This is a genomic window from Deinococcus sonorensis KR-87 (assembly GCF_040256395.1).
Taxonomy (GTDB): domain Bacteria; phylum Deinococcota; class Deinococci; order Deinococcales; family Deinococcaceae; genus Deinococcus; species Deinococcus sonorensis.
In genome coordinates this window covers 287,858-345,528 of the sequence record NZ_CP158297.1, presented here as the reverse complement: position 1 = coordinate 345,528, position 57,671 = coordinate 287,858, and the positions used below count along the sequence as shown (strand labels likewise).

General features: G+C 70.7%; 48 protein-coding genes (2 of these 48 running past the window's edge). 22 read left to right on the top strand and 26 right to left on the bottom strand.

The window, feature by feature from the left end; all coding sequences use genetic code 11:
* Positions 1-226 carry the 5' portion of a hypothetical protein gene (locus tag ABOD76_RS02705; protein WP_350241210.1) on the bottom strand. Its footprint begins 170 nt before the window's first position, so 226 of the gene's 396 nt are visible here — the first part of the coding sequence; the start codon lies at positions 224-226; its stop codon lies off the left edge, out of view.
* Positions 227-844: 618 nt separating this feature from the next.
* Here ABOD76_RS02705 and ABOD76_RS02700 point away from each other — a divergent pair.
* Positions 845-3,181 (top strand): ATP-binding protein, encoded by a 2,337-nt coding sequence (locus ABOD76_RS02700; RefSeq protein WP_350241208.1) that lies wholly within the window; start codon positions 845-847, stop codon positions 3,179-3,181.
* 424 nt (positions 3,182-3,605) lie between these two features.
* On the opposite strand, the gene ABOD76_RS02695 is transcribed toward ABOD76_RS02700, so the two are convergent.
* A complete protein-coding gene (locus ABOD76_RS02695; protein WP_350241206.1) occupies positions 3,606-4,805 on the bottom strand; it encodes an MFS transporter in 1,200 nt (399 codons plus the stop codon).
* Positions 4,806-4,855: 50 nt separating this feature from the next.
* Between ABOD76_RS02695 and ABOD76_RS02690 the strand changes: the two genes are divergently transcribed.
* Positions 4,856-5,434, top strand: coding sequence for a TetR/AcrR family transcriptional regulator (locus ABOD76_RS02690; RefSeq protein WP_350241204.1), 579 nt, complete (start codon positions 4,856-4,858; stop codon positions 5,432-5,434).
* 155 nt (positions 5,435-5,589) lie between these two features.
* Here the strand turns inward: ABOD76_RS02690 and ABOD76_RS02685 are convergent, their stop codons facing one another.
* The 4 genes from ABOD76_RS02685 to ABOD76_RS02670 all read right to left on the bottom strand — a co-directional run bounded on the left by ABOD76_RS02685 (position 5,590) and on the right by ABOD76_RS02670 (position 9,504).
* Positions 5,590-5,973, bottom strand: coding sequence for an iron chaperone (locus tag ABOD76_RS02685; protein WP_350241202.1), 384 nt, complete (start codon positions 5,971-5,973; stop codon positions 5,590-5,592).
* A gap of 405 nt (positions 5,974-6,378) precedes the next feature.
* Positions 6,379-6,792, bottom strand: a complete 414-nt coding sequence (locus tag ABOD76_RS02680; protein WP_350241200.1) for a VOC family protein — start codon at positions 6,790-6,792, stop codon at positions 6,379-6,381.
* A gap of 214 nt (positions 6,793-7,006) precedes the next feature.
* The gene (locus tag ABOD76_RS02675; protein WP_350241198.1) at positions 7,007-8,260 is read right to left on the bottom strand and encodes an NPCBM/NEW2 domain-containing protein; all 1,254 of its coding nucleotides are present in this window, start codon (positions 8,258-8,260) and stop codon (positions 7,007-7,009) included.
* Positions 8,261-8,937: 677 nt separating this feature from the next.
* Positions 8,938-9,504, bottom strand: coding sequence for a pyridoxamine 5'-phosphate oxidase family protein (locus ABOD76_RS02670; protein WP_350241196.1), 567 nt, complete (start codon positions 9,502-9,504; stop codon positions 8,938-8,940).
* 356 nt (positions 9,505-9,860) lie between these two features.
* On the opposite strand from ABOD76_RS02670, the gene ABOD76_RS02665 reads away from it, so the two are divergent.
* Complete coding sequence (locus ABOD76_RS02665; protein ID WP_350241195.1) at positions 9,861-10,496, top strand: TVP38/TMEM64 family protein; 636 nt, start codon at positions 9,861-9,863, stop codon at positions 10,494-10,496.
* 613 nt (positions 10,497-11,109) lie between these two features.
* Here the strand turns inward: ABOD76_RS02665 and ABOD76_RS02660 are convergent.
* The 10 genes from ABOD76_RS02660 to ABOD76_RS02615 all read right to left on the bottom strand — a co-directional run bounded on the left by ABOD76_RS02660 (position 11,110) and on the right by ABOD76_RS02615 (position 22,629).
* Positions 11,110-12,066: a GNAT family N-acetyltransferase gene (locus ABOD76_RS02660; protein WP_350241194.1), complete on the bottom strand. Its 957-nt coding sequence runs from the start codon at positions 12,064-12,066 to the stop codon at positions 11,110-11,112.
* Between the two features lie 67 nt (positions 12,067-12,133).
* Complete coding sequence (locus tag ABOD76_RS02655) at positions 12,134-13,525, bottom strand: glycosyltransferase family 2 protein (RefSeq protein ID WP_350241192.1); 1,392 nt, start codon at positions 13,523-13,525, stop codon at positions 12,134-12,136.
* Complete coding sequence (locus ABOD76_RS02650) at positions 13,522-14,691, bottom strand: HEAT repeat domain-containing protein (protein ID WP_350241191.1); 1,170 nt, start codon at positions 14,689-14,691, stop codon at positions 13,522-13,524. Before ABOD76_RS02650 ends, ABOD76_RS02655 begins: the two co-directional genes overlap by 4 nt.
* A gap of 14 nt (positions 14,692-14,705) precedes the next feature.
* Positions 14,706-15,083, bottom strand: coding sequence for a response regulator (locus tag ABOD76_RS02645; RefSeq protein ID WP_350241189.1), 378 nt, complete (start codon positions 15,081-15,083; stop codon positions 14,706-14,708).
* Between the two features lie 308 nt (positions 15,084-15,391).
* The gene (locus tag ABOD76_RS02640; RefSeq protein WP_350241759.1) at positions 15,392-15,922 is read right to left on the bottom strand and encodes a dihydrofolate reductase family protein; all 531 of its coding nucleotides are present in this window, start codon (positions 15,920-15,922) and stop codon (positions 15,392-15,394) included.
* Between the two features lie 415 nt (positions 15,923-16,337).
* Entirely contained in the window at positions 16,338-16,907 is a 570-nt protein-coding gene (locus ABOD76_RS02635; protein WP_350241187.1) for a dihydrofolate reductase family protein, read from the bottom strand.
* A gap of 934 nt (positions 16,908-17,841) precedes the next feature.
* Positions 17,842-18,579: a hypothetical protein gene (locus ABOD76_RS02630; RefSeq protein WP_350241186.1), complete on the bottom strand. Its 738-nt coding sequence runs from the start codon at positions 18,577-18,579 to the stop codon at positions 17,842-17,844.
* A gap of 50 nt (positions 18,580-18,629) precedes the next feature.
* Positions 18,630-19,292 carry a DUF1517 domain-containing protein gene (locus tag ABOD76_RS02625; protein ID WP_350241185.1) on the bottom strand — a complete coding sequence of 221 codons (663 nt, stop codon included), beginning with the start codon at positions 19,290-19,292 and terminating at the stop codon, positions 18,630-18,632.
* A gap of 536 nt (positions 19,293-19,828) precedes the next feature.
* Positions 19,829-21,106 carry a hypothetical protein gene (locus tag ABOD76_RS02620; RefSeq protein WP_350241184.1) on the bottom strand — a complete coding sequence of 426 codons (1,278 nt, stop codon included), beginning with the start codon at positions 21,104-21,106 and terminating at the stop codon, positions 19,829-19,831.
* 104 nt (positions 21,107-21,210) lie between these two features.
* On the bottom strand, positions 21,211-22,629 hold the full coding sequence (locus ABOD76_RS02615; RefSeq protein WP_350241183.1) for a hypothetical protein: 1,419 nt from the start codon (positions 22,627-22,629) through the stop codon (positions 21,211-21,213).
* A gap of 849 nt (positions 22,630-23,478) precedes the next feature.
* On the opposite strand from ABOD76_RS02615, the gene ABOD76_RS02610 reads away from it, so the two are divergent.
* The 7 genes from ABOD76_RS02610 to ABOD76_RS02580 all read left to right on the top strand — a co-directional run bounded on the left by ABOD76_RS02610 (position 23,479) and on the right by ABOD76_RS02580 (position 34,084).
* Entirely contained in the window at positions 23,479-24,438 is a 960-nt protein-coding gene (locus tag ABOD76_RS02610) for an alpha/beta fold hydrolase (RefSeq protein ID WP_350241181.1), read from the top strand.
* A 72-nt stretch (positions 24,439-24,510) separates the two neighbouring features.
* The gene (locus tag ABOD76_RS02605) at positions 24,511-25,227 is read left to right on the top strand and encodes a carboxypeptidase-like regulatory domain-containing protein (RefSeq protein ID WP_350241179.1); all 717 of its coding nucleotides are present in this window, start codon (positions 24,511-24,513) and stop codon (positions 25,225-25,227) included.
* An 88-nt stretch (positions 25,228-25,315) separates the two neighbouring features.
* On the top strand, positions 25,316-26,431 hold the full coding sequence (locus ABOD76_RS02600) for a TolB family protein (protein WP_350241178.1): 1,116 nt from the start codon (positions 25,316-25,318) through the stop codon (positions 26,429-26,431).
* A gap of 46 nt (positions 26,432-26,477) precedes the next feature.
* Positions 26,478-27,638: a hypothetical protein gene (locus tag ABOD76_RS02595; protein ID WP_350241177.1), complete on the top strand. Its 1,161-nt coding sequence runs from the start codon at positions 26,478-26,480 to the stop codon at positions 27,636-27,638.
* A 151-nt stretch (positions 27,639-27,789) separates the two neighbouring features.
* Positions 27,790-29,262 carry a M48 family metallopeptidase gene (locus ABOD76_RS02590; protein WP_350241176.1) on the top strand — a complete coding sequence of 491 codons (1,473 nt, stop codon included), beginning with the start codon at positions 27,790-27,792 and terminating at the stop codon, positions 29,260-29,262.
* A gap of 418 nt (positions 29,263-29,680) precedes the next feature.
* Positions 29,681-30,892, top strand: a complete 1,212-nt coding sequence (locus tag ABOD76_RS02585) for a S8 family serine peptidase (RefSeq protein WP_350241175.1) — start codon at positions 29,681-29,683, stop codon at positions 30,890-30,892.
* Between the two features lie 201 nt (positions 30,893-31,093).
* Positions 31,094-34,084 carry an HD domain-containing phosphohydrolase gene (locus ABOD76_RS02580; protein WP_350241174.1) on the top strand — a complete coding sequence of 997 codons (2,991 nt, stop codon included), beginning with the start codon at positions 31,094-31,096 and terminating at the stop codon, positions 34,082-34,084.
* 371 nt (positions 34,085-34,455) lie between these two features.
* Here the strand turns inward: ABOD76_RS02580 and ABOD76_RS02575 are convergent, their stop codons facing one another.
* The 8 genes from ABOD76_RS02575 to ABOD76_RS02540 form a co-directional block, all read right to left on the bottom strand.
* Complete coding sequence (locus ABOD76_RS02575) at positions 34,456-34,782, bottom strand: hypothetical protein (RefSeq protein WP_350241173.1); 327 nt, start codon at positions 34,780-34,782, stop codon at positions 34,456-34,458.
* Positions 34,783-34,955: 173 nt separating this feature from the next.
* A complete protein-coding gene (locus ABOD76_RS02570; RefSeq protein WP_350241172.1) occupies positions 34,956-36,866 on the bottom strand; it encodes an HD domain-containing phosphohydrolase in 1,911 nt (636 codons plus the stop codon).
* A 90-nt stretch (positions 36,867-36,956) separates the two neighbouring features.
* Entirely contained in the window at positions 36,957-37,622 is a 666-nt protein-coding gene (locus tag ABOD76_RS02565; protein ID WP_350241170.1) for a Type 1 glutamine amidotransferase-like domain-containing protein, read from the bottom strand.
* 395 nt (positions 37,623-38,017) lie between these two features.
* Positions 38,018-38,728, bottom strand: coding sequence for an ABC transporter ATP-binding protein (locus ABOD76_RS02560; protein WP_350241169.1), 711 nt, complete (start codon positions 38,726-38,728; stop codon positions 38,018-38,020).
* The gene (locus tag ABOD76_RS02555) at positions 38,729-39,466 is read right to left on the bottom strand and encodes an ABC transporter ATP-binding protein (RefSeq protein WP_350241167.1); all 738 of its coding nucleotides are present in this window, start codon (positions 39,464-39,466) and stop codon (positions 38,729-38,731) included.
* Positions 39,463-40,434 (bottom strand): branched-chain amino acid ABC transporter permease, encoded by a 972-nt coding sequence (locus tag ABOD76_RS02550; protein WP_380130194.1) that lies wholly within the window; start codon positions 40,432-40,434, stop codon positions 39,463-39,465. Before ABOD76_RS02550 ends, ABOD76_RS02555 begins: the two co-directional genes overlap by 4 nt.
* The gene (locus tag ABOD76_RS02545) at positions 40,431-41,294 is read right to left on the bottom strand and encodes a branched-chain amino acid ABC transporter permease (RefSeq protein ID WP_350241165.1); all 864 of its coding nucleotides are present in this window, start codon (positions 41,292-41,294) and stop codon (positions 40,431-40,433) included. Before ABOD76_RS02545 ends, ABOD76_RS02550 begins: the two co-directional genes overlap by 4 nt.
* 25 nt (positions 41,295-41,319) lie before the next feature.
* A complete protein-coding gene (locus ABOD76_RS02540) occupies positions 41,320-42,486 on the bottom strand; it encodes an amino acid ABC transporter substrate-binding protein (protein WP_350241164.1) in 1,167 nt (388 codons plus the stop codon).
* A 100-nt stretch (positions 42,487-42,586) separates the two neighbouring features.
* Between ABOD76_RS02540 and ABOD76_RS02535 the strand changes: the two genes are divergently transcribed.
* From ABOD76_RS02535 to ABOD76_RS02505, 7 genes are all read left to right on the top strand, one after another.
* Complete coding sequence (locus ABOD76_RS02535) at positions 42,587-43,627, top strand: alpha/beta fold hydrolase (protein ID WP_350241163.1); 1,041 nt, start codon at positions 42,587-42,589, stop codon at positions 43,625-43,627.
* The gene (locus ABOD76_RS02530; RefSeq protein WP_350241161.1) at positions 43,618-44,352 is read left to right on the top strand and encodes an alpha/beta fold hydrolase; all 735 of its coding nucleotides are present in this window, start codon (positions 43,618-43,620) and stop codon (positions 44,350-44,352) included. The genes ABOD76_RS02535 and ABOD76_RS02530 overlap by 10 nt, the downstream gene beginning before the upstream one ends.
* A gap of 89 nt (positions 44,353-44,441) precedes the next feature.
* On the top strand, positions 44,442-45,140 hold the full coding sequence (locus ABOD76_RS02525) for a CoA transferase subunit A (protein ID WP_350241159.1): 699 nt from the start codon (positions 44,442-44,444) through the stop codon (positions 45,138-45,140).
* 1 nt (position 45,141) lies between these two features.
* Positions 45,142-45,774, top strand: coding sequence for a CoA transferase subunit B (locus ABOD76_RS02520; RefSeq protein WP_350241158.1), 633 nt, complete (start codon positions 45,142-45,144; stop codon positions 45,772-45,774).
* A 10-nt stretch (positions 45,775-45,784) separates the two neighbouring features.
* Complete coding sequence (locus ABOD76_RS02515; protein WP_350241156.1) at positions 45,785-48,805, top strand: AAA family ATPase; 3,021 nt, start codon at positions 45,785-45,787, stop codon at positions 48,803-48,805.
* Positions 48,806-48,841: 36 nt separating this feature from the next.
* Positions 48,842-49,624 carry a 3-hydroxybutyrate dehydrogenase gene (locus ABOD76_RS02510; RefSeq protein ID WP_350241154.1) on the top strand — a complete coding sequence of 261 codons (783 nt, stop codon included), beginning with the start codon at positions 48,842-48,844 and terminating at the stop codon, positions 49,622-49,624.
* 425 nt (positions 49,625-50,049) lie between these two features.
* Complete coding sequence (locus tag ABOD76_RS02505) at positions 50,050-51,513, top strand: amidase (protein WP_350241152.1); 1,464 nt, start codon at positions 50,050-50,052, stop codon at positions 51,511-51,513.
* A 4-nt stretch (positions 51,514-51,517) separates the two neighbouring features.
* On the opposite strand, the gene ABOD76_RS02500 is transcribed toward ABOD76_RS02505, so the two are convergent.
* On the bottom strand, positions 51,518-52,348 hold the full coding sequence (locus tag ABOD76_RS02500; RefSeq protein WP_350241150.1) for a tryptophan 2,3-dioxygenase: 831 nt from the start codon (positions 52,346-52,348) through the stop codon (positions 51,518-51,520).
* Between the two features lie 420 nt (positions 52,349-52,768).
* Entirely contained in the window at positions 52,769-53,173 is a 405-nt protein-coding gene (locus ABOD76_RS02495; protein WP_350241148.1) for a hypothetical protein, read from the bottom strand.
* A 210-nt stretch (positions 53,174-53,383) separates the two neighbouring features.
* Between ABOD76_RS02495 and ABOD76_RS02490 the strand changes: the two genes are divergently transcribed.
* The 5 genes from ABOD76_RS02490 to ABOD76_RS02470 form a co-directional block, all read left to right on the top strand.
* The gene (locus tag ABOD76_RS02490) at positions 53,384-54,130 is read left to right on the top strand and encodes an SDR family oxidoreductase (RefSeq protein ID WP_350241147.1); all 747 of its coding nucleotides are present in this window, start codon (positions 53,384-53,386) and stop codon (positions 54,128-54,130) included.
* A gap of 257 nt (positions 54,131-54,387) precedes the next feature.
* Complete coding sequence (locus ABOD76_RS02485; protein WP_350241146.1) at positions 54,388-54,828, top strand: hypothetical protein; 441 nt, start codon at positions 54,388-54,390, stop codon at positions 54,826-54,828.
* Positions 54,829-55,243: 415 nt separating this feature from the next.
* Positions 55,244-55,582: a hypothetical protein gene (locus tag ABOD76_RS02480; RefSeq protein ID WP_350241144.1), complete on the top strand. Its 339-nt coding sequence runs from the start codon at positions 55,244-55,246 to the stop codon at positions 55,580-55,582.
* A 93-nt stretch (positions 55,583-55,675) separates the two neighbouring features.
* Positions 55,676-57,160 carry a potassium/proton antiporter gene (locus ABOD76_RS02475; RefSeq protein WP_350241143.1) on the top strand — a complete coding sequence of 495 codons (1,485 nt, stop codon included), beginning with the start codon at positions 55,676-55,678 and terminating at the stop codon, positions 57,158-57,160.
* Between the two features lie 155 nt (positions 57,161-57,315).
* On the top strand, positions 57,316-57,671 hold the 5' portion of the coding sequence (locus tag ABOD76_RS02470; protein WP_350241141.1) for a PAS domain-containing protein. The gene runs 3,469 nt beyond the window's last position; the window shows 356 of its 3,825 coding nt (coding positions 1-356); the start codon lies at positions 57,316-57,318; its stop codon lies off the right edge, out of view.

Below are 57,671 nucleotides of genomic sequence, written 5' to 3'. Positions count from 1 at the left end.
GCGGGTTGTAATCGCGTTCCTGTACCTGCTGCACGAGCGCGCGGGCGTCCGTCTCACTGAAGTCTTCATCGCGGGCCAGCAGCTTCACCAGCTCATCCTCCTTCAGGAAGTGCCGGGCGACGATCGCGTACACCAGACGTCCGTAATGCCCGATGTCCTGCTTGTGCTGGAGGGCGTCGGTCAGGTGGGCCATCATGTGGTTCTGCTGCAGATCTTTTAAGGTCATAACTGCCTCCTGCTGTTCAGGCTATGGCGTAATTCTGCCCTGGGTATGACCGGCACGTGAAGGCCGCTTTGGAGTGGCCGGTTGGCTTGCCGTCCTGCGCTGCATCCGTGGGGTGGACCGCAGCGTCGGCCCCTCTTCCGACTTCATTCGCCAACGGAGCTGCAGGGGTCCCCGGGCCCCTGCGCGTGCTGCGGGCGGTTGGGGGCTGTGCTGTGTGGAGGCGAGTCTCAGCAGCACGTCAAGCACCGGACCACCAACCGCCCGCCCCCGCGGGCGCCCCCGCTGGCAGGGCGCAGGGACCGGAAGCGGGCAGCGCAACCCAGGACACGATCAACGCCCAGCGCCATGCCGCCGGGGCGAGCTCAGCGGCTTGGCACGCACCTGGCCTCCTGGTGGCCCAGCCCGGGGAACTGCACCGCGCCTCGAGGGCCCAGCCTGGGGCTCGCGCGTGCGCGCTCGGCGCTGCAGGCCTGCTGCAGGACGAGGCCATCGATGGGCGCCCGCGGGGTCAGACGCGGCATGCCTCGAGCCAGGATTCGCCGTACCATGAGGACCAGCCATGCGACCTGCCAGCGGGGAGTCACGTCGTTCATGAGGAGGGCCCAGGCGGAGGAGGGCATGCCCCTGAGCCGACCCCCACGGCTGGAGCGATCACTCCGTGGGCTCCAGGGGCGCGAGCGGGAGCTCGGCGTGTGTGCTGCCCTGCTGCAGCGCCGCGACGTGCGCCTAGTGACCCTCACCGGCATGGGTGGCGTGGGCAAGACCCGGCTCGCGGTCCGGCTCGCCCACGACCTGCAGGACGCCTTTGCGGACGGCGCCTGCCTGGTGTCCCTGGCCGCCGTCACGCAGGCGGAACTGGTGCCGCAGGCGGTCGCCGCCGCGCTCGGGGTGGGCGGCGAACAGCTGGCGGTGGAGGCGGTGTTCGCCGCCCTGAGGTCCGCCCGCATGCTGCTGGTGCTGGACAACCTCGAACACCTGCTGGACGCCGCAGGATTTGTGGCTGAGCTGCTGCTGGAGGCGCCGGGCGTCTGCATCCTCGCGACCAGCCGCGCGCCGCTGCAGCTGAGCGGCGAGCACGAGGTGACGCTCGGGCCGCTGGGGCTGCCGGAGGCGAGCGACCTCGCGTCCGACATCGCCCTGCGCTCGGTCCCCGCCGTGGCGCTGTTCGTGGAGCGCGCCTCGGAGGTGCGGCCACAGCTGACCTGGGACCTGGAGGCCCTGCAGCGGGTGGCCCGGATCGTGACGCGGCTGGGCGGCTGGCCGCTGAGCCTCGAGCTCGCGGCGGCCCGCCTGCGCCTGTTCTCGCTGGACGCCCTCGGCCGCGCCCTGGAGGCGCCTCTGGAGGTGCTGACCCGGGGGCCCCGCGACCTGCCGGCCCGGCAGCAATCGCTGCGCGCCACGCTGGACTGGAGTTACGGCCTGCTCCGCCCGGAGGAGCAGCGGTTGCTGGCGTGGCTGGCGGTGTTTCCCGGCACCTTCACGCCGGAGGAGGTGGGGGCCGCGCTCGGCGCGGTGGGGCGGCTGGATGTGCTGGCGGCCCTGGTCGAGCACGGCTGGGTGGGGCGCGCGGCTCAGGATGGCGGCCTCTCCCTGCTGGAACCGGTGCGCGAGTACGCGCTGGAGAAGCTCAAGGAGGCTGACGCGCTCGACGCGGCCCGGGAGGCGCACGCGCGGTTCTACCTGACCCGGCTGGAAGCGCAGTTCGCGGCCGGGTCCCCGCGGGCCGACCGGGCCCGGTACCTCACCTGGGTCACCGCAACCTACCCGCATTTGCGCTCGGCGCTCAGCTGGGCGATCGCGAGCGGAACCACGGCGCTGGCCCTGCGGCTGGAACGCGGCCTGTATCAGTTCTGGATGGCGGGCAACGGGCTGGTGGACGAGGGCCGGGTCTGGGCCGAGACCCTGCTGCTGCACGTGCAGGACAGCGACCAGGCGACGCGGGCGCACCTGCACAACGTCATCGGGCACCTGGCATTGATGCAGGGAGAGCCGCTCAGCGCCGCGCTGCACCATGAGCGTGCGCTGGCGCTGGCCCGGGCGCTGGGCAACCCGGTGCTGGAAGCGAACACCATGCTGCTGCTCGCCCAGGCGCGCCAGTTCAGCGGTCCGGACCTCTCGCAGACGGAGGCCCTCATCCGTGAGGCGCGGGCCCGGTACACGACGCTGGAGGACCGTTCCGGGCAGCAGGGCGCTACCATGAGCCTGGTGATGGTCCTGCACGCGCAGGGCCGGGACGCGGAGGCCCTGCAGTGTGTGGACACGCTGGCGCCGGAGGTGCATCCGGGCCACACGCCCCTGCTGCGTGTGCAGGTGCTGGTGTGGAGCGCGTGGCTGCGGATCCGGCTCGGCCAGACCGCGGAGGCCCCCGCGTTGCTGGCGGACGCCCGCCGGGTGGCCGAAGGGCTCCCGTCCCCCGTGGCGCGCTCGTCGGTGGAGCGGGTGTACGGAGAGTGGGCGCTCGCCACCGGACAGCCGGGGGACGCGCAGGCGCACTTCACGCGGGCACTCGAAGAGGCGCGGCGCGCCAGCGTCCCCGGCGTGCTCGCGTCAATCACCGAGGCGCTGGGGCGGGCGGCAGAAGCCCTGGGGGACCCTGAGGGCGCGGCTGCGCTGTACCGTCAGGTGGTGGAGCGGGACGCCGGCCGGGTGGCGCCGCAGGTCGCCGAGGCCGCGAGCGCGGCCCTCGCACGGTTGTCCCAGGCGACCGGGCGTCAGGGAAGCGCGCCGCAGCATCCGGCCCGGACCACGCCGCTCACCGACCTGACCGCCCGCGAGACGGAGGTGCTGGCGCTGGTGGCACGCGGGGACACCAACGGCCAGATTGCGGCGGCGCTCGGCATCACGCTGCCCACCGTGAACGCCCATCTGCGCACCATCTTTTCCAAACTCGGCGTGGCCAGCCGGGTGCTGGCCACGCGGGTCGCGTTGGAGCGAGGGCTGATCCGGCAGGACTGAACAGCAGGGGCAAGGAACAGCAATGGGTGTCGGCGCAGGACCGCGTCCGGCCCGGCGCCGCGTGTGGGCAGGCCGCCGTGCTGCTGTCGGGCGAATGACCGGGCGGTGCGTTCGTCCGGGGGTGCGCCCAGGAGGCGGTTACCCCCGGACGACTCGGGTGTCGGGTCGGACCCGCTTGAAGCCGGTGGGCGCGAACTGGACCAGTGGACGCGCTTCGGCGCCGGTCGTCCCCGTGCAGACTCCTCCAGCGTGTAGGGCGCCTGTGCGTCTGTTCCTGCGCCTTGATGGTTCCCGGGCAAGGCGGGGCGAGCGCTCCGCGTCCCTGGGGTTTTGGCGCCGGGTCCTCCTGGACCGGGCAGTTCGGCGGGTCCGCGGTCAGATCCACTGGCGTCGCCCCGCGCGCCGGCCACGAGACGTGAGCGGATCAGGCGCCGGCCGCCGGCGCCTTGACGGCGTTGACCGGTCGGGGGCGCGGGGTGAGCAGCAGGGCGCCCGCGAGCAGCAGGACCGGAGGCAACGCCAGGAGCGGCGCGCCGAGGGTGGGCAGCAGCAGGCTGCCCGCCCAGCTGCCGAGGCCGATGCCGAAATACAGCACGGCGGCGTTCAGGGCCAGCATCAGGCCGCGCCGCTCCGGGAGCAGCCCGATCAGGCGCGCCTGCTGCGGCGCCTGGAACATGTTCCCGAAGATGGACCAGATAAAAAAGGCAAGCAGGCCAAGGACCGGGACGTGCGGAACGAACAGCAGTGCCGCGGCGACCAGCAGGCTGGCCGCGAGGCTGAGCTGCAGCACGCCGAGCGGCTGGAGGCGCCGGCTGAGCGGGCCGCTGGCCGCGTTGCCGAGGACGCCGCCGATGCCGAAGGCGAGGAGGGTGCCGGTGATCCACGCTGGGCTGCTGGCAAAGCGGGCGCTGAGGTACGCGCCGATCACCGCGTACGGCAGGAAAATCGAACCGATCTGCAGCATGGTGGTCAGCAGCGCCGGTGTTACCCGCGGCGCCTGAAGGGTGCTGAGGTACGTGGTCACGGTGATGCGGGTGCCGCGTTCCACATGCGGGACCAGCCGCCACACCAGCAGCGCGGCGCCGACCGCCAGCCCCGCGAGGACCAGCAGCGTCCCGCGCCAGCCGAGGGCGGGGGAGAGCAGCGCGGCGAACGGCACGCCCAGCACCGAGGCGAAGGTGAAGCCGCCGAAGACGATGGCGAGCGCGCGCGGCTGCTCCGCCGGGGGGACCAGCAGGCTGCCGGTGGCCGACGCGACGGGCCCGAGGACGCTGGCGCCGATGGCGGCGAGCATGCGGGTGAGCAGCAGCGCGGTGAAGCTGGTGGCGGCAGCGCCCAAGGCCAGCCCGAGGGTCAGCAGCGTGAGCCCGGCGAGCAGCAGGTGTTTGCGCTGCAGGTGCCCCGCGACGCTCTGGGCGAGCAGCGCGGTGACCGCGAAGGTGAGGGAGAAGGCGGTGACCAGCTGGCCCGTCTGGGCGGCCGTGACGTGCAGGGACGCACTGATCGGCCGGGCGAGCGCCACCACCGACAGCGAGGCGGTCCCGAGCGTGAAGTACGCCAGCGCCAGGGCCAGCAACGCGGGGAGGGGCGACCGCGGCTGAGGTTTCGCGACATCCTGTTTCATAATTGAATTAAATACGTGACGTCACGAAATGTCAAATGGTAGACTGAGGCATGACCATCCGCGCCCCCGGACGACCCCGCAACGCGGCGCACTCCGACCGAGCAAAAACCGCCGCGCTCGAGCTGCTCGCGGAGGAGGGCTACGCCGCCATCAACATGGAAACCATCGCCCAGCGCACCGGCATCGCCCGCCAGACCCTCTACCGCCGCTGGCCGCACAAACGCGCCCTGATCCTCGACGCCTTCGCAGATCAGGCGGATCAGCTGCCGGACCTGCCCGACACCGGCGACCTCGAAACGGACCTGAAGACGCTGCTGCGCGCCACCACTGCAAAATTCAACAGCCCCTGCGGTTCCACCAATCGCGCCTTCGTCGCCGAAGGGTTGCAGGACCCGGCAGTGATGACCGACCTTTGGGGGCGGCACTTCAGCAAACGCCGCCGGCAGGTCGCAACCCTTCTGCAGCGCGCCCGCGCCCGCGGCGAGCGGCTGGCGCTGGACGACGACACCCTGACGGATTTGCTGCTCGGCCCGCTCTGGTACCGCCTGCTGATGCAGCACGCGCCGCTCGACAACGCGTTCGCGGATGCGGTCGCCGCCGACATCGCCCGCCGCGCCCGGATGACCTGAGCGGTGCGCCCCCTGGCGCCCTCACCCAGCAGGCGCCCGTCCAGAACAGGCGGCACGACATCCGGTCCGTCGGGCGGCATGTGGACGTGATCCTCATGGGGCCACCTGCCTCAACCCGCGTCTGGACGGGCGAGCACGTCCTTGAACTGCGGCGCTTAGGCCCTCGACCGCTTGACGAGCGCCGCCACCTGCGCTTCGACCTCAGGCGTCATGTCGATCAGGGCAAAGGAAGTTGGCCACATCAGCCCGTGATCGAGACGTGCCTGGTCGCTGAACCCCAGCGTGGCGTATCTCGTCTTGAATTTCTGCGCGCTCTGGAAGAAGCACACGACCTTGCCGTCACGGGCATAGGCGGGCATGCCGTACCAGAGCTTCGGCACCAGTCCCGGCGCGGTGGCCCGGATGATGGCGTGCAGCCGCTCAGCGATCAGCCGGTCGTCCCCCTGCATGCCCGCAATCTTGTCGAGCACGGCGCGGTCCGGGTCCAGAGGGTCGCCGCGGCGCCCGGCGGCTCTTCGCTCCACGGCGCGCTCCTGCATCGCGGCCCGCTCCTCATCTGTAAAGGTCCTGGATGTTCCCGCGGGACCGGTGACCCGCCTGGCGGCCTTCGTTGTGGGACCAGAGGTGGTGTTCGTCATGAGGATGCCAACTTTCAGTAAATGGGTGGGTGGACGCGTTGAGGCGGGCTGCTGAACGTGCGGACGCGCTGTTCAGTCGGGTGGTGCGCCCGCTCTGCCGTGATGATCCAGCGCGCCGATGGACGCATCCTGACGTGGAGGCCCAGGTGGTCCAGGCTGCTCGTTGGCTGGAGGTCGACACGCCGGCGTCCGTTTCGAGGTGACTTCACGGCCCAAGGCGTGAAGCGCCAGCCGATCCAGGTGGAGGCAGGAATTGGCCGTCTCCACCCGGATGACACCGCGAGCCCATCTGCCCGGCCACTGCGCCTAACGCCGCTCCTGGATGCGGATCAGGTTCCCGGCAGGATCGCGGAACGCGCAGTCACGCACCCCGTACGGGTGCTCGGTCGGCTCCTGCACCACCTCAGCCGCACCGGCCTGGATCCGCTCGAAGGTGGCATCCAGGTCAGCGGTGGCCAGAATGACGCGGGCGTAGGTTCCCTTGGCCATCATGTCCTCAATCACCCGCCGCTCCTCGTCCGTGATGCCCGCCCCCGCCGGGGCCGGCGGCTCCAGCACGATGGACGTGCCCGGCTGACCAACCGGGCCGAGGGTGAGCCAGCTCATGCCGCCATAGCGGACGTCGTTGCGGATCTCAAAGCCCAGCAGGTCACGGTAGAAGCGGATGGAGGCGTCCGGGTCGCTGTGCGGCAGGAAGCTCTGGTGAATGCTCAGGTCCATACCCTCACTCTAGGCGCTGACTTGAACGGGCGCTTCTCGATTCCTGACCGGCTGGAGCAACGCCCCGCTGCCCGAACGGGGCCAGCGAGAGGGGTGCTGCGGTTGATGCCGGGAAGACAGGAATCCGGTTCAAATGGAGCTCAGTTCATGTGCTGTCCTGCCGTCGGCACGCCCTGCCCTGCGGGGGCCACCCGGCTGATGTTCGATTCTGCAGCTACTCGTCGTAGGAGAACGTCAGGTAAGGGTTGAGCCTGTCCACCCCCGTGCCGGGGGTGGTTACGAACACATCACCCACATATCTGGGCGCGTCCGGTGGGAGCGCTGGAACGACGAAGGTCAGCCGGTTCCCATCGATCACTATGGGCTTCAATTCCGAGTCCGGGCCATTGCCGAAGTGAACAACCGAATCTGCCGTAAAGCCAATGCCCGTCACGGTCACCACCGTGCCGGCCCGTCCATGGTCCGGCGACATGGCCGAGGTGCGCACGGCGCCCTGATCCATGGTCAGCAGCTTCGTGGTGGTGTTGCCGGAGGTGTCCTCGGCCACCAGGCGGAGGTGCCGTGCACTGAACGGCAGGGCCTGGACATACGTCGACCAGTTGTAGGCGTGCCGTGGCTCCTGATCCTGCACGGCACACGGTGCCGTGGCGCTGGGTGGACCCGGGTCGATGCTGAACTTGCCGGTGTTGTCGGCCGGGTCGGTGCTGTTCAGCAGTTCGTTCGAGTCGGCGTCGTAGATGCGCAGACGGCGGACCGACCGCTCGTCCTGCGCCAGCCCCAGCAGGAAGTACTGACTGGAGGGCGACTTGACATTGAAGAAGCAGGCGCCGAGGACGGGTGGTGTGGTGTCCGGCAACCCACTTGCCACGCAGGAGATGATGGGGTTGACCCAGTCGGCATGGTCGTAAGAGTTCCCGTCCCCCGCGTCCGTGACCACCAGGCGCAGGTTCGACCGGCCCGTCAGGTCCGCGGTGATGGTCTGGATCCCGTCGCTGCCCCGCAGGACCCCGCTGTCGGCCAGCTTCACCCCGTCCGCCCACACCTGGAACACCACACTGCCTCTGTTTCCCACCTCGTCATCGACGCCCACGATGGCCGAGAAGCGGGTACAGGTGGCGCCCGTTCCGGCCAGCGCGTACCTCAGTTCGGAGGTCGAGTGCACGCCATACCCCTTCATGAACACCTCGCCGCCGAGGGTGAGCGGGTGGCCGTCCAGCTGCGCGCGGCCACCGTTGCTGCGGTTCACCTCGATCGGCCCCCAGCCGCTGCTGGCGTACGTGGGGGTCTCGTAGTACAGCGTGTTCACGCCCGGCGTGAGACTCAGCGCGGAGACGCTGCTGGAAATCCACGGCTGGGACGGGTGGGCCGCGTACTCGGCAGCGTAGGGGTCCAGACTGGGCGTGGCGGCCCGTTGACCGCACGCGGCCAGCAGCAGGGACAGCACGATGGGTCCGACGAATCGGTTCATGTGACCTCCCGGCCCATCGCCAGACAATGAATTGTGTGGCGTCCGTGAGCCTTGACCAGCTTAAACCTTCTCAAACGTGTCTGCGTTCCCATGCAATCATCATGTAGAGTTCCTGCCCTTCATTGAAGATTCAGGCTTATTGAATTAGAAATATGGTTGCTTTCAGAGAAAACCCAACAGTTCCAGCACCTCGACTGAGCGGTTCAATACGGACTCGCCCTTCTCTTCCCACAGGATTGAAGAACCCCCCGACTTTCCATGGTGAGCGGCTGATCGACCGCCATGCTCATGTCATTGATCCGGCCGCTCTATGCCCACAGGTGCAGGGGCACGCATCAGGGTTGTCCCTCCGAATGAACGTTGTTCTGGAGCATGGCGGTCTCCGGACCCCGGTGAAAGAGGTCCTGGGCGCGCACCTGATCGGTAGGCAGTGGGCCATCCTAAGGCCCATCTCCAGTTGACGACTGTGGGTCAACGACACGGAAGCGTCGGCAGCGTCAACAGATGACCAACCCATCCGGTCATGGGGGCATTTGTTTTCTGGGTTGGCCAGGTCTCTTGAAGTCTGCCCCCTGCTCGTGCCTCAACGCCAGCCCGGCGGCGGTGCAGTCAACCGACACCGGCACGGTAGACGTGACGCGACAGCGGCGGAGTGCACCTTCGGCATCCCGCGTGGCTTACGGCGTCTCGGTCGCCTCGTCCTCTCGGAACAGACCCGTGGGCAGGCCATCGATGCTGCGCACGTTCTTGCGTCGCCAGTAGTCCGTCAAACCGTCCGGCCCCCACGCTTCCGCCTGCCGGGTCAGCGCCGTCCGGTCCTCTTGAAACGTCATCACTGGAACCCCGAAGCCGCACGAGGTCTGGACGAGTTCCACCCGCACCTCGATGATCTGTCGTGCGCCCGGCAGCATGGTGAAATGCGCCGCCCGCCGGTCGAACTCAGGTGTCCCGGGCCGCAGCACGCGGCCCACGCCGTACAACCGCAGGACCAGGGGCGCACCTTCGAACGCACAGAACATCAGCGTGAACCGCGGTGACACGCGGAGGTGGGCTGCGGATTCATTGCCGCTGCCCGTAAGGTCCAGGTAGGCAACTGTGGCATCGTCGAGGACGCGGAGGGTGTCAAGGCCCTTGGGGGAGACGTTCACTCGTCCGTCGGGCGCGGCGCTGGCCGTAAAGAACAGCCTCTGCTGCTCGATAAAGGTCACGTGTTCCGGGAGCATCCGGGCAAACTGCTTGGCCACAATCCCTCCTCCCGGGCAGTATAGGAGACGACTTGCGCCTCACCTGACGAAAGGAGGCAGTGGGGGCTTGCTGTACGCCGATGAACTTGTCGGTGGTCCGTCGCCGACCAGTGTTTCGCCGTTTTTCTCACTGGAACGACCGTGCTGGCCGCACCAGGTGACTCGCGGGCCTGGTGGCGCTGGCTCTCCACCTTTCCCACCTGGAACCTGCCGCCAGGCCGGCCAGCAGGGCGACTGGACATGCTGGCCCGTCCTACAGGCGTATGCTTCCCGGAATGCCCGCCTTCTTGCTGTTGTCCCTGCTGCACGGCCTGAGGTCTGCCTGCGTCCCCGCTGGACGGACGCTGGAGCCGGCCATGAAACTGTACCTGTTTCTGGCCTTCGGGCTGCTGCTGCTGCTTGGCGCCGTGTTCGTGGTGGTCGAAGCTCTGGGCGTGCCGCTGCTGACCGATCCCACACCCTGGTTGCGGATGGGTGGCGTGACCGGCGCGCTGGTGGGAACGGCCCTGCTGGTCGCGGACGTGCTGCTGCCGGTGCCGTCCAGCGTGGTGATGGTCGGGTACGGGTCGCTGTACGGCGTGCTGATCGGAACGCTGCTGTCCCTGCTCGGCAGCGTTGGCGCAGCGATGTTCGGGTTCCTGCTGGGGCGCCGGGGTGGGGTCTGGCTGACCCGGTTCTTCCCAGGCGACGCCCGCCAGCAGGCCGAACGGGTCCTGGGCCGGTACGGGCTGCTGGCCATCACCGTCACCCGCCCGGTACCCCTCCTGGCGGAGACCCTGGTGGTGCTGGCCGGAACCGCCCGGTTACCCGCGTGGCAGGTCGCGCTGGCGTCCGCGCTCGGGTCGCTCCCGGCCGCCCTGCTGTATGCCGTGGCCGGCGCGACCGCCGCGCGGACGTCCTGGCTGTGGATGATCGTCGTGCTGATCGTGTCCACCGCATTGATGTGGCTGGTCGGCCGACTGCTCGAACGCCGCCTTGTGCGCACCGGTTGAGCAGGGGTCCAGACTGAACCATCCCCGCAGGCAGTGGAGCGCGAGGAGACCGGCGAGCAATCAGCCGCGGACCCTTTCCGAAGGTGTGGGGAACGCCCTGAAGCAGGCCGACGCCAAGGAGCTGTCAGGCGGGCACGTCCTGAGGAGACACAGGGACCGGACCCCGGAGTTTAGAGCGACGCTGGGGCGTGAGCTGGTAGCTGTTCCTGCCGCTGGTGCTGCTGGGTCCAGGCGGGGACTTGGCTGCTGCGCGGCGGCCACAGGCCGGCCCCACTGGGCGTCAGCACGTCCGCTGAACGGCACGCCACTCCGTTCCTGCAAGACATCCAGGCCATCGAACAGGGGTTCGCTTCGGCGGCAGTGGCGCTTTCTGGTCACCGTCCGCCATGAGGAGCGCCGGATCGGGCAGAAGATCCTCGACCTTTACAGCGGGTGCGGCTGGAGCTCCACCACGGCAAGATCGCCTCCACCCTGCACCAGCACGGCCGCAGCGGGTAACCTTCCCCTCAACGTTATCCGCATCCCCTGACGGCCACCAGTCCAGGGGCCACAGGTCTACACCGCCGCGTTCATCTGCAGGGCCACGTGCCGGCCACGGCGTGATCCGGCAGGCTTAGGACAGGGTGCGCCTCAAGATCCACAAGCCCGGGCGCGGCTTGAACCCCAGACGGCGGTTCACACTCAGCATCGGCGCGTTGGTGCTGAGGTTCTGCGTGAACATCTCCGTGAACCCCGCCGCGCGCGCCCGGCGAATCACCTCCACCTTCAGCGCCCGCGCCACCCCCATCCCTCGCGCTTCCGGAGCCACCCCCGTGAAGAAGTTGAGCGCGCCACGCGGATGCCGCGCCAGCACGCAGAGCCCCAGCCAGTCCTCGCCCCGCGTCGCCAGCACGATCCACGCCGGCCGAAGGTTGGGATCCTGGCGGAGCACGTGCCGAATCTGCTCGACGGTCCACCGCGGCTCATCCTGGTAATCCGGCGATTCCCACATCCGGTCCGCGAAGAAGGTGTACAAGCGTGCCCAGTTCGCCTCATCGCGGCCCAGCGTGTCCATGTCCTGCCAGGTGATGCCGGCACGCGTTCGTCGGCCTTCCAGATCGGCATGGGCTGCGTCGTCGAAAGCCGGGAGGTCGAGAGAGGATTCGAAGCGGTGAAAGCGCAGGGAGAAGCCGCGTCGATCTGCCCAGGCGCGTGAGTCCGGGTTCAGGTCACGCACGCTGACCTCCAGGCGTCCAGCACCCTGGGCCCGTGCACGGTCGAGGGCGTGATGCAGCAGCGCCGACCCATAGCCACGCCGGCGGGCGTCAGGGGCCACGACCAGGAGCAGATCGAGTGCTGTCGTGGTGAGCGGCGGGCCGTATAGCGCACTTATTCCACGGACGCGGCCGCTGGCCTCTTCGAGCACCCAATCCTGAAAGAAGCCGGAGGTGTGTCGGAGGTCGTGCATCCGTTCAGCGAACGTGTCGGGGGTGTAGGGCGTTGGCACGTTCGTGTTGATGATGTCGACAATCGCCGGGCGGTCATCCGGGGTAGGTGCGCGGATCGTAAAGGGCGGGGGGGAGGTGGTCATGACCCATCATGACCATGCCGGGTGGACGCGGCAATCTCCCCCGGGCCAACACCAACACGCCCCAGAGTTATTTTCTGGCGGTGATCTTCTGGCGGGTCATGGCGCCCCACTGGCCTTTCTTCTGACCGAGCTTGAGGGTGGCGCGGAAGCGCACCCAGGCGTGCCACTGCCGGAACCCGAAATTCTCCAGCAGGGCGGTGAGGAGCAGCTGGAGGCGGTGCTGCGGGCGGGCGTAGTGCACCCGCATGAACAGTTCGATCGAGAGTGCCGCAACGCTCACGACCGTGCCGTACAGCAGCGCCAGCAGCAGGAACAGCAGCACGAAGGTCAAGTTGAGGTGCCCGGTGAGTGCCAGGATCAGCATGAACGCGTACCCGCCCACCTCGATCAACGGCGAGAGCGCTTCGAACAGCAGGTAGTAGGGAATGGCGATCATCCCGATGCGCCCGTACTTCGGGTTGAACCACATCCGGCGGTGGTGCAGCAGGCCCTCCCACAGGCCGCGCTGCCAGCGGTCGCGTTGCGAGCGCAGCACCTTCCAGCTGTCGGGCGCCTGGGTCCAGCAGACCGGGTCCAGGTCGAACTCGACGTCGTACGGCTGGCGCTGGTCGCGCATCCGGCGGTGCAGTCGCATGACCAGTTCCATGTCCTCGCCCACCGTGCCCTCCAGAAAGCCGCCCGCCTCGATCACCACGCTGCGCTTGAACAGCCCGAACGCGCCGGAGATGATCAGCAGCAGGCCCAGGGCGCTGAAGGTGGTGCGCCCGGCCAGGAAGGCGCGCGCGTACTCCACCACCTGAACGCGTTCAATCCAGCGCTGCGGAAGCTGCAGCTCCGTCACCCGGCCGTCCTTCAGGACGCTGCCGTTCATCACCCGGACGCTGCCCCCGGCGGCGATCAGGCGGTCGTTCTCCACGAAGCGGCGCGCGAGCCGCAGCAGCGCCTCGGCGTCGAGGAGGCTGTCGGCGTCCACCGCGCAGAACAGCGGGAAGGTCGCGTAGGTGAGGCCGACGTTCAGCGCGTCGGCCTTGCCGCCGTTCTCCTTGTCGATCACCGTGAGGTTCGGCCGGGTGCGGCTGCGGTAGATGGTCCGCACCGGGCGGGTCGCCAGCGTCTTCGAGGCGTTGCGGTTGGTTTCGATCAGGTCATACGCGCGGATCAGGGTGGCGAGGGTGCCGTCGCGGCTGCCGTCGTTGACGACAATGACCTCGTACTCCGGGTACTGCAGCGCCAGAAACGAGTCCACGCTCGCCTGGATGGTCTCCTCCTCGTTGTAGGCGGGCACCAAGATGCTGACCGGTTTGTAGAACTCGCGGTTGAGCAGTTCGGTCAGGCCGACGCTCTGTCGCCGGCGGATGTGGTAGCTGAGTTCGCGGGTGGCGACCGAGACCGCCACGGCGTAGAAGGTGTTCAGCACCGTGAAGTACACCAGAATCAGGACTTCCAGGACCTCGATCATGGCAGGGCGCGGGCGCGCAGGTCGGCCAGGGTGTCGTTGGCGATATCGCGGGCGTAGCGGTCCGGGTGCGCCGCCCCGGCACGGGTCAGCACGGCCCGTCCGGCGTCGCTGCGGCCCAGGCCATGAGCGGCCGCGCGGCGCACCCACCAGTGCGGGTCGCCGATCAACGTCCACAGGTCCGGTTCCGGGAGCGGCTGGAGCAGGGCGGCGGCGCTGGTGGCCTGCAGCCGAACGAAGGACACCGGGTCCTGGGTCAGCGCCAACACCGGCGCGTGGGCCGCGGGCGGAAGCTGTCCGCTGCGCGACAGCACCTTCAGGGCGCCGGCCCGCAGTTCCGGGTGCGCGGCGTGCAGCAGCGGCATCACGTCCGTGTGCAGCTCGGCGGAGCGGCGCCGGGCCAGCACCTCCAGCACCACCAGCTGCAGCGTCGGGGACGATTGAAGCAGCAGCGCGCGCGAGAGCGTCAGGCCGTGGCCGTCCATCAGGGTCAGGGCCTCCTGCGCCTGGCCGACGCTGAAGGTGCCGCCGGTCAGCGCGGCGTGCACGGCCAGGCTGGCGCTGTGCTGTTCCGGGTGGCCCGCCGGCAGCCGGCCGATGGAGCGGGCGATGGCCAGCAGGGCCAGGGAGCGCACCTCCGGATGGCGATGCCCCAGCTGGCGGATCAGGGTGTCCAGCGCGTCCGGGTCGCGCAGCAGGGCGAGGCGCTCGATGGCCTCCGCGCGCAGCAGGGTGGAGCTGATGGGGCGGTTGAGGTGCCGCAGGTCCCGGGCCAGCCAGCCTTCCTGGCGGTAGAGGTCACGCAGGCGATCCGAGTCCTCGCCGTGCATCGCGTCGCGCAGCTTCAGCAGCGTCGCGACGCCGGCGCGGTCCAGCGGCCGTGGCGTGGGCTCGCCAGCGTACACCCACGCAATCAGGCGTTCGCTCCACCACAGTTCGCCGCTGTGGCTGGAGGCGGCGCTGCGGTGCGCCAGGGCCAGCTGCACGAACTGCAGGCCGCTGAGCACCACGCAGAACAGACCGCCGGACACGCAGGTGAACACCAGCAGCGGCCAGGTGACGCCACGGTGCGGCTGCAGGTGCGTTTCGAGCAGGGTGAAGCCGGTGGCGAGCATCAGCAGCGTGAGGATCAGGCTGATGGCGAGCGCCAGCAGGCCGAAGCCCAGCATGGCGAGTCTGGAGTTCAGGGCAGCAACCTCTGGACCGTGTCGACGAACACCGCCGGATCAAACGGCTTGGACAGGTACGCGTCGCCGCGCACCCGGCTGGTTTCGATGGTGTGCTGCTGGGCCATGCTGCTCATCACCAGCACGTTCGTGACGGAGCGGTCGATATGCTCCAGCAGATTCAGGCCATGGCCGCCGGGGAGGTTCAGGTCCAGGACCACCACCCCCGGGGCGAAGCGGCTCAACGCGGACTCGGCTTCCGGGAGGTCGGCGCACTCGACGACCTCCAGCCCGCTGCGGTGCAGCAGGAACCGCTGGAGGGTGCGGATGGCGGTGAGGTCCTCGACCAGCATCACGGTACCGGGATGGTGTGGGCGGGAGGCGGTGCCGGGCATGCTTCAGTGTGCTCCCCGGGGTCTGTCAGAACACTGACCACACCCCGAGTGGAGCCCGGCAGAAGCCCGCACGGTCCTGCTCACCACCTGCCCTGCGGGGAACGCTCACGCTTTCACCCACAGGGGGGCGGACCGGACCCACATGCGCCCTCCACCCGAGCCGTGGTGCACCGCACGCCATGTCCCGCCGATGAACTGCAGGGCTCCCTCAAGGGGCTGCGGCATGGATCCGGGGACGCGCTTGCCTGTTCGTCAGGAGCAGGCCCGGTGGACGGGGCACCATGCCGCTCACCCGCCGCCCTGCGGGATCAGGCCGGCTCGTAGGTCAACCGGATGACCTGCTCGTCCATCCGGTCGGCGGCCATCAGGCGCAGCGGTGGCCGCTGACCGGCGAAATACGGTGTGCCGTGCCCCAGCACCACCGGGTGCACGTACATGCGGTACTCGTCGATCAGCCCGAGAGCAGTGAGGTGGTGTGCCAGTTGTGGGCCAGCCACCTCGATCCGCCCGTCGCGCTCGGCTTTCAGTGCGCGGACCGTCCCCTCAACATCAGCGGTGATCAGCGTGGCGTTCGGACCGACCGACGTCAGAGAGCGTGAAACGACCCATTTTGGCCGGTTGCGCCACGCCGCCGCGAAGGCGTGTTCCTCGGCGTCCCATTCAGGCTGATCCTCGTCCCAGTACCGCATCACCTCATACATCCGGCGGCCGTAGATGCCGCCCGCCTGCCCCTGAACCTCTTCAATGAAGTGGCGGAAGAGCGTGGAACTTGGCAGAAACGCCTGATGATCCACGTAGCCGTCCAGTGACTGGTTCATTCCGTACACGAGCCTGGCCATTCTCTTGTCCTTTCCTTCCACGGCGTGGATCCACCGTGCGGATGGCGAGCGTGATTGAAGGGGAGAGGGGCCTGTTCACATGGGTACGGGCGGATGACGGGGGTCGCCCCGCTTGACTCCCTCTCCGGATCGTGGGGCCGTTGCACCCAGCCGGAGTGCTTGCTGTCTCAGCTGCTCCGATGGAGGTCGGGTGCCGCAGGCCACGGCCAGTTTTGAGCGCCGCGCTCAAGCTCCCCATCCCGCACAGGGCCCACTTGGAGCGGTGCGGCCGTTGTGAAGCGCCAGGACCGCCGCCCGGAATGCGGTCAAAATGACCGCAGTCGTCAGCGTCAGGCATCAGGTCAAGGCTTGCGATCCATCCTGGTGGGTGGCCGGCCGCACGCTTGTGGGCTGACCGTGCCGGATCATCCACCGGTCACTGGGACGATGGAACCTGGTCGCCTCTGGCTTCCGTGTCACGCACATAGGTCAGGAGCAGTACCCCGTCCCCGAGCTCCTTCGATGAGGCAAGCTGCATCGTCAGCCGGTCGCCGCCTCCAAACAGCCGTTTGCCGCTCCCCAGCACCACCGGATACATCATCAGCCGCAGTTCGTCGACCAGGCCGTGGCGCAGCAGCGTCTGCACGAAGGTGCCGCTGCCGTAGGTCAGCAGATGGCCGCCGTCCTGCGCCTTGAGTGTCTGAACCGCCTCCACGACATCACCGTGGAGGGGAGTGGCGTTCCACGACAGGTCGGTGAGGGTCGTGGTGGCGACGAACTTTGGGAGGTGGTTCATCCGCTCGCCGAACGCCCCGGTTTCGGTCGCGTTCGGCCAGTACCGGGCGAAGCCCTCATAGGTCACGCGGCCCAGCAGCAGGGCGCCGGCGTCAAACAGTTCGTCGCGCTTAAACGTGCTGTCCTCGGTGCGGTAGCCCTGTCGCCAGGGTGTGGCTTCCTCGTACACGCCGTCGAGGGTCAGAAACTCAGTGACGATCAGTTTACGCATGTGGACTCCTGAGCGAAAAAGGGAGAGACCGTCGGTGCTCGGGGCCCCGGTGGGCACGGTCTGGCAGCGGCGAATCGGGGCGTGTGGTGCGACGATGTCAGGGGCGCACCGGACGGCTTTTCGTCAGGGCACACCTCCTGATCAGGGACCGGAGGCCGAATGTGGACGCCATCCACATTACTATGCGTACGGCGAAACTTCAAGGACAGATACGCCTGCCACGTAGATCCGCGTCGGCGGTTCATCGGCCACGGGCACCTTCCAGTCTGACGAAGAGCCCGTGGACCACAGTGCGCCCGCAACCCAGGGGACCAACGATGCGCTGGCGCTCCAGCATGAACCGGGGCCGGCAGCAAGACCAGGTGCATCCACTCGCTTCGGGAACGAAAAGCGCCGTGGGCCGCGGGATCGTGGCGGCCGTGCCGCCGGGCCTCAGCCCAGGCGGAGCAGTCACTACAGGACGACCCCAGGAGGGCGAGCCAAGCACGGACCGTACGCCGAGCATCACCGCAACGGAGAGAAAGTCATCGGAAGAGCTTCCGCACCTCGCTGGCCTCCACGGCTGGCCCCGGAACGGCGGAGGACACCAGGACGTTAGATGAGGGTGCGTCAACCCCCGGTCAGCGGAAGGGAATGCTTGAACTGGTCAGCGCCGCTCACGGGCAGATGACCAGCGAGGTGGGCCCCACCGGACCTGCTGAGCCGGATGCAGTCCCTGCGATTCCCGCCTCAAGTTCATGCAGCCTCGGCGGAACCCCACCCTGCCGGGCGTCCACGGACACGCCTGAGCGTCCCGGGTTCCTGTGGACCTTCACCGTCTGGCCGTCGCCGTGGCCAGGATCACTCCGCCCACGGCATCCATCGACGGAGGACCCGCGGCGATGAACCGCCTTTCCCGCACAGCACAGCGGGTGGACAGGGCACCTCCCCGAGGTCAACGAACCCGAATGGACCGCACAAAGGCGTCAAGCCTCGTCAGCCGTGGGTCATCCATCAGGGCGTCAAGCTGCCGCTTCGTGCGTGCCACATACCCATTCCAGGCGGTGTTCGCCCGCGGTTCGTCGCCCGACGACAGCGCGTCGAATACGCCCTTCAGCTCCGGTGCCGAGGTGCCCAGGGGCAACTCACGCAACGGGACGCCGTACTGCAGGGAGACATAGTGCTTCCCGTCGTTCGTGAGCCCCTGGAAGGTGTAGAACACCTGTCCGCGTGTGACGGGCGCGACCTCCTGGCTGAAGGCGACCAGAAACCGCACGCCCCGTCCACCAGGAAAGTCCACGTCGTTCACCGCTCCGTTCAGGAGCTGCGCGGCCGGCACCAGCGGCAGGAACGGCAGCTCACCGCGAATCCGGTTCGGTGCAGGGTGGCCCTTCAGCAGCGTGCGGAGCGAGTCGATCCTGGCGCGGACCTTCCCGGTGTCCTGAGCGAGCAGACCAGCGACCGGGTACACCTCGAGCAGCCGTACGGTGCTGCCGTCCCTGGGACCGAACGTGGCCTCGACATGGGCTGGCTCGCCGGGGGCGAGCTGGTCTTCTCCGCGTTGTTCAGCGGGCACATGCCGTACGGTGGCGGGCAGGCCGAGCAGCCGGGCGTCAAAGGTCACGTGGGGAAGGGCCGGCGAGGCCGCGAGCGCGGTCGTGACCGCAAAGGTGAGCGGCAGGAGCAGTCTCATGGGGCGAGCGTACCGGCGGGACGATGACTGGGGCATGATCCCCGGGCCCGTCATCCGTGTGCCCATCGGACGGGCGTCAGCGTGGGATAGCGGCGGATCGCCTGGTCTTCGCTCAGCAACTCGCCGTCGCCGTCCGGACTCCACACCACCTCCAGGCGCAGGAGCTGTCCACTTTCCACGCCGCAGAGCGTCTGCAGCGCCGTCTCCACGTCGCGCGCTGTCTCCCCTGGAGCTTCGGGGAACGTCAGCCCGGAGGTCGAAGCGCAGACGGTGACGGCCAGGTACAGGCCGCCCACCTTCCCTGGGGTAGAGGGTTCGTGCCGGTAGCCGTGCGAAGCATCACCGTTCTGGTACTGGCTGGTGGTCTGCGTCTCGAACGCGGCGCGCGCGGTCGTCGCCCACTGTCCCACCAGCGAGTTCGCCGCGTCCTCCCCCACCACCGCCTGACGGTCCACCGTGCCGTACGCCCAGTCCTCCCGGTCGTGCAGCACCAGCTGCGCGCTTTCGCGCAGCAGCGTGATCAGCGCGTCCTGCGCGTCCGGGTCGTGGCGGCGGGCAAGGCGCTGCAGCGAGCGCTTCACGTCCTCGCCGTGCTCGAACAGCACCTGAATCCGCACGGCCATGGCGTTCCGTCGACGTCCCGCCCACGCCTCGTACAGCGCGGCGAAGAGCACGAACGCCAACAGCGTCCCCACCACCAGGAGGATGGCCATCAGGCTCCAGGAAGAATCGGCTGGGGACGTCGCCGTCGTCTGGGTGCCGGTGACGGACGATGACGTGCGGACGGAAGGGCGGGGCTGGGGAGAGGGCCGTGGGACGGCCTGACCGGGGGAAGTCGCAGCGGAGGACGTGCTGGAGTGAGACGTCGTGCCCCCGAAGCCTCCCCCGGTCACACCGAAGGCGCCGCCGAGCAGCAGGGCGGCCAGCAACGGCAGCAGGCGAAGGGGCCGAAGGACGGGTCGGGCGTGCGTGGAGTGTGGGTGCATGAGGGTCACCTGTGCTGCCTGATGCGGCAGAGAGTTCCATCCGCCGGTCCCGCTGTTCGGCCGACGGGCCTGGAAGGACATGTTCGGCTGGTCCCGCACGAATCGAGTCTGGACACCCGCGGGAGGCGTTCGGAACGGAACGCGGCTGGAGGTCCGTCGGCGGTTCGTTCAGGCGCGGCGGTTGCCCTGCCCGTCCACGCTCACGTGCCGGCGCTGGAGCGCGACGGGCCTCGCCGCTCAACCCGCCCGTCCGGTGGGGCCCCTCAACGTCCACTGGACACCAGGGGCAGACGGGCCACGAAGGCGTCCACGTCCTTGACGGCAGGGGTGCCGCTGATCGGGCCGAACGAGGTCCCGGCGACGTAGAGGGCGTCTCTGGCCAGCAGCACCTGGGCGCCGTAATCCGACTGTGGCGTGCCGAACAGGCGCGTCCACCGCCGCTCACCCCCGGCCGCGTACCGGCTGACGAACACGTCGTACTCGCCCTGCCCCCGCTGGTCGTAGAGGCCACCTTCGGCCTCGCCCGTCACCAGGATGTCCCCCTCCCCGGTGATGGTCACTTCCGCAGCGCTGTCTGTGCCGGTGCCACCGAACTGCCGAACCCACTTCGTCTCGCCCTGCGGGTCCACGCGGATCACAAACGCGTCGGTGTTGACGCCATACGCACCCGGTCCCGCCGACGTCTGCCCGGGCAGCACGACGTCGGTGCGGCCGGCGAGCACGACCATGTCGCCGCGCACGGCGAGTCCGGTCACGTACGACTGCCCCCCTGTGGCGTAGGTTTTCGCCCACAGGAGCTGGCCCGCGGCGCCGAACTGCGCGAGGAACCCGTCGTTCCCGGCAAGCTCGTCGGTCCCGACGCTCCCGGCCGCGTAGACGTGCCCGCCGGCATCCACGGCGATCCCCCCAGCCACGTCATCGAACCCGTCGCCGAGCTGATTCATCCACATCACCTCGCCGCTCGTCGAGAGCCGGGCGACGAAGGTGTCCTGCCCGCCCTCGGACGTGTTGTCCGGCAGCCGGCCCCGCGTCTCGCCCATGACATACAGGGAGCCGTCGGCCCCCAGGGCCACGCTCCGCGCCAGGTCGTCGGCCGAGGAACCGAACTGCCGCACCCACGCCACCTTGCCGTCCGGGGTCAGCCGGGCGACGAAGGCGTCCTGCCCCCCGGCCTGTGCGCCGGACTGCAACTCGCCCCCCGTCGCGCCCGCAATGAAGATGTTGCCGGCGGCGTCGGCGGTCATGCCGAAGATGTTGTCCTTCTCCAGGGTCGAGATGGCGGCCGTCCACACGACCTTGCCGCCTGGGGAGAGCTTGCGAACGACCCCCTCGCGGTTGCCCAGGGTGCCGAGCATGTCGCTGCCCGTCGCGCCCGCGACGATCAGATTCCCCTGGGGATCCTGGGTGAGGCCCGCGACGGCGTCGTAGGTGGCCGAGCCGATGGGACTGACCCAGGTCGGCCCCCAGGCCGCCTGCGCGGCGAGGGCGGTGGGAACTGCGGCGAGCAGCAGGGTGAGGGCGGTCAGGCGGGGTCTATGCACGGCCATGCTCCTTGGACAACCGCTGGGGGTGTCGGATGTGCCCGCACCGTATTGCGCTCAGGATGGCTGGCGGGTGGCGCGGGCGGTGCAGCTCGCGCGCCAGCTCAGCGTCTGGTCATGGTGAGGGAGCCGGTGCCCAGGTTCTCCCGCTTGCCACGCACCTGACCCTGGTACCGGTCCCCGGTGAAGCGGCCACTCGCCACGAGTTCAATCGTCTCGTCCGCGTCCCCGGCCAGGTTGAGGGCCAGCTCACCGGTCGCGCTGTTGCCGTTGATGGCCTCAATCGGTGAGGAGTGATAATCGATGCTGCCCAGCAGCCGGGGAGAGTCGTCTTCGAGCGACACCACCGCGCGGTAGGTCCGCCCGCCGAGCGTCAGCACCACGTCCCAGTCGCCGGTGGCCGTCCACCGGGCCGGCGTGGGGCTGGGGGCGGGGGCCGCGGTGGAGTTCGGGGTGCTGTGGGATGGTGTGGGCGAGCCGGCGCTGCCCGGCGCGGGGGGCGTGACCGTTCCCCGGCCGGTCCCTGGCGTGCTCTCAGGTGGCGTACCGATGGGCCGGTTGAAGCGCGTCGTGCCGCTGCCCGAAGCGAGGCTCAGCACGTGCTGCCCATCCGGGTGGATCTCCACCAGGGCGCGCTCGGTGTAGGGCTTGACGGTGTTTCTGGCGGAGGACACCTTGTCCGGCGAGCAGGTGTAGCCGGTGGAGGCACTGGTGTTGGGTGTGAAGGTCAGCGTGGCGCCGCTCACCGCCACCGTACCCCGCTCCTGCACCAGGAGCTTGGACGTGCAGCCGTACGTGGTGACGACGAGCAGGCCGGTGCGCTCGTAGGTCAGGTTGGCGTTCATACGGAGGATGACGCTGGTGCCGCTGGCCTCGGCCCACTTGCCGGTGGTGACGTTGTAGTACTCCACGGGCGAGATGCGCCCACTGTTCCATTCCCCGCGCAGCTCGGCGGGCAGGGCTGTGGACGTCTGGGGGGCGGTGGGCGTCCGGCGGTCCCAGGTGGAGGAACTCTGGCCGGTGCCGAGCGTCAGCCGGTTCCCGGCGACCTTCCACACGTCGCTCTCGGCCGCCCCTGGTTGTCGGGTGGACGAGACGCCCGGGAACCGCTTGCAGCCCGAATTGAGGGAAGCCGGGGACATCCCGGTGATGGTCTTCAGGGATGAAGGCGTGAGGGCGATCCTACTGCCCTGCACCTTGAACGTGCCGCGCTCGGTGGTGACGTCCAGCGATTCGCAGGCGATCAGCAGCGTCGACATCGGCGCGTAGCCGGGGATGTGCGTCATGGCGAGCTTCGTGAATTCGTACGTGCCGTCCTGGCGGAACACGAAGCGTGCTGAAGTGCCGGTCGCCAGCGCGGGGGTGCTGTACGCCTCTCCGGGCAGGTGCGCGCCGTTGAACCACTCACCCACCAGGCTGGCAGGTACGCCTGCGGCCGAAGCCGTGCAGGTGGGCAGCGCAATCAGGAGCGCGGGCAGGACGAATCGGGTGAAGCTTCTGGGCCGGGCGGTCGCCTGATGCATGGTCATCCTCCATTGGGTGCTCGCAGCGGGCGAGCGTAACGGCACGGTAGAGGCAGGGCGATGGCCCGAGGATGACGTCGCGCCACGGTGCGTGGCCGGTTCAGGTGAGATCCGGCAGCACCAGCGTCAGGGCTCGCCGAGGGGAACCCGTCTGCTCCGCCCGCTCGTCCCGTGAACCGGCCTTTGACCTCGCGCCGATGCTGCCTGGCCACCGTCCACGGTCTTCCCGCCGAACCACGGAAGGAGCGCGCCGCTCCGTTCAGGCCACGCCCGCGTCACTGTCGTCCCAACCGCCCCACGGCAGCCCGGAGGAGCGGCCCATCAGTCCGCTGCAGGCTGCCGTTCCTGCCTTCCTGCCGGGCAGCGCCAGAGCGGCGCCGTGATCTCCATGGATGTTCCGGGCCGGTGCAGCTCGGATCGCTCACCGCCGGCGGTCAGGCGGCCATCCCGTCACCCGCTCGCTGGTGTGGTTCTCCCGGCCGGGCCTCCGGCAGTCCCGCGGCGCCAACGGTCCGGGATGACCATGCCGTTGAGGAGAAGCGCGCCTCTGGAACCCGGGCGCAGGTGAGCCGGGCCGGGCGAGCCGGCGCCTCGACGGAACCGTGAGCACCGTACGGAGAATGGAGTCCCGGCAGCGTCCGTTCCCCACCGCGGCACCGCGGGGCAGGGTTGAATCTGCTCCGTCCTGGGCAAGGAGCAAGCCGGGACCCCCCGCGCCCAGATCGCACAACTACGAATGCAGTGCCCAGGGCGAAGCGCCCAACGGGGACAACCCTCTTGACGGTACATCGGGAGTCCAGGCCCTCACCGGCCATCGGTCAGCCATCCGCACCTGCCTATCGTGCCGGCATGAACCGAATCCGACGATGCATGCTGAGTGTCCTCACGCTGGTCCTTTCCGGGGCGGCCCTCGCCCAGTCCGGCGCTGACCCGTCGCGGCTTCCCCTGCCCGGCGCGGTGCAGCTGCAGGTGCGCGGCCATGCCCTGGCGGTGCGCTGCGTGGGCGCCGGCTCACCGACCGTGGTGCTGCTGACGGGGCAGGGGGTTCCGGCCGTCTCCTGGGCCGCGGCGCCCCCGGCTGAGCTGCAACCGGAGGTCATGCTTCATCCGCCCTTCGGGGCCCGGCAGCCGGTGCAGCCGGCCGTCGCCGGGGCAGCGCGCGTGTGCGTGTACGACCGCCCGGGGCTGGGGAGCAGTGGGCCGCTGAAGGACGCCTCACCCCGGAGCATCGGGGACGCCGTGGGCGACCTGCACGCCCTCCTGGCGGCGCTCAGTCCGGACGCCCCGGTGGTGCTCGCCGGACATTCGGTGGGCGGCCTCATCGCCTTTGAGTACACCCGGGCGCATCCGGGGCGGGTCGCTGGCCTGGTCCTGATCGACGCGACTCACCCGGATGAGCGGTCCAGACTGTCCTGGCTGTTTCCAGCGAACGAGGCGGCCGAGGACCGGACCATCGCGCGCCACCCTGAACACCTCGATGCCCGTCCGGCCACGTCCCAGGGAGTGAACGCCGTCCCGCCCGGCGTGTTCGGCGACTTGCCGCTGGTGGTGCTGACCCGCACCCAGGGCCTGACCGCGGCGGAGCTTCCGCCGGTCGGCCCTGGGCCTTCGCCGAAGTCGCTGGGGCGCTGGCGACGGGACCTGTGGACCATGGCGGCCGAGTACGCCTCGGCGTCGTCGGTTGGAACGCTGATGACGGCAGGCGCCAGCGGGCACTTCATCGGCTTTGACCAGCCGGACCTGGTGGTGACGGCGATTGACCAGGTGCTGCGGGACGCGCGTGCCCGCACGAACGGGGCGGCGCGGTGAACCAGCCGGGGCGCGCGCTCGCCCCCGGTCCGCGCTGCGTCCCCCTCCACATCCTTCCCCCAGGAGACCACCATGAAGATGACCAAGACGCTGCCCCTGATGCTTTCCGCCGCGCTCCTCGCCACAACGACCCAGGCCTCCTCCAGCACGCCCACCCCCTGGGTCATGCAGGGCACGGTCCGCACCGCCGCGGGCCAGCCGGTCCCTGGCGTGCCGGTCGGCGCCGACAACGGGTACTTCGACGGCTCGGAACTGTGGACGGTCACGGACGCGCAGGGCCACTACCGGCTGGACCTGAAGGGCACCCTCGGTTCGTGGCAGGCGGTCGCGCGCATCAAGCGTACCTACCACGGCCGCGCCATCGACATGACGCTCGAACCCGACAACAACGCCGCCTTCGGCGGCAAGGACGGTGCGGTGCGCAATTTCACCTGGCGCCTCTCCGGACGAACGCCGGACGGTGGGCTGTACGGCGCGAGCTTCTACGCTATCAATGGCTTCGAGCGTGATGGAGAGATCGTCGATTTTGGTGACCTCGAGGTGACCCTGACGCCCGAAGGCCCCCTGTTGGACGGCAGCAAGGGCCAGCCGATCCGCGTGAAGTACACGGCCCCGCTGCGCGACGTCCCGCTGGGACAGTACCAGGTGACGGCCCGGTCGCTGTCGGGGAAGGGCCCCGTGTGGGTGCGTGCCAGCGGCGGCGAGTACGCGCCGAGCGCCGTCGTGAACCTGGTGTACCAGGCCGGGACCGGCGAGGTGCTGAGCGTGGACGTGATCCATCCGCGCTGAACGCTCGGCCATACGAGGGGAGCGGTTCAGCGGGACCGTGGTCGCTCTCCATTCACATTCCCCGTTCCCCTGTCTGGAGTGATTTCTGATGCTGACGCGCCTGCTGTCCCTGCTCGTGATGGTGCTGCTCTCCGCTGCTTCCGCGGCCACGGCTCCCCTGGTGGCCAACATCGATGGCGACCTGTGGTCCTGGACCGCTTCGTCCGGCTGGACTCAGCTGACCCACTGGGGTCACAACGGGTCTCCGGTCCTGTCCCCGGACGGCCGAATGGTCGCCTACGCCTCGGTCACCGAGGAGGCCGTCCGCGCTCACGCCATGGGGTGGAGCCCCACGAACATCTGGCTGCTCGACCTTGCCAGCCGCACAGCCTCACGGCTCACGGTGCAGCCCCCAGGCGCCCGGGGAGCGGAGGGGCTGGTCCGCTCCACGCCCACCTGGTCGCCGGACGGGCAGTTCCTCGCCTGGACCCAGAAGACGGCGGGAACGCAGCCCGCGCGGCACACGCTCGTGGTGTATTCCCTGTCCAATGCCGCGACCCTCGTTGCGGCCACAGCGGCGCGCACGCTCAGCGTGTCCCCGGCGCCGGCGGGGGTGTTGTGGAGTCCCGCCGGGCTGATCGTGCTCGGCGAGATTCCCAGTGGTCCAGCGCACGGGCTGACCCCGCTGGAGTTGAAGCCGGGCGAACGCGGCACGTTCGGCGCCTCGGTCCTGACCGCCGCGGGCGACGTGGTCCGGCACGTGATTCTGCCTGAGGCCGGCGCGCCCACCCACCTGACCCGCCGGGGCAATGCGGTGTACCTGGGCAGCCTCGAGGGGAGCCCGCTCGTGAGCCTGACCGGTGGGGCTGACGTGGATCGCCTGGCGCCCGGCGCGTTGGACACCACCCCGGAACGGATGGTGGCGGTCCGCGCCCCGCAGGGGCTGGCCTTCCGCTTTCTCATGCGCGAGATGACGATGATCTGCCAAGTGATGCGTGCAGGGAAGGTGATCCGCCAGTGGCCGTGCCAGAACGTCAGGCTCACTGGGCCGGACTTCGATGAGGGGTTCGAGGTGACCCTGGCCCCGGACGGGCGGCAGGCCGCCTATGTCCGGGACGGCGCCCTCTTCGTGCACGACGGGCACACTGAGCGCCGGATTCTGGAGCTGCAGGGTCGGGACGTCTACGGCCTCGTGTGGGGTCCGGTCGAATTCCGGCTGCCCTGACAAGCGCGTCATCCGTGAGCCACTCCGCCCGCCGTACGCTGCGGCCATGCTGAGACGCGCTGCCCTCCTCCTGCTGACCATCGCCAGTCCCGTGCTCGCCGCGCCCCAGGGGCAGCTGGCGTACGTGCGCGAGTTCAAGCCGTACCTCGAGCCGCGGGTGGGTGCCAGGGCGCGGGTCCTGCCGCATCAGGGCGAGGTGTACCGGCTGGACATGTCACCCACGACCGGCGACGTGGCGCTGCTGGAGGCGCGGGGTGGCCGGAACAGCCCGGAGCTGCCCCCGATGCGGGGTCTGCTGCTGTCCCCGCCGGACCGACAGCCCCGCCCCTTGCCGGCCGCCTGGACGGCTGTGCGCGCCGAGTGGCTGTCGTGGTCGGAGGACGGGCGGACGCTGCGCGCCTGGGACGAGAACGGTCGCGCGCTGGTGTGGACCCGGCCCGGAGCGCGCACCACGCCGTGGCCGGAGGCCTCGTCCAGTCGGGATGGGCGGGTGGTGGCCCGCGCCACCGAGAACGGCGTGGTGTACATGGTGAGCGGCACGCCGGAACGGGCCATCTTCACCACCGGCCGCCCCGGAGCCTTGATGGATGCGCTGCGGGCCCAGCGGCGCTGGCCGGAGGTCGCCTCCTTTCTTCAGGGATACGACCCAGCCCAGACCCGGGATCGCCAGAACTGGCGCTTCAGCGCGCCCGCCGTGTCTCCGGACGGTCAGGCGGTGTACTTTGCCGCGAACCTCGGGCAGGGCGACCAGGATCTGCACAACAACTTCACCTTCTTCGTCTTCCGCTTCGCGCTCAGGAGTGGCGGACTCCTCGCACTGGGCCGGTTCGGTGGGCAGTACGGGGAGACGCCGGTCCTGCGCGTGTCGCCGGACGGCCGGCGGCTGCTGTTCGTGCAGGAGGAGTACGAGAGCGCTCCTCAGCAGCCCGTCACGGTGAAGGCCCTGGACCTCGTCACCCAGACGGCGCGCGACCTCACGGCGACGGACGGCGGACGTGGCGACCTGAACCGGCTGGACGGCTTCTGCTGGCTGGCAGACAGCCGGCACGTGGCGTACAGCGTGGCCTCCTACCGCACGGAGGATGCCTTTGACGAGGGCTTCGAACTTCTTCCACAGGCGTACACCCTCCATGTCAAGGACGTCGTGACCGGCACATCCGTGTACCGGGTCCCGGGGGCGACGCAACCGGGCTGTGGTCCGCGCTGAAGGCCGGGCACCACGGTGAACCGCCGGCCTGGCCCGTGCTGGCGGGGGTTGCTGCTGTGCCGTTCGACAAGACCTCGGCCCCGCCGTTCCTGATCGGGCGCCTCCCCACACATTCGCCCCTGAATCTTCACCAGCTCTTTAGACTGCTGCCATGAAGACGACGGCTGCTCTGCGGGGACGCGCTGTGTTCGCCCTGCTGCTGATGGTGGGGTTCTATCTGCTCGCGCTCGGCCTGGCGGGCGCGCTGCTTTCGGTGCCGGTGCTGGAATGGTCCGCGGGGCGAGTTCACCTGCGGCTCGACCTGTTCGCGTTGATCGCCGGCGTCACGATCCTGTGGGCGATCTTCCCGCGGCGCGAGCGCTTCGAAGCGCCGGGCCCGCGGCTCCGCGCGGCGGAGCATCCGCAGCTGTTCGAGGAGATTGAACGCGTCGCGCGGGCGACCGGACAGCGCGCTCCAGACGAGGTGTACCTGGTGCCGGACGTCAACGCCTGGGTCACCGAACGCAGCGCCCCCTTTGGCCTGCGGCGGGTGCGGGTCATGGGTCTGGGGCTCGCGCTGATGCGGCTGCTGAACGTCTCCGAGTTCCGGGCGGTGCTCGCGCATGAGTTCGGGCATTACCACGGCGGCGACACCCGCCTCGGGGTGTGGCTCTTCGGGGCGCGGGTCTCGATGGGCCGCACCGTCAAGTCGCTGTCGGCGCAGTCGTCGTGGCTGCACCTGCCGTTCCTGTGGTACGGGAACGCGTTTCTGCGCGTCACGCACGCCTTGTCGCGCCAGCAGGAGTTCGTCGCGGATGCCCTGGCAGCCCGCACCGTCAGCCCGGCGGCGCTCGGCGAGGGCCTCAAGCGTGTGCATGGGGGAGGGCTCGCCTTCGACGGGTACTGGTCGAGCGAACTCGCGCCGGCGCTGAAGTCAGGGGTGCATCCGCCGATCGCGGACGGCTTCGCCCGCTTTCTGCGCGTGCCGGCGCTCGCGGCCGTGCTGGAAGAGCGCGTCGCGCAGGCGGTGCAGGGCGGGCAGACCGATCCGCTCGACACGCACCCGCCGCTGCACGAGCGCCTGGCGGCGATCGCGCCGATCCCGCCGGGAGAGGCGAGCGTCGACGACCGTGACGCCCTGAGTCTCCTGACACACCCGCTTCAGGTGGAGCGGGCGCTGCTGCGTCACCTGGCCGGCACGGACGCCGACGCGCTCGAAGGCGCAGCGTGGGAGGACGTGGGCGAGCGGGTCTACCGCCCGTTGTGGGCACGGGTCGTTCACGACCATGCCGCGGCGCTCGCGCCGCTGACCGCGCGCCGTCTGCCGGCCCTGCTGTCCAACCCTGCGGCGCTGAATGACCTGGCCGTGGCCCTGGGCGTGCCGGAAGGGGAGGAGCGCCCCGGGCGGGTGCGGTGGATCCTGGCAGCGGGGGTGGGCGGCGTGCTCGCCGGTGCGGGCGCAGCGGTCACGTCCCTGCCGGGTGAGCCGGTCCGCCTCGAAGCGGCGGGATGGAGCTTCGACCCGCATGCCTTCGTCGCGGCGTGCCTGCAAGGGGAGGCGGCCGCCGGTCCGTATCTCGCGGAGCTTCAGGCGGCGGGCGTGGCCGACACCTCACTCGCCGCCGACTCGCCCCACGAGTCCTGAACGCAAGGCGCCGCCACATGCAGGACCGGGGAAGCCGCTCCTCGCGCAGGAACACCGGGTCCGGGGCGGTCATGGCCGCTCCGCACCGCGTCACCTCCGGAAGCGCCTGGGAGCAACACGGAAATTCTCCTTTGCCATCACCGTCTGTTTCGCTGACGGCGGACGCACCTGAGCAAAGTGTGGAATTTTTTAGCGCAAAATGTGGCTCTATAAAATAATCTTTACCCAAGGGTGCTGATGAACCGGGCTCATGCCTCCCAGGAGGCAGAGAAGCCGGTGAAGCCGTCCGTGATGGGCGCCCACCCTGAGCATGCACGACAGCCGTCCTGCATCCCATGCCGCGGGACACGGCCAGGCCCCGTCCTGGGCGACACGTGCCCAACGCCCCGCCCTTTTCTGGCACATCTACGGTGGAACCATGCATAAACCTGTCTCGCTCGCGCTCCGCTGGCTGCTCCTGAGTGTGTCGCTCGCCGCCTGCGGCGCCACCACCCCCCTGCCCCACACCAGCACCGTGGCCATCGTGCCCGAGTTCGGCGCGCAGACCGTGCAGAGCGTCGGCGCGCCCCGGATCCAGACCCTCGCCGGCGCCTTCGTCACCGCCGGCGCCTTCGTCACCGCGGGTGCGTTCGTCACCGCCGGCGCGTTTGTGACGGCCGGCGCCTTCGTCACCGCGGGCGCGTTCGTGACGGCCGACCCGAGCGTCTGGACCGCCGCGCTGGACCTCTCGACCGTGCCCAGCGGCCCGAACAACACCTTCACCGCCAACGGGCCCATCTGGCAGACAGTGGGCCTCCAGCAGGCCCAGCAGCAGACCCCCCAGCTGGGCGACGGCATCACCGTCGCGGTGATCGACTCGGGCATCGACCTGCCGCACGCCGCCTTCACCGGGCATCTGAGTGCCAGCCGCCGGGACTTCCTGGACGGCGATGACGTGCCGCAGGAGGGCGGCAGCCCCAGCGACATCGCCTTCGGGCACGGCACGGGCGTGGCGGACATCATCCTGCAGGTGGCGCCGCGCGCAACGATCATGCCGCTGCGGGCCCTGCAGCCGGACGGCAGCGGCGACACCCGCGAGATTGCTGCCGCCATCCGGTATGCCGTGCAGCACGGCGCGCAGATCATCAACGCGTCGGTCGCCAGTGAACCGGACGCGGACCTGGACGCGGCGCTGAGCGAGGCGGCCGCGGCGGGCGTGTACGTGGTGCTGTCGGCCGGCAACACCGGCGCGAGCCCGGTGCTGTATCCCGCCCGCACCGCCAGCGGCACCGGCGCGACCGCGGCGTCCACCCTGTCGGTCGGGAGTTCCAGCACGTCGGGCGTGCGGTCGAGCTTCTCGAGTTACGGCGAGGACCTGGAAGTGCTGGCGCCGGGGGAGGGCGTGGCGACGGCGTACCCGGGGAATCACGCGGCGGTGTGGCGCGGCACGTCGTTCGCCGCGCCGATGGTGAGCGGCGGGCTGGCGCTGGCCCTGAGCCACGCGGGAAGCGCCGGCGTGAACGTGGCCGCCCGGCTGAGTGACACCGCCACCAACGTTGACCGGGTGAATGCCGCGTCGCTGCTGCCGGGCAAGTCCACCCTCGGCTACGGCGAACTCAACATCGCCGCCCTGGTCGCCTCCCTCCAGTAGGGAGCCTGTCAACCTTCTGTGAGAGTCCACCTGTCACGCTAGAGCCATGCCCTTCCCACGCAGCGACCGTTCTTCTGGGCGGTCGCTGCGTGGCTTGTCGTCGTCCACTCCGCCACAGCACCCGAGGCCCAGCCGTTCATGACCGACCACCCCCACCGTTCCGCCTTCCTTCCCCACTCAGGTGGAGAGGACCGCCTGACCTTGCAGGACGCTGCGGCCCACGACGCTGATCCAGGGCGCCGCGCTGCCGCGCAGCTGACCGCCGCGCAGCAGGCCCTGGCGAAGGACCAGGGCGACCTGGCCGTGGCGTCCGCTCTGGAGGCAGCGCGGCTGTTCACGTCCCTGCATCAGCACCAGCAGGCGTGCGAAGCGAAGGTGATCGCCCTGCGCGTCCACATGAACACCAACGACGTCGCGGCGTTCGATCAGCTGGCCGAGCAGCTGATCCTCGAGGGAACAGCGTGCGGCGCGTGGGCCGTGGTGGCGGACGCGCATAACCTTCAGGGCGGGATGCAGTTGCGGCGCGGCCAGCTGGACGATGCGATCGCCTCGCTCGAACGCGCCTCGACCCTACGGCGGGACATCAACGACCAGGCCGGCTACGCCGGGAGCCTCAACAACCTCGGCCTGCTCCACCAGCGGGCCGGGAATGCCGGGCGGGCCATCGAATACTTCCTGGAGTGCGTGGCGTTCATTCGTGCGTCGGGGCTCTCGCTCGACCGGCAACTCGGCGCGTGCCTGATCAACGTCGGCGCCCTGTACCGGTCCATGCAGCTGTTCGATCAGGCGGAGCGCTACCTGCGGGAGGGCCTGGAGACGGTCCAGCGCACCGGTGACCCGCGCATGGAACTGGCCGGCCAGGTCGCCCTCGCGGACGTGGCCCGCGACCGCGGCGACCTGAAAGGCGGGATCGCCGGCTACCTCAAAGCGCTGGCCCTGGCCGAGCGGCTCGGGGCCCGCGAGGAGGAGGCCGAGGTGCTCGACAGCCTCGGCCGCATCTACGCCACCCTCGGTGAGGACGCCCTCGCCGCCCAGATGAGCCGCAAGGCCCTCGATATCGCCTCCACGTTGCAGCTCGCGCTGGTCCAGGTCTGGGCCACCCTCAGCCTGGGGCACCTCGCCCTGAAGTCGGGCGACGCCCCGGCGGCCCGCGCGCGCTATGAGGACGCCGAACACCACGCCGCGCTCGCCGGATTGAAGAGCGAGGTGCTGCAGGCGAAAGAGGGCCAGGCGCGGGCCAGCGCCGCCCTGGGCGAGTACCAGCGGAGCGCCGGGTTGTTCGAGGCGGTGCTGCTGGCCGAGCGGGCCGGCCATGCCGAGCGCGAGGCGACGCAGGTTCGTGAGCATCAGGCGCGGTTCGACGTGGAGCGCGCAAATATGGAGGCGGACACCCAGCGTCTCCTGCGTGAAGCGTCCGAGCGCGCCCGGGAGGACGCCGAGGCGGCCGTCCAGCACCGGACCAAGGAACTGGAGTTCGCGCAGGTGGAGGTGGTCACGCGCCTGGCAGCCGCGGCCGAATACCGCGACGACCAGACCGGACAGCACACCTTCCGCGTCGGTCACGTCACCGCTCACCTTGCGGAGCGGCTGGGCGTCCCCGCGGAGGACGTGGACATCCTGCGCCTGGCGGCGCGCCTGCATGACGTGGGGAAGATCGGCATTCCGGACGCGATCCTGCTCAAGCCCGGACGGTTCACCCCGGAAGAGTTCGAGATGATGAAGCAGCACACGCTGATCGGCGGCCATATTCTCGCCGGCGGTCACTCGCAGCTGCTGCAGGTCGCCGAGGAGATCGCGTTGACGCACCACGAGCGCTGGGATGGGCGCGGGTACCCGAACGGGCTGGGCGGCGAGGACATTCCGCTGAGCGGCCGCCTGGTGTCGGTCGCCGACGTGTACGACGCGCTCACGAGCGAACGGCCGTACAAAGAGGCGTGGACCCCCGAGGCGGCCCTGGCGGAGATCGAGTCTCAGGCCGGCCGGCAGTTCGATCCCCGGGTGGTGGAGGCCTTCGGTGACATGGTCCGCAGCGGGGCGCTGGAGCGCCTGAACGCGGCGGGTGGCCCGCACCGGATGGGTCCGGGCGAGCCGCGGGCGGACCAGGGGCGTGCGCCGTCTGCCCAGCTGACCCGGCGGGCAGCCCGGTCCCGGCCGGACGGCGTGGAGCTTCGGCTGAACCTACTGATTCAGGACGCGTGGGACAAGCGGCACAGCAATCCGGCGCTGGCGCAGGCGCTCACCGAGGCGGCCGCCGTGCTGGCCGAGGAGGATGGCGACGACCTGGCGCGCGCGTACGTGCAGCGCCATCAGGCCCTGACCCTGCTGGAGGCCGGCGACCTGGAGCGGGCCGCGCGTCTGCTCGGCGACGTGATCGCCACGGCCCGCGCCCACGCGGACCGCACCCTCGAACGCGACGGCCTTCACCTCCTGGTCGACGTGTGCAGCGCCGCGGGCCTTCAGGAGGAAGCGCTGCAGGGAGGGATGGCCGCGGCGGACCTGTCCGCGAAGCTGGGCGACACGGTCGGGGAAGCCCATGCCCGGACCCGCCTGGGACTCATTCAGGCGCGCCTGAAGCGTCCGGAGCAGGCCCTGCAGGCCTTCGAGGCGGCCAGTCAGTTGTCCGCTGCAGCCGGCGCGCAGGGGGAACTCGCCACCAGCCTGTACCACCTGGGCGACACGGCCCTGGACCTGGGGAACATCAGTCTCGCCGCAGCGTGCGCGGACCGCAGCCTTCAGGCGGCACAGGAGAGCGCTCAGACGGACGTGGAACTGCTCGCGCTCGGTCTGCTGGCGCGCGCCAAGGACAACTCCCTGCTGTTCGACGAAGCGGCCGCGCTGCATCACCAGCTGCTGTCCTCCCCGCACCTGGACCGCAATCGTACACCCGAGGCGTGGGGCTGGGCCGCCCTCTCCGCAGCCGACAATCAGGCGGCACGGGGGGACGCGCCCGGCGCGCGCGCCAGCGTTGACCAGGTGGTGGACGTGGCCGCCCAGCACCAGCTCCTGGACCTGGAGGTGCGCGCCCACAGCCGCGTGGTCGAACTTCTGCTGACGTCCGGCGACGCCCCGGGGGCGCTGGTGCAACTCGAGCGCGAGCGTGCGGCTCGGGAGCGCCGGCGCTCCCTCCACCACACCACCGAGGGCCGCGGTGAGGCCATCAAAGCTCTGGTGACGCCCGTCCTGGCAGTCTGAGCGTAGATTTCAGCGATGAAGCGTCCCCACGGCGAGGTCTTCACCACCGCCGGTCGTCTACCCCCCCAGCGGATGGACTGACCCGGCGGGGGACCCGCTGGGCTCCAGTTGACCAGAAGGCTCGCACGGCCGGGCGCGCATCACCACCCTCCACGTCACCGGCGCCTGGGGTGAGGGAGCGAACCATCCCTCAGACGACCGGGCACGATGGTGCGCCCGCCTGACGATGCCGCGCTGGCCTCTAGAGGCATATGACATTCAGGTGACCCATGGAGCCCAGCGCACCGGCCACCGCGCCGGCAGGCCATGTCCGTCCATCCGGGCCGAGCGGGGACTCCTGGCGGTTTTTGCTGCGCCGCGAAGCGCCATCCTCAATGCAGGTCCCAGGCACCCGTCAGGTACTGCACCCGCAGCCTCCGGGCCATCTCCAGCAGATTGACGTACTCCAGCTCCGCGGCCGTCTGATCCTGCGTGACCTGCACAAATTGCTGCCGCAGGTACTCGAGCCGGACCTGACCCCGCGGATGCGGATGGTCAAAGGCGGCCAGCACAGCTTCCGCGATGGCCCGGTTGGTGACGTCGAAGAGAAACCAGTGGAGGCCAGACCGGGGCGTGGGCGTGGCGGTCCGCAGCGCGGGGATGGCGTCGTCCTCCGTGCGTCTGGCCCACTCGGCGTCATGGCGTGGGTCTGCACTCATTGGGGCAGTGTGACGGCCAGGGGACTCCGGGACATGCAGCCGCACTGAGTACGACATCACACAATCAAGAGCAACCCTTCGGCATCAATTCATCGCCCCTTGATCCGCTCAGGCGAGCGAGCCGCTTGAAGGACATCACGGCCCCGCCGCACACGGCGATGGCGGCTGGACGTTCAGGACACCCGCGGCACGGCTGCAGCCAGCGCGGCTTCCCCGTGCAGACTCAGGAAGGCCCGCACGACCGCCGGGTCGAACTGACGACCCGACTGCGCCTGGATCTCCCGGACCGCCGCGTCGGCGCTCCACGCCGGTTTGTAGGGCCGCTCGCTGATCAGCGCGTCGTAGACGTCGCATACGGCGAAGATGCGGGCCACCAGCGGAATCGCCTCTCCGGCCAGGCCGTCCGGGTACCCGCCGCCGTCCCAGCGTTCATGGTGATGCCGGATCACCTCCAGCACCGCCGTGGCCAGGTTCGGAATGCGGCAGGCCAGGTCCCACCCGCGGGTGGTGTGCGTCTGCATCACCGTCCACTCGTCCGCTGTGAGCCGCCCGGGCTTGTGCAGGATGGCGTCCGGGACGCAGAGCTTGCCGAGGTCGTGCAGGTACGCGCCCTCACGCAGCTGATCGAGGTCGCTGCCGCGCAGCCCGAGCGCCTCCCCCAGCCGGCCGGCCATCTCGGTGGTGCGCTGGGTGTGCCCGTGCGTTTCCAGGTCCCGCGCTTCCAGCGCGATGCCCAGCGTCAGCAGCCCGGCTTCGAGCGTCTCGCGCACCTGCTGCGCCACCCGCCGCAGCTCCAGCGCGTGTTCCAGCCGCAGCGCCGCCAGTTCCAGCACCTTGCGCATGTGCGGGGTGATGGTGTGCCAGCGGTGCACGGTGCGCAGGGTGATGCTGGCGACGATCCGCCCCTGGCTGAACACCGGCGTCATGATGCCGCTCTTGACGCCCTGCTCGACCATCAGCGGAATCACCTCCGGCGAGGACGGGTAGTCGGTGCTCCACGCGGTCCGCTGCGTGCGCTGCACGGTCCTGAACGCGCCCGCCAGCGGCTGGGGAGCGCCCAGTGCCGGCAGCGGGACCGGCAGCCCCGCGCGGATCGCCTGGTGGGTGGCGGTGTACGTGGCGCCGCCCGCGTCCCACACCTGGAACACCGCGTGGTCAAAATCCAGCAGGGTCAGCAGCCGCTCCAGGGTGTACTGGGTGATGTCGTCCGGGTCGTCCAGCATCTCGAGCTGCTGCGAGAACGCCACGAAGTTCAGCACCTCCCCGTCGTCCGGCAGCACCGCGTACAGGCGGTCCTTCTGCTGCTGCAGGCGGTCGTCCGCGATCGCGAAGGCGCGTTCGAAGGGGGTGCCGCCGGGCCACACGGCCAGGCCGGAGCTGTACGCCGGCACGCCCGGCTGCGGCGCCGGGGCGTGCCGCAGCGCGTGGTCAAGGGCCCGGGTCAGCAGCCCTGGATTCTGGCCCGGCGCCAGCAGCACGAATTCGTCCCCGCCCCAGCGGCAGATCAGCCCGCCGGCCGGCAGCGCCTCCTGCAGCAGGTGGGCGACCTGGCGGATGTGCAGGTCGCCGCCGGTGTGGCCGCGCACCGCGTTCATCAGTTTGAGCCGGTTCAGGTCCACCAGCGCCAGCACCGCGCCCTGCGTGCAGGGATGAGGGGTGGCGAGCACGTCGAGGAACGTCTGACGGGTCAGGCAGCCGGTCAGCGCGTCGTTCGCGTCCCGCGCCGCCGTCCGGACGTCGCGCAGCAGCGGCCGCACCTGCACCAGCACGCCCCCGTGATGCGGATACAGGGTCAGGTTGATCCAGCGCTGGTGGCGGCCCCCGAACGTCTCGAACTCGGCGCGCTCCTGCCGGTCGATCGCCTGCTGAACCGCGTCGATCAGGTCCTGACCGGGCCGGACCGGCAGCCCGTCCTCGAAGCGCTGGCCGAGCAGCGCGTCCGGCGTGCAGTGCCAGGCGGCGAGCGCGAAGGCGTTCACGAACGTGAACCGCCGCTCCGCGTCAAGGATGTACAGCACGTCCTGCACCGCGTCATACGGGTGCGGCTGGACCACCTTGTCGAGCGGGGAGACGGATGCACGCATACGGGCAGGGTACCGCCGAGCCTCACACAGGCGCCTGACAGCGCGCGGCGGGACCAGCACCTTCATGTGGCTGAACGGGTCACGAGACGGTCAGGAGGGAAAACGCTGCCAGTGGCCCTCGGAAATGACCGCCATCACCCCATCCCGTACCGTGATGGCGGTCTGGTCATCCATGCCGTACGTCGGGACCGGCACTTCGGCCGCCATGCGTTCCACCTTCGCCGCGGAGCTCTCCGGGTGGTTGCGGTGATTCAGGTGCGGCAGCACCGCGAAGTCCACCAGCCCGAGCCCCTCCTGGATGACGAAGGGCGCCTGCGGGTCGTCGTACGTTTCGCCGTACACCGGGGCCGTCACCATGCTGCCGGCGCTGATCCCCACATAGACGGTGTCGTGCAGCGACGGCAGCAGGTCCGCCAGCCCCGATTCGCGCATCCAGCGGCTCAGGTACACGACGTCGCCGCCATACACCAGCAGCGCGTCCGCCTGCTGGACCGCGTCAACCCAGTACTCTCGCTTGATGCTGGGGAGCGCCGTGAGGTCCAGGACGCCCAGCGACTTCCAGCCCAGTTCGGTCATGGGGTTGGCGGTCGCGCCGCTGAGGAACCGGTAGGCCATGAACGGCCCGCCGGGAAAGGGCAGGATCGCGGTGGGGATGCACAGGGCACTCGCCTCCGCGACGGGCTTGCCCAGCAGCCCCTCCAGGGCCGAGTGGATGCTGGGGTTGGTGATGCCCGCGGACGTCAGCAGCAGCTTCATGGTTCCCCTCCGTGTGGGTGCGACAGGCACAGGGCAGCGCGGCGGCTCCCGGTCCGGGTGCGAACACGGAATGCGTCCATAACGTAACCGCAACGACTCTTACTCTGAGAACAGAGTAGCAGATGCTTGAACTCCCGCCACCCTGAACGGCTGCAGGTGGACGGTCGGCGCAAGCGGGTGCAGGGGAGGGAAGCGGACATGGCTGCCCCGCCGTCCCTGGAGCGCGTCACGTTGCCGTGAAACGCAGCACCCGGAACGATCGGCGCGCCTCCTTGGAGGGTGGCCCGCGGTGCTCCCGCCGGTGGAACGCCAGCGAGGAGCCGTGGCCCACTGCGGCGGCGCGGGCGCCGATGCGCTGCTCGCTTCCCAGAGTTCTTCCAGCGTCGCGCCGCGGTTCAGAGCGCCAGGTACGCTGAGCGCACGCCCGGGTCGGCCAGCAGGGCCGCGCCGGTGCCTTCCTGCACCACGGCGCCGTTCTCCAGCACGTACGCCCGGTCGGCCAGGGTGAGGCTCTGCGCGACGTTCTGCTCGACCAGCAGCACCGCCACGCCCTCGGCGTTCACCGCCTTGAGGGCGCCGAACACCGTCTGGGTGACCTTCGGGCTCAGGCCCAGGCTCGGCTCGTCCACCAGCAGCACCTCGGGTCGGCCCATCAGCGCCCGGCCCACCGCCAGCATCTGCTGCTCCCCGCCGGACAGCGTGCCGGCCAGCTGCGAGCCGCGCTCCTCCAGCCGCGGGAACAGCGCGTACACCTGCTCGAGGCCCGCGGCCTGCCGCTGCTTCGCCTCGGCGCGCACGGCCGTGCCGAGCTGCAGGTTCTCACGCACGGTCATCTGCGCAAACAGCTCCCGGCCCTCCGGCACGTGCCCCAGACCCAGCTGCACCATCCGGGTGGGCGTGGCGCGCGTCACGTCCTGGCCGTCCAGGCGTACCCGCCCGCCGCTGGGCCGCAGCAGGCCGCTGACGGTGCGCAGCAGGGTGGTTTTGCCGGCGCCGTTCGCGCCGATCACCGCCACGAACTCGCCCGCGCTCACCTGCAGGCTCACGTCCCACAGCACCTGCACCTTCCCGTACCCGGCGCTCAGCTGCTCAATCCTGAGGTCCATTCACGTCACCTCCGTCAGCGGCGTGCCCAGGTACGCGCTCACCACCCGCGGGTCCTGGGTCACGTCGTGGTAGGGGCCCTCGGCCAGCACCTGCCCCTGGTCCATCACGATCACCCGGTCGGCCAGGTCCCGCACCACCGGCATGATGTGCTCGATGAACAGCACGCTCACGCCGCTGTCGCGGACGCTGCGGACCAGCGCCACCGCCTCCTGCGCCTCGGTGGGCCGCAGGCCCGCCATCACCTCGTCCAGCAGCAGCAGCCGGGGGCGGGTGGCCAGCGCGCGCGCCACTTCCAGCCGCTTGTCCTGCAGCAGCGTCAGGTCGTGCGCCGCCTTCTCCGCGTGGGCGATCAGCCCGGTGCGTTCCAGCAGCGTCCAGGCCTGCGCGCGCGCGTCGTGCAGCCGGGTGCCGGGCGTGCCGAACAGCGCGCCCACCGTGACGTTCTCGTGCACGGTCATCTCCGGGAACGGCCGCACGATCTGGAACGCGCGGCCCAGCCCCAGCCGGCAGCGTCCCTCCACGCTGAGCGACGTCACGTCCCGGTCGCCCAGGAACAGCCGGCCCGCGCTGGGCCGGTACAGCCCGGAGAGCAGGTTCAGCAGGGTGGTCTTGCCCGCGCCGTTCGGCCCGATCACCGCCAGGATCTCGCCCGGCGCCACCGAGAAGCTCACCCCCTGCACCGCCTGCAGACCGCCGAAGCGCTTGCTGAGCTGCTCGGCGCGGAGCACCGGCGTCATACGTCCCCCCCGGGCCGGCGCCGCCGCAGGCCCATCAGGCCGCGCGGCAGCCACAGGATGCTCAGGATCAGCACCAGCCCGTACACCATCAGCGAGCCGTCCTTGAGGACGGTGTGCAGCAGTTCCTCGCTGCCGCGCAGCACCGTGGCGCCCAGCACCGGCCCCAGCGTGGTGTACAGCCCGCCGAAGATGCTGGTGGTGAGCGGCGCGATGCTCGTCGCGACGCTGAAGGTCTCCTGCGGGTTGATGAAGAAGGTCTTCCCGGCGTACAGCACGCCCGCCAGCGCCGCCAGAAACGAACTCAGCGCGAACGCCAGCAGCCGGTAGCGCACCACCGGCACGCCCAGCACCCGCGCGACGTCCTCCCCCTGCCGCACCGCGCTGAACGCCAGGTGCAGCCGCGAGAAGCGCACCGCCAGGCTGCACGCCACAGTGAGCAGCAGCACCGCGAAGGCCAGGAAGTACTGCCCGCGCGGAGAGCCGGCCAGCAGCGCCGGCACCAGCATCCCGTTCGCGCCGCCCGCCAGACTGTCCGGCAGGTTCTGCACCACCGTGCGCAGCACCTCGGTGAACGCCAGCGTGGCGATCGCGAAGTACATGCCCGACAGCCGCAGCGTCACGGCGCCGAGCAGCACGCTCACGGCCGCCGCGATCAGCGCGGCGAGCGGCATCGCCACCCCCCACGCGAGCCCGGCTTTGCTCAGCAGCGCGAAGCCGTACGCGCCGATGCCGTAGAAGGCCGCGTGCGCCAGCGACAGCTGCCCGCTGCGCGCCAGCAGGTCCCAGCTGAGCGCCAGCACGCCCGCCACCACGGTGAAGTACCCGATCTGCAGCAGGTACTCGCTGCGCGCCCCGAACGGCAGGAACGGAAAGGCCGCGGCCAGCAGCAGGTACGCCAGCAGCGGCCACAGCTGCCGCCAGCGCCCGGCCCCGTGAGCGGCGCGCAGCACCTCGGGCCGGGCCGTCACCGCGCCGCTCCGCGCAGCGAGCGCCCGACCAGCGCCGCGAAGATCATCAGGAAGAACACCGCGTCGCTCCAGCCGCCGCCGCCCGGCACGTACGTCTGCACCAGCGCCTCCGTGACGCCCAGCAGCACGCTCGCCCACAGCACCCCGGTCAGGTTGCCCAGGCCCGCCATCACGATGATCGCGAAGGCCTTGAGGCTGAACACCAGCCCCACCGTCGGGCTGGCGAACAGCGTCGTGGCCACCAGCACGCCCGCCACGCCGCTCAGCGCGCACGCGACCGAGAAGGCGATCAGGTACACCCGGTCCACGTTCAGGCCGATCAACGCCGCACCGCGGCGGTTCTGCGCCACCGCCCGCATCTGCTGCCCCAGGCTGCTGCGGTACAGCAGGGTGTACAGGCCGCCCAGCAGCGCGGCGGCCAGCAGGAACGCCACAAGTTTCGGGCCGCCCACCGTCAGCGGGCCCACGGCGAGGCTGCTGCCCTGGTACCCGGTGCTGAGCGTGCGGGTGTTCGCGCCGAACAGCAGCAGCGCCAGGTTCTGCAGCACGATGCCGATGCCGAAGGTGAGCAGCATCTGGTTGAGTTCCGGCGCGACCAGCACGTGCCGGATCGCGACCCGGTACGTCAGCGCGCCGGCCGCGAACACCGCCAGTGCTGCCACCGTCACGCTGATCAGCGGGTCCACGCCCAGCACCGCGCTCATGCCGTAGGCGATAAACGCGCCGATCATCAGGTACTCGCCGTGGGCGAAGTTCACGATGCCGACCACGCCCACCGCCAGGGCCAGCCCGGCGGCGACCAGCGCGTACACGCCGCTTTGCAGCAGGCCGTTCAGCAGGGTTTGCAGGAAGAGATCCACAACGTTCACTCCAGACGCGAGGGGCTTAGCGGGTGCTGTTGTACTGGATGGTGCCGCGCGCGAATTTCACCGGGTACACCGGCAGGCGCGCGCCGTCACGGAACTGGAAGTCCAGCCAGCTGCCGGCCTTGAAGCCCTGGTACTTCGTCTTGCCGCTCTCGCTGAAGGTCAGCCGGCCGAACGGCGTGTCCACGTCGGTCTTCGCCAGTTCCGCCGCCACCTTGTCCTTGTCGGTGCTGCCGGCGCGGTTGATCGCGTCGGCGAGCGTCTTGAGGTTCACGTACGCCAGCGGCGCGAAGTACTCCTCGGTCACGCTCCCAAACCGCTTCTGGTACGCCGCCACGAAGCTGCGGCTGGCCGGCTGCGGACTGCTCGGCAGCCACAGGCTCAGGCCCGCCACGCCCTGCGCCAGCGGGTTCTTCTCGAAGCCCACCGGCCAGGACGGCGGCGTGCCGTACACCATGCCGACATTCAGGCCCTGCTGCCGGATCTCCGTGGCGAGCGGCAGCGCGTCCACGTCATACCCGATCCAGTGGATGATGTCCGGCTTCGCGGCCTTGGCCTTGCTCACGAACGGCCCGAAGTTGCCGCTGCCGCTCTTGAACTTCTCGCTCAGCACCACGTTGAAGCCGTTCTTCTTCAGCAGCGCCACCAGCGAGTCGATGCCGCTCGCCCCGAACGGCCCGTCCTCGTAGGCAATCGCAATGTTCTTGGCGCCCTTGCTGCTCTTCAGGTAGCGGTAGTACGCCAGCACGGCCGTCACATTGTCGTACGCCCACGGGTGGTAGTGGAAGAAGTACGGGTCGCCCGCGAACGCGTCCTGCACCGTGACGGCCGCCGCGCCGATCCAGGCCATGAAGGTGTTGTACTGCCGGGCCGGGCCGCTCACGGCGATGCTGGTGGCGCTCGACACGCCGCCCGCCATGAAATCCACCCGGTCGACGGTCACGAGCCGCACGAACTCCGGCACCGCCTTGGCGGGCGTGCTGCCGTCATCCGCGAAGTCCAGCTCCAGCGGCTTGCCGAGCACCCCGCCCGCGCGGTTGATCTCCTCGAGCGCCAGGCGGTACCCGTTCTGGGCCGCCTGCCCCGACACGCTGCCGGACCCGGACAGCGGAAGCAGCACCCCGACCTTCACCGCGCCAGCGCAGGAGAAGGCCAGCATCATTGCCAACGTGAGAAAGTTTTTCATGTTCGCCGGCAGTGTAGACGCGGGGCGTTACGGCCGCGTCACAGTGACGCGCCGGGCCGGGTGTGACCGGGCCGTAACGCCCCGCCGGTACCGTGCGGAGGTGACCTCCCCAGAACGCTTCGTCTTCGAGACGCGCACCTCGCTCTCGGGCAGCGCCGCGCTGCCGGTGCAGCTGGGCGTGGAGACGCTCGGCACCCTGAATGCCCGGCGCGACAACGCGGTGCTCGTCTGCCACTACTACACCGGCACCAGCCACGCGATGGGCGAGGGCGGCTGGTGGGCGCCGCTGATCGGGCCGGGCCGGCCGCTCGACCCGGACCGCTTCCTGGTGGTGTGCATGAACAGTCTTTCGAACGTGCAGGCGCGCGACCCGCAGGTGGTGACCACCGGCCCCGACTCGCTGCACCCGGACGGCACCCCGTACGGCGCGCGCTTCCCGGCGTGGACGCTCGCGGACCTGTTCTCGCTGCAGCTGGAGCTGATGCGGCAGCTGCAGCTGCCCGCGTGGCACGCGGTGGTGGGCCCCAGCTTCGGCGGCATGCAGGCGCTGCAGTGGGCGGCGCGCGCCCCGGAACTGGCGCCGCGGGTGGCGGCGTTCGTCACCAGTCCGCACGCCGGGCCGGTGCTGCGCGGGGTGTTCCAGCCGGCGCTGCACGACGCCGCGCAGCGCGGCGACGACGTGACGGCGGCGCTGCGGCTCATCACCTTCTTCGGGCTGGGCGCCGACGGCATCGAAGCGCAGTTCCCCGGCGGGCTGGACGACCACCTGCAGGAGCGTGGCCGCACCGCCAGCCTGCGGCACGTGCTGGACATCGGCCGGGCCGTCGGCACCCACGACCTCAGTGAGGTGGCCGAGTGGCCGCAGCTGTTCGCGCGCTGGCGGCAGCTCGGCACCCGGCTGAGCACCGTGAACGTGCAGGGCGACCAGTTCTTCCCGGCGGCCGAGATGCGGCGCTTCGCGGCGCAGGCGCGGGCGGCCGGGGTGGACTTCACGCACCGCGAGGTGCAGAGCCTCGCCGGGCACCTGGCGTGTCTGCAGGACCCGCAGCCGTTCGGCGAGGCGCTGGACGCGCTGCTGAACAGCCCGCCTGCCGCACCCCCACTCACCCCGGAGCCGGAGGAGCGCCCGACATGGCGCTGAGTGCCCGGCGCGCCGGACACGGCCGGCCGCTGCTGGCCCTGCACGGGAACTTCGCGTCCAGCCGCTGGTGGGACGACCTGCTGGCTGAGCCCCCCGGCGGGTGGGAGGTGATCGCGCCGGACCTGCCTGGGTTCGCCGGCACGCCCACCGACCCGGACGTCAGCATCCCCGCCTACGCGGACGCAGTGTGGGCGCTGATGCAGCAGGAACACCTGCACGGCGCGGTGCTGCTGGGCCACTCGCTGGGCGGCGCGGTGGCGCTGGACCTCGCCGCGCGCCACAAGGCGGCCGTGGGCGGGCTGGTGCTGGCGGCCAGCGCGCCGCTCGGCGGGCTGCACACCCCGGAGGAAAACTACCCGGTGCTGGCGCTGCTGCAGCACGACGACCAGCTGCGGGCCCTCAGCATCGGCGCGCTGTTCCCCACCCGGCCACCCGAGACCCTGCCCGACCTGATCCGGGACGCCGGGCGGATGCACCCCGGCCACTACCACGGCAACGCGCGCGCGCTCGCCGGGTGGCAGGTCGACCCCGCCCGGCTGCGGGGCCTCCCGGCGCTGGTGATGGGCGGCGCCCTCGACGCGCTGATCACGCCCGCGATGGTGCGCGAGCAGGCCGAAGCGCTGGGCGTGCCGCCGCACCTGCTGCCGGGCGGCCACGGCTTCCCGCAGGAGCACCCGCAAACGTTCCTGACCGAGCTGAGCGCCTTCCTGCAGACGCTCTCCTGAGGCCGGCGGTGTAGATTCTTGGAAGTTCACCCGCGACAGCTCACCACCCGCCTGGAGGGGTGGGTCTGCGGGGGTGGTTGGAGGGGTGAATGACGAAGGAGTATGAGAGTGCGGCGGCAGCGCTGCGGGGGGTGGTGCAGGACGGGCAGACGCTGGCGGTGGGCGGCTTCGGGCTGTGCGGCGTGCCCGAGGCGCTGATCCTGGCGCTGCGCGACAGCGGCGTGCGCGACCTGACCGTGGCCAGCAACAACGCCGGCGCCGACGGCTTCGCGTTGTGGGAACTGCTGCAGACCCGCCAGATCCGCAAGATGATCAGCAGCTACGTCGGCGAGAACGCCGAGTTCGCCCGCCAGTACCTCGCCGGCGAGCTGGAGCTGGAGTTCACCCCGCAGGGCACCCTGGCCGAGCGCCTGCGGGCCGGCGGCGCCGGCATCCCCGGCTTCTACACCCGCACCGGGGTCGGCACCGTGATCGCCGAGGGCAAGGAGCACCACGAGTTCGACGGGCAGACGTACATCCTCGAGCGCGGCATCCGCGCGGACGTGGGGCTGGTCAAGGCCTGGAAGGGCGACCGGGCCGGCAACCTGATCTACCGCAAGACCGCGCGCAACTTCAACCCGCTGGTGGCGATGAGTGGCCACGTCACCATCGCGGAGGTGGAGGTGCTGGTGGAGGTGGGTGAGCTGGACCCGGATCAGGTGCACACCCCGGGCATCTATGTGCAGCGGCTGGTCCACAACCCCACGCCCCGGAAACTGATCGAGAAGCGCACCGTGCGGGAGGGTTGAGATGAGCTGGAGCCGGGACGAGATGGCGGCGCGTGCGGCGCAGGAGCTGCAGGACGGGATGTACGTGAACCTGGGCATCGGGCTGCCCACGCTGGTGGCGAACTTCATTCCCGACGGGGTGGACGTGATGCTGCAGTCGGAGAACGGGCTGCTGGGCATCGGGCCGTTTCCCACTGAAGCGGAGCTGGACAGTGACCTGATCAATGCGGGCAAGCAGACGGTCACGGCGGTGGCGGGGGCGAGCTTCTTCTCGAGCGCGGAGAGCTTCGCGATGATCCGGGGGGGGCATGTGGACCTGGCGATCCTGGGGGCGATGCAGGTGAGCGAGCGCGGGGACCTGGCGAACTGGATGATTCCGGGGAAGATGGTCAAGGGGATGGGCGGGGCGATGGACCTGGTGGCGGGGGTGCGGCGGGTGGTGGTGCTGATGGAGCACGCGGCCAAAGACGGCAGCCCGAAGCTGCTGCGGGCGTGCACGTTGCCGCTGACCGGGGCGGGGGTGGTGCACCGCGTCATCACCGAGCTCGGGGTGCTGGACGTCACCCCCCAGGGCTTCCAGCTGGTCGAACTCGCCCCACACGTCGCCTTCGACCACCTCCAGAACCACACGGGCGCCCCGGTCCTGGTCCCCTGATGGACGACCGGTGAGCCGGTGGCGGGACGACGCGGCGCCGCGCCGCGCCCGGCCGCCGCAGGTGGCGGGCGCCCTGGCGCGGCCCCGGCTGGCGCAGGCGCTGACCTCCGCGCGGGTGCTGCTGGTCACGGCCACCGCCGGGTACGGCAAGACCACCACCCTGGCCACGCACCTGGAGGCGCTCGGCGCGGCCGCGTGGCTGACGCTCGACCCGGACGACCACGACCCGAGGGTGCTGGCCTCGGGCCTGGCGCTGGCCCTGTCGGGCCTGCCGGGCGCCGATGAGCTGGGCGTGCTGCATGACCAGGGCGCGGCGCCGCTGAGCCTGGCCCGGCGCGCCGCGCGGCTGCTGGAGGAACAGCGCGCGACGCTGGTGGTGGACGAGGCGCAGCACGCGGCGCACGGCGAGGCCGCGGCCGTGCTGCGGGCGCTGCTCGGCGCGCGCGTGGCCCTGCTGTCGCGCACCCCGCTCGACTGGCCGGAACTGACCGCGCTGGAGCTCGGCGGTGAGGCGCGGCGGCTGGAAGCGGCGGAGCTCGCCTTCACCCCCGATGAGCTGGCCGCGCTGATGCAGGCCAACCGGGTGCAGCTGACCGGCCCGCACCTGCGCGCCGCCCACCGGCTCACCGAGGGCTGGCCGATCGCGGCGCGGTTCCTGGCGCAGGCGCTGCGTCAGGGCCGCATCTCGCCGGGCGAGCTCGACACGCTCGACCCGCACGCGCAGGGGCTCGGCACGCTGTTCAGTTACCTGGCGCGGGAGGTGCTGGGCCCGCTCGACGAGAACCTGCGGGTGTTCCTGACGCGCTCCAGCGTCTTCGAGGACCTGAGCGAGGGGCTGCTCACGCAGGTGCTGGACGAGCCGAACGCCGGCGCGTTCCTGGCGGCGCTGGCGGGCGGCGGCACCTTCCTGACGCGCGCCGGCGACACCTTCCGTGCCCACCCGCTGCTGCGCGCCTGGTTGCGCGCGCAGCTGAGTGATGACGACGCGGTGCTGCTCGCGCGGCGCGGCGCGGCGCACTACGAGCACACCGGCCGCCCGCGCCGCGCCGTGGCCGCGCACCTGCAGGGCCAGCAGCCGATGGCGGCGGCGCGGCTGCTGGCCCTGCACGGGCGGACGTGGCTGCGCGCTGGCCGCGGGCGCATGGTGGAGCGCGCGCTGGTGCGGCTCCCGGGCGAGTGCTGGGCCGAGTGGCCGGCGCTGTACACCCTGCTGGGCGACACGCACCGCGCGGCGTCGCGGTACCCCGAGGCGCTGGAGGCCTACCGGCGCGCGCCGCACCCGGATGGCCCGCTCGGGCAGGTGCAGGTGTACCTGGACACGGTGCAGCCGGCGCTGGCGGGCGAGCTGCTGCAGGACCTGCGCCTGCGGGAGGCGGACCCCGGGGTGGTGGACCGGATGCAGGCGGAGAACGCCCTGAACGCCGGGCAGCTCGAGCGGGCGCTGCAGCTGGACCCGGCGCTCGCGCTGAGCGCCCGCTACGCCCTGCGGCGCGGCGACCTGCAGCGCGCCCTGCTGCTGGCGCGTCAGGCGGCCAGCGGCGAGGTGGGGGAGCGGACGGCCGGCAACCACCGCGAGGCGCTGCTGCTCGACAGCTTCCTGAGCGCGTTGCTGGGCGAGCCGCACGACGCGCTGGACCGCGCCGCCGCCGGGCAGGCGGAAGGCGAACGGCTGGAGAGTCCCTTCGTCCGCGCGCTGGCCCGCACCCGCCAGGGGCACGCCCTGCTCGCGGCCGGGCACGACCCGCCGGCGGAGACGGCGTACCGCTCGGCGTTGGAGGAAGCGCAGGGCATCGCGCCGCGCCTGACGGTGGAAGCGCACATGGGCCTGGCGTACCTGGAGGCGCTGGCCGGGCAGGACGGCGGGCACCGGCCTGCCGCGCTGCACGCCGCAGGCCACAGCGGCGACCGGTACATGTGCGGCCTGGCCCGCTTCACGGCGGCCCTCGGCACCGTCCACCGGCTGCAGCGCCGCACAGAGGCGCCCGACCCGGCCACGCTGCAGACCCTGCACGCCCAGCTGGACGAGGCCGCCGCGGAATTCCTGGCGTGCGGCGACACCTTCGGCCAGGACGCGGTGCAGCTGGCCCGCTTCGCGGCCGGGGTCGGGCCAGCCCTGCCGGCGCTGCTGGCCGCGCACCGCGCGCCGTTCCTGCTCAGCCGGCCGTCGCTGCTGGCCCCGGCGCGCCGCCGGGCGGGCCGCGCGCGGGTGCTGTCGGCGCTGCGCGTCGCGGCCCGCCGGGAGCAGCTGCCCTGGACGCTGCAGGGCATCGAGGCGGCGCTCGGGTACCCGTCCGGCGTCCCGGACAGCCACCCGGGCCATGAGGTGCAGGTGCAGCTGCTCGGCCAGCTGTCGCTGCGCGTGGCGGGCCACGAGGTCCGCGAGTGGGGCCGCGCCAAGGCGCGGGACCTGCTGACGCTGCTGGCGGTGACGCCCGGCGGACTGGCGCGCGACGCGGCCCAGGAGGCGCTCTTTCCTGACAGCGAGCCGGGGGTGGGCGAGCGCAACCTGCGCGTCACGCTGCACGCGCTTGGCGCGCTGCTGGAGGCGGGCGCGCCCAGCGGGTTTTTCCTGGACCGCGGCGAGTGGTTGCGGCTGCGCCCGGGACCGGACCTGCAGGTGGACCTGCACGGCGCCGAGGCGCTGCTGGCCCAGCCGCCCGGCACGCCAGGCCGCTCCGAGCGGCTGCTGCGGCTGCCGTCCAGCGTGACGGACAGCGTCCTGGAGGCTGTCCAGGCAGCGGCGGCCCGTTATGCTTCGGCGCTGCCGCCCGCGCTGGCGGCGGAAGGCGCCGCCGCGCTGGCCGCCGGGCAGGCCCTGCTGGCCGAGACGCTCGCGGACCACGCCCTGCGGCTCGACCCGGCCGAGGAGAGCGCCGCGCGGGTGCTGATGCGCGCCCGCTACCAGCTGGGCGTGGCGGCCGGCGTCCACCGCGCCTACACCGCGTGCTGCGGCGCGCTGGGCAGCCTGGGGCTCACGCCGCTGCCCGAGACGGTGGCGCTCTACCGCGCGCTGACCAGCCTCGCGCCGTGAGACGCCACTGTGACGCCGGGCCGCTACCCTGAGCCCATGACCTCCACCTTTGAACCCGCACCCGAAACGCGCGCGGCCCTCGTCACCGGCGGCACCAGTGGCATCGGGCTGGCCGTGGCCCGCAGCCTGCAGCAGCAGGGCCTGCGGGTGGCGGTGGCCGACCTTGACCGCCCGGAAGCGCGCGCGGTGGCCGATCACGACGGCCTGACGTTCATCCCCGCCGACCTGAGCCGCCGCGACGACTGCCGCGCCGCGGTAGACGCCACGCTCGACGCCCTGGGGAGCCTCGACGTGCTGGTGAACAACGCGGGCTTCCAGCACATCGAGCCGATCCGCAGCTTCCCTGAGGACACCTGGGACCGGATGCTCGCGGTGATGCTCACCGCGCCGTTTCTGCTGATGCGCTACGGCTGGGACGCGCTGAGCCGCTCCGGCGCGGGCCGGGTGGTCAACATCGCCAGCATCCACGCGCAGGTCGCCAGTCCCTACAAGAGCGCGTACGTCAGCGCCAAGCACGGCCTGATCGGCCTGACCCGCACCGCCGCGCTGGAAGGGGCGGCGGTGGGCCTGACCGTCAACGCGATCTGCCCCGCGTACGTCCGCACACCGCTGGTCGACGGGCAGATTCAGGACCAGGCGCGCACGCGGGGCCTCAGCCCGCAGCAGGTGGTGGAACAGGTGATGCTGGAACCCGCCGCCATCAAACGCCTGCTGGAGCCGCAGGACGTCGCCGCGCTGGTGCAGTACGTGGTGAGCCCGGCCGCGTGGGGCATGACCGGCGCGGTGCTGGACCTCGATCTCGGCTGGACCGCCCGCTAGGGTGCAGGCAAGGGACGGCCGGCCGCCGCCTCCAGATGCGCCGACACCGCCGTTGCCTTTCACAGGGAAGCGCGTCCGGACGCCCTGCTGAGGCCCCTCCCATCCCGCCGAGAAGCGCACGTCCAGCGGCGGCGCTGCGACGCCCCCGCCGCAGGCGTGCCCAGCAGGTGCGGCCAGAAACGGTGGTCTCCGGGCCGGTGTGGGCCCCGCATCCACCCGGTCCGAGCTCTCCCGGAGGGCGTGAACCGCGGCCCTGTACTGGCCCACCTGACCTTGGCTCGCGGACGGTCCTGCCCCATGTTCCGCAGGGCTCTCCTGGCCAGCGGATGCAGGCGGCCTGCACCTGAGCCGTGGTCAGGCCACATCAGGACCTGCCAGCATGGTCGCGGGGAGGCCGGCGGCCTTCCGGACAGGAGGCAGGGCGCGTGGACATCGAGGAACAAACGGCCGAGGACCTGCAGGCGGCCGTGCGGCGCCACGAGCGCTCGTGTGAGGAGCTGACCAGCCGGTACCTGGAGCGCATCGAGCGGTTCAACCCGCGGTACAACGCGGTGGTGCTGCTGAATCCACGGGCGCTTTCGGACGCGCGGGCCCTCGATGCCAGGCTCGCCGCGGGTGAGCCGCCCGGGCCGCTGGCGGGGCTGCCGCTGGTGATCAAGGACAGCGTGGATGTCGCGGGCCTCCCCACCACCGCGGGCTGGGCGCCGCTCAGCAAGGCGGCCGGCGGGCACGCCCTGCGGCCCGAGCAGGACGCGCCGGTGGTGGCGCGGCTGCGCGCCGCCGGCGCGGTGATCCTCGGGAAGACGAACGTGCCCGCCTTCAGTTACGACCTGACCCGCACGGACAGCAGCTGGGCAGGGCCGACGCTGAACGCCGTGTGCCCGGCCCTCGCTCCTGGGGCCAGCAGCGCCGGCACAGCCACGGCGGTGTCGGGGAACCTCGCGTTCGCCGGGCTGGCGGAGGAGACCGCCGGCTCCATCCAGAACCCGGCGGCGGCGCAGCAGCTGGTGGGGATCAAGCCGACCTTCGGGCTGGTGCCGACGGAGGGCGCGGTGCCGCTCAGCGCCTCCGCCCGGGACGTGATCGGCCCGCACGCCCGCACGGTGCGGGACGCCGCGCTGCTGCTGGGCGTGATGGCGGGCCAGTCCCTGCAGGCGGGGGCGTACCTCGCCGGCCTGCGGCGGGGCGCCCTGCAGGGCCGGCGGCTGGGCCTGTACGGCCCCGGCTGGCGGGATCAGGCGCCGTCCGCCGAGACGCAGCGGCTGTACGCCCGCGCCCTGGACGACCTGCGGGCGCTGGGCGGCGTGCTGATCGAGGACCCGTTCGCGGGCTCGGGATTCGCGGCGGCCGTGCGGGCCCTGCCGGGCTCGCTGGGCTTCGAATGCCTGCCGCACGACCTGGACCGCTACCTGCGCCGCCACCCGCACGGCCCGGCGCCCAGCCTGGCGGCCCTGCGTCGCCTGGGTGGACGCGACCCGTTCGCCGCCGGGGAGGTGCTGGGCGACCTGCGTCACCGGCTCGCGGCGGCCCTCGCGGCCCCGGAGGCGCTGCCGGACCTCCGACGCTTCCACGCCGCGCGCGCGGACCTGCGCGGGCGCGTGGACCGGGTGCTGGACACGCACACGCTCGACGCCCTGGTGTTCCCGCAGCGGCTCGGTGACCTGCCGCCGCTGCACGGCCCGGACGACATCCAGGCGACCACCGTGTCGGAGATCAACGTGGCGGGCCTGCCGGGCGTGACGGTGCCGGCCGGGCAGCACGCGAGCGGCGCGCCCTTCGCCTTGATCTTCGTGGGCCGCGCGTGGAGCGAGGCGCGGCTGCTCGCGCTGGCCCACGACTACGAGCAGGCGACCCGGCATCGCGCGGCCCCGCGGTTGCTGCCCCCGTGACCGCTCAGAGCCGGGTGCGCACCGCCCACAGCTCGGGGAACAGCACCGTTTCGAGCGCCCGGCGCAGGTACCCGGCGCCGCTGGTGCCGCCGCTGCCCGGCTTGAAACCGATCACGCGTTCCACGGTGGTGAGGTGCGCGAAGCGCCAGCGCCGGAAGTGGTCCTCCACGTCCATCAGCTTCTCGGCAAGCTCGTACAGCTCCCAGTAGGCGGAGGGGTCCCGGTAGACCTGCAGCCACGCCTCCAGCACCGCGTCGTCCACCGCGTACGGCTGTGAGACGTCCCGCTGCAGAACAGCGGGCGGTACCGGCAGGCCCCGGGCGGCCAGCAGCCGCAGGGTCAGGTCGTACAGGGTGGGGGCCTGCATCAGCGCCTGCAGCGGCTCGTGCACGTCCGGGCGCTGCGCATGCGGTCGCAGCAGGGCCGGGTGGCGGTTGCCGAGCAGAAACTCCAGCGTGCGGTACTGCGCGGACTGGAAGCCCGACGCCTGCCCGAACGCGCCGCGGAACGTCAGGTAGTCGGTGGGCGTCATGGTGGACAGCACGTCCCACGCCGCCGTCAGCTGCACCTGCGCCTGCACGACCCGGCTCAGCATCTTCAGCGGCCCGTCGACGCTCCCCGCCTCCAGCAGCGCCATGGCCGCCCGCAATTCCCGCACGATCAGGCCCAACCAGACTTCAGACACGTGATGCACCGCGATGAACAGGTGCTCGTCGTGGGCGCCGGTGAGCGGCTGGTGCGCGCCCAGCAGCTCGTCGAGCCGCAGGTACTCGCCGTAGCTCAGTGACCGGCTGAAATCAGCGTGCGCCTGCTCCGGGGTGTCGGGGCCGCTCACCGGGCCCCCACCGTCCAGGGGCGGGCACCCAGGCGGCGCCAGGCCGCCCCGGGTCTGGCGGCCGCATCCCCAGGCGGCACGGTGTGGACGCCTGGACACCGGGTGCGGGCCAGGGCAGACGCGACAGCGGAATGGGGCATGGTCATCTCTTCCCTTCAGATGAGGCGGCGCCACGGTCGGTGAGCGCCACGCAGTCGGCGGAACGCCAGCGGCTTCAGCTGGGCACCGGCAGCGGGCGTCCCAGACGGGCGCACCACCAGGCGTGCACCACACACGCGATGCTGTTGGCACCGTTCGTGCGCCCGGTGCGCGCCGGAGTGGACATGGCTCAGCTTAGGAGATGTGGGCGGGGCGGGCAAGGCACAGCATCCGCCGGAGCGCCTCAGCCGCGGGAAGGCAGGTGCCGCCCCGACCGCCGGCCTACTTCTCGGCGGGCGTCACGAAGCCGATGCGGTTGAAGCTGAGCCGGGTGCCGGCGGCAAAGACCAGCAGGTGGTCGCGCGAGACCACGTAGCGCTGCACGGTGTTCAGGTCATGCACGAACGGCAGGGTGGTGGCGTACAGGCAGCGTTCGTTCGGGGCGGGCGGCAGCATCGACGCGCGGACGGTCAGGGAATTCGCCGCGGCGCTCACACGGCCCTCGAAGCGGCCACAGCCGTAGGTGCCGCGCAGCTGCGCGCCGCTGATCGCCAGCCGCGCGGGCGGAGCGCCGGTCTGCACCGGCTGATCCTGCTCCCAGATGCCGATCAGCGGCGCGGGCACCGCGGTCCGCGCGAAACTTGTGGTGCAGAGCAGGGCAAGCAGCAGAGGAAACGAGCGTGACATGCGTGGAGTCTGGCCGGTGCAGGTGACGCCCGGCTGACGCAGGCGGGTGGAGGGGACGGCCCCACGGTGCCGAGACCGCCGCCAGGATCACGGGGATCGGTGAGGCCGTCCCCAGCAGCGCGCGGGTGTCGTCGCACGTTGCCGTCCTGCCGCTTCCGCCGCTCCAGCGGCGCGCTTCCAGCCGGTGGGGGCCAGGCCATACACTCAGGCGTGAAGGGAACCGTCATCATCACTGGAGCGGGGCGAGGCATCGGGGCGGCCACCGCCAGACTCGCGGCCCACCACGGGTACGCTGTGGGCGTGAACTTCCGGCAGGACGCCGATGCCGCGCGGCAGGTCGTGCAGGACATCGAGCACCTGGGCGGTCAGGCGCTGAGCGTGCAGGGCGACGTCAGTGTGGAAGCGGACGTTGCCCGGCTGTTTGCCGAGGTGGACCGCGCGTTCGGGCCGGTGACGGCACTGGTGAACAATGCCGGCGTGCTGGAGCAGCAGGCGCGGGTGGAGCAGATGGACGCGGCCCGCCTGCAGCGGGTGTTCGCCACGAACGTGGTGGGGAGTTTCCTGTGCGCGCGTGAAGCCGTCCGGCGCATGTCGACCCGCTACGGGGGGCGGGGCGGGGCCATCGTGAACGTGTCCTCGCGGGCGGCGGTGCTCGGCTCGGCGGGCGAGTACGTGGACTACGCGGCGTCCAAAGGCGCGGTCGACTCCCTCACCACCGGGCTGGCCCGCGAGGTCGCGGCGGAAGGAATCCGGGTGAACGGCGTCCGCCCAGGGCTGATCGGCACTGACATTCACGCGTCGGGCGGAGAACCGCAGCGGGTGGCGCGGCTGGCCTCCTCGGTGCCGCTGGGGCGCGGCGGCACCCCGGAGGAGGTGGCGCAGGCGATCGTCTGGCTGCTCTCGGACGAGGCCTCCTACGTGACGGGCACGTTCCTGGATGTGGCCGGCGGCCGCTGAAGCTGGGGGCCACACCACCCGCGGCGACCGGCCCCCCACCTCCATTGGCCAGCGTCAGGGGACGGTGCTGTGTTCCTGGGCGCAGGTCACGCGGCTGGGTCGGTCAGGACGCCGTGGGGCACGGTCAACAGGGTGCGGGTCAGGCCGGACTGGCGCCGTGAGGAGGGACCGACCTGGTGAGCGAATGACGCGCTGATCCGAGGGCCCGGTGATGACGACGCTGCTGCCGAACAGGCCCTGGGGCGGTACCCTGAAGCATGAGCCCCGATCGTCCGATCAAACAGCGCCTGCCGGACCATCTCCGGCATCTCAGCCGGGGGTCGTCCGGTCCGGGCAAGCCCAGCGCCGCGCAGGAACCGGCAGGCCGCCGGGCCGGTCCAGCCGCGGAAGCGTCGCCGGTCCAGGGCGGGTCGGCGCGCCTCAGTGAACTGCTGCCGCACGTGCTGCGCGCCATGGTGGGCGACCCGGACGACGGGGCCATCCGGGAGCGGCCCCGGCTGATCCACCAGCCGGAACTGCTGGAGGCGATGGCCCCGTACCACCGGCCCAGGAGCCGGTTCGAGGAGCTGATGGTGCGGAAGCTGGTCGGCGAGGGGTACCTCAAACCGCGGGGGGCGAGGGACAAGTCGGGCCTGAGCGACGCCTACGAACTGACGCCGAAAGGAGAGCGCGTGCTGGGCCTGCGTCACGACCGCTGAGCTGTCGTCGCAGCGGGCACCGGACGTGGTCCGGTTCGGGCATGGGTGGGCAACCGCTCGGCCGGGGTGCTTGCCCCTGCCTGCACAGTCTGGACCGCTGATCCGGAGTTCCGTTCAGCCGGAGTGGGTTCAGGGCACCCGGCGCAGCAGGGCGAAACGCATCTGCCCCGGGCCCGTGGCCGCTGCGGCTGATGGGGCACCCCCGGTCGCCACCGCATTCGTCGACGCCTCCCCGCACGGGTCTGGTGGGGCGGAGGTGCGCGCGTCATCCCCGGGAAGGAACGCTTCAGCCACAGCCCGCGGCATCTGAACCTGCGTGCCAGGCGCAAGGCAGAAGCCGCGCCTGGCCTGGCTGAGGGTCATGTCCTTGCAAAGATTGCCAGCAAATTGCCATGAAATCGTGGCACATTGAGACGTGGAGGTTACCATGCCACACAAAGCAAAAACCCGGGTTCAGGGCCTGGTTCAGGGCGTGATGGAAGAACGGGCCGCCCGTGGGTTGAGCGGAGACCTGCCGGAAACCAAGGTCACCCTGCGCCTGAAGGCCACAGATGCGTTCTGGCTCGCCCAGCTCGCGGAACTGATGGAGGCCAGCCGGACCCGGACCGCTTCGCAGCTGTTGTCGGCCGCCATTCGTGATGCCGTGCAGGCCGCCGGCCTGCCCGCAGACGGGAGCGACTTCCGTGAAGCGCTGCAGGCCTTTATCGACACAGAACTCGCCCACGAGGCCCACTCAAGCGCCCCGGGTGTATGACGTTTCAGTGGCCTGGTCGCAATACGGCCGGGTCGGTGTTCGCGGATCAACCCAGCGCCTCTGGATCTCGCCACGGTCTTCCGGGAGGCAGCCATGAACCACATCAATCCAATTGACCTGCCGATTCTGATCATCTCCGTCCTGCTGCTGGTGGGCCTGCTCGCCAGCAAGCTGGGTGGACGCCTGGGTGTGCCGGGCCTGGTCCTGTTTCTCGTCATCGGCATGCTGGCCGGGAGTGAAGGCCCGGGCGGCATCCAGTTCGAGAACTATCACCTGACCCAGGCGGTCGGCATCATCACCCTGGCCTTCATTCTGTATTCCGGCGGGCTCGAAACCAACTGGAAACACACCCGGCCCGCGCTGCGTGGCGGGCTGGCGCTCGCGACCGTCGGGGTGCTGCTGACCACCAGCCTGATCGCCGTGATCGCGCACCTGCTGCTGAACCTCCCCTGGCTGACGAGCTTTCTGCTGGGCGCGGTGGTGTCCAGCACCGACGCCAGCGCGGTCTTCTCGGTCCTCAAGGAGCGCGCGCTCGGGCTCAAGGGCCAGATCAAACCGCTGCTCGAATTCGAGTCCGGGGTCAACGACCCGATGGCCGTGTTCCTGGTGATCGGGCTGACCGCGCTGATCGGCCACCCCGACTCCTCCTGGACCGAGCTGCTGCTGCTGTTCGCCCGGCAGATGCTGCTGGGGGCCGCGGTCGGGTTGGGGCTCGGCTGGCTGGCGGTGCGCAGTTTCAACCGGATCAACCTCCCCTCAGAAGGCCTCTACACCGTGCTGTCCGTGGCGCTGGTGGGCCTGGTGTATGCCGTGACCGCCCTGCTTGGAGGCAGCGGCTTCCTGGCGGTCTACATCGCCGGGGTGGTGCTGGGGAACAGTGTCTTCGTGCACCAGCGCTCGCTGCGCCAGTGGCACGAGGGGCTGACCTACCTGCTGGAAATCGGGATGTTCCTGCTGCTGGGCCTGCTGGTCTTCCCGTCTCAGGTCGCGCTGATCGCGGTCCCGGCGCTGCTGATTTCGCTGTTCCTGATGTTCGTGGCCCGGCCCCTGGCCGTCTTCGTGAGCCTGGCCCTGGTCCGCATGCCGGTGCACCACAAGGGCATGGTGGCCTGGGTCGGGCTGCGTGGAGCGGTCCCGATCATCCTGGCGACATTTCCACTGCTCGAAGAACTGCCCGGCTCGCACATCATCTTCAACGTCGCGTTTTTCATCATGCTGACCAGCCTGTTGATCCAGGGCACCACGCTGCCGCTGGTCGCGCGGTGGCTGAAGGTGGAAGAGCAGAAGGCCGGACCCAACACGCAGCGCCTGCTGTTCACGCCCACCGGGGCGGGCAAGAACGACCTGGTCGAGGTGGTGGTCCCCCCACAGTCCAGGGTGGTCGGCGAACGGATTGTGGACCTGCGGTTCCCGCCTGAGGCGCTGATCCTGCTGATTCACCGGGACGGGGAGTACATCGTGCCCAACGGGTCAACCATGATCCAGGCCAGAGACGAGCTTCAGGTGCTGGGCAGCCAGGAGTTTGTGAATGAGGTCCGCGTCCGGATCGAACGTCCCAAGACCCTGCCCTCGGGGTGACCCTTCATCCGATGGCTTAGGTCATGCGCGGACAGGTGAGGGCGCGGACGCTTCTGTCCGCGCCCTGCTCGTGCTGGATTGGAGGTCCGCTGGCGCTGTGGTGCGCATGCCGAAAATTCGTCCCAGGCGGGAGGGTGCAGGGCCTAGACTGGGCTGTGCCTGGTCCACCCGACGCCCCCGCCCCGGCCGGATGGTATGGGGATCTCACCACCATCCAGACGCTGCTTGACGTGCATTCCGCCGGGGCGGTGCTCGTGGATGCCGCGTTGCGGGTGCTCCACGTCAACCTCGCCTTGAGGACGCTGACAGACGCCGGTGGCCAGGCGGCCCGGGGACAGCCGCTCGCTCAGGTACTGCCCGCCCCGGTGCTCGGGGCCTGCCACGCGGCGCTGGCGGACGGGACGCCGAAGCCCCCCCTGCGCTTCACCATGACCACCACCGAAGGTGTTCGGCCAGTCAAGGGGACGGTGCTGCCGGTGCATGATACGGAGCGCCGCGCCGCCGGGCTGGT

Bases quoted from the DNA above. Each gene is read 5' to 3' on its own strand.
- ABOD76_RS02600 (WP_350241178.1), top strand. From the start codon at position 25,316: ATGCTGACGCGCCTGCTGTCCCTGCTCGTGATGGTGCTGCTCTCCGCT.
- ABOD76_RS02570 (WP_350241172.1), bottom strand. From the start codon at position 36,866: ATGCGTGCATCCGTCTCCCCGCTCGACAAGGTGGTCCAGCCGCACCCG.
- ABOD76_RS02665 (WP_350241195.1), top strand. From the start codon at position 9,861: ATGAAACTGTACCTGTTTCTGGCCTTCGGGCTGCTGCTGCTGCTTGGC.
- ABOD76_RS02585 (WP_350241175.1), top strand. From the start codon at position 29,681: ATGCATAAACCTGTCTCGCTCGCGCTCCGCTGGCTGCTCCTGAGTGTG.
- ABOD76_RS02475 (WP_350241143.1), top strand. From the start codon at position 55,676: ATGAACCACATCAATCCAATTGACCTGCCGATTCTGATCATCTCCGTC.
- ABOD76_RS02525 (WP_350241159.1), top strand. From the start codon at position 44,442: ATGACGAAGGAGTATGAGAGTGCGGCGGCAGCGCTGCGGGGGGTGGTG.
- ABOD76_RS02680 (WP_350241200.1), bottom strand. From the start codon at position 6,792: ATGGACCTGAGCATTCACCAGAGCTTCCTGCCGCACAGCGACCCGGAC.
- ABOD76_RS02675 (WP_350241198.1), bottom strand. From the start codon at position 8,260: ATGAACCGATTCGTCGGACCCATCGTGCTGTCCCTGCTGCTGGCCGCG.
- ABOD76_RS02650 (WP_350241191.1), bottom strand. From the start codon at position 14,691: ATGCTGGGCTTCGGCCTGCTGGCGCTCGCCATCAGCCTGATCCTCACG.
- ABOD76_RS02495 (WP_350241148.1), bottom strand. From the start codon at position 53,173: ATGTCACGCTCGTTTCCTCTGCTGCTTGCCCTGCTCTGCACCACAAGT.
- ABOD76_RS02590 (WP_350241176.1), top strand. From the start codon at position 27,790: ATGAAGACGACGGCTGCTCTGCGGGGACGCGCTGTGTTCGCCCTGCTG.
- ABOD76_RS02595 (WP_350241177.1), top strand. From the start codon at position 26,478: ATGCTGAGACGCGCTGCCCTCCTCCTGCTGACCATCGCCAGTCCCGTG.
- ABOD76_RS02485 (WP_350241146.1), top strand. From the start codon at position 54,388: ATGAGCCCCGATCGTCCGATCAAACAGCGCCTGCCGGACCATCTCCGG.
- ABOD76_RS02560 (WP_350241169.1), bottom strand. From the start codon at position 38,728: ATGGACCTCAGGATTGAGCAGCTGAGCGCCGGGTACGGGAAGGTGCAG.
- ABOD76_RS02685 (WP_350241202.1), bottom strand. From the start codon at position 5,973: ATGCAGGAGCGCGCCGTGGAGCGAAGAGCCGCCGGGCGCCGCGGCGAC.
- ABOD76_RS02520 (WP_350241158.1), top strand. From the start codon at position 45,142: ATGAGCTGGAGCCGGGACGAGATGGCGGCGCGTGCGGCGCAGGAGCTG.
- ABOD76_RS02615 (WP_350241183.1), bottom strand. From the start codon at position 22,629: ATGCATCAGGCGACCGCCCGGCCCAGAAGCTTCACCCGATTCGTCCTG.
- ABOD76_RS02655 (WP_350241192.1), bottom strand. From the start codon at position 13,525: ATGATCGAGGTCCTGGAAGTCCTGATTCTGGTGTACTTCACGGTGCTG.
- ABOD76_RS02630 (WP_350241186.1), bottom strand. From the start codon at position 18,579: ATGAGACTGCTCCTGCCGCTCACCTTTGCGGTCACGACCGCGCTCGCG.
- ABOD76_RS02555 (WP_350241167.1), bottom strand. From the start codon at position 39,466: ATGACGCCGGTGCTCCGCGCCGAGCAGCTCAGCAAGCGCTTCGGCGGT.
- ABOD76_RS02660 (WP_350241194.1), bottom strand. From the start codon at position 12,066: ATGACCACCTCCCCCCCGCCCTTTACGATCCGCGCACCTACCCCGGAT.
- ABOD76_RS02625 (WP_350241185.1), bottom strand. From the start codon at position 19,292: ATGGCCATCCTCCTGGTGGTGGGGACGCTGTTGGCGTTCGTGCTCTTC.
- ABOD76_RS02645 (WP_350241189.1), bottom strand. From the start codon at position 15,083: ATGCCCGGCACCGCCTCCCGCCCACACCATCCCGGTACCGTGATGCTG.
- ABOD76_RS02695 (WP_350241206.1), bottom strand. From the start codon at position 4,805: ATGAAACAGGATGTCGCGAAACCTCAGCCGCGGTCGCCCCTCCCCGCG.
- ABOD76_RS02530 (WP_350241161.1), top strand. From the start codon at position 43,618: ATGGCGCTGAGTGCCCGGCGCGCCGGACACGGCCGGCCGCTGCTGGCC.
- ABOD76_RS02610 (WP_350241181.1), top strand. From the start codon at position 23,479: ATGAACCGAATCCGACGATGCATGCTGAGTGTCCTCACGCTGGTCCTT.
- ABOD76_RS02605 (WP_350241179.1), top strand. From the start codon at position 24,511: ATGAAGATGACCAAGACGCTGCCCCTGATGCTTTCCGCCGCGCTCCTC.
- ABOD76_RS02565 (WP_350241170.1), bottom strand. From the start codon at position 37,622: ATGAAGCTGCTGCTGACGTCCGCGGGCATCACCAACCCCAGCATCCAC.
- ABOD76_RS02575 (WP_350241173.1), bottom strand. From the start codon at position 34,782: ATGAGTGCAGACCCACGCCATGACGCCGAGTGGGCCAGACGCACGGAG.
- ABOD76_RS02640 (WP_350241759.1), bottom strand. From the start codon at position 15,922: ATGGCCAGGCTCGTGTACGGAATGAACCAGTCACTGGACGGCTACGTG.
- ABOD76_RS02690 (WP_350241204.1), top strand. From the start codon at position 4,856: ATGACCATCCGCGCCCCCGGACGACCCCGCAACGCGGCGCACTCCGAC.
- ABOD76_RS02635 (WP_350241187.1), bottom strand. From the start codon at position 16,907: ATGCGTAAACTGATCGTCACTGAGTTTCTGACCCTCGACGGCGTGTAC.
- ABOD76_RS02540 (WP_350241164.1), bottom strand. From the start codon at position 42,486: ATGAAAAACTTTCTCACGTTGGCAATGATGCTGGCCTTCTCCTGCGCT.
- ABOD76_RS02700 (WP_350241208.1), top strand. From the start codon at position 845: ATGCCCCTGAGCCGACCCCCACGGCTGGAGCGATCACTCCGTGGGCTC.
- ABOD76_RS02510 (WP_350241154.1), top strand. From the start codon at position 48,842: ATGACCTCCACCTTTGAACCCGCACCCGAAACGCGCGCGGCCCTCGTC.